Below are 54997 nucleotides of genomic sequence, written 5' to 3'. Positions count from 1 at the left end.
GGCGCCCTCTCGGGCGAACCGGGCGAAGGCCTTCAGGTCGGGCAGCGGGGCGGTGAGCCGGTCGTGGAAGGTGCGCGGCCACACCCGCCGCTCCCCCAGCCGCCGAGGTTCGGCCAGCGGCGGGAACGGGGCGGGCGGGGAGGTCAGGAGGGACGGGACCGCGGGATCGTCGGTCTCCTGGGTGGTGGTGCTCGTGGACGTGGTCGACTCGGACTGCTGCGTCATCGAGGAGGCTCCCATCGCTGAGCGTCGTCGCGGAGATCGTCGAGTACCGACCTCAAGGAGAGCAATGCGCGTTGCACGTGTGGCAGTTCCAACGGCTCGGGGGACAGGAGGCATTCCGCGCGTTCCTCGTCGGTGCGGCCGAGGAGTTCCGCGGTGGACAGCCGCACGCGCAGCGCGCCGAGGTCGTCGCCGAAGCGGTGGCCGCCGTGCACGGGCAGTTCCAGGCGGGTGGTGAGGAAGTCCTCCAACTCCTGTGCGTCGCCGACCGCGTGGGCGTCCAGCGCGGAGCGCAGCGGGCCGAGGTCGGCGTACAGGTGGCGGCCGGCCTGCGGCGGCCGGACGAGCGCGCCCGCGGCGACCACGGCCGCGTGGACGGCCCGCGCCAGGCGCGCGTGCAGGCGTACCGAGGCCGCCAGGCGCGCGGTGACCGGCCCGGGTTCGCCGAGGACGTGGGCGGCCGCGGCGGCGACCGGTTCGGCGACGCGGGCGTCCAGTGCGGTGAGGACGTCGAGCACGCGCGCGTGCAGGGCCTCGCCGGGGGCGCCTGCGGGGAAGCGGGCGATCGCGGCGGGCCAGCCGGCGGGCAGGAAGGCGCCGGCGAGGTCGGTGACGACGGTGACCCGGTCGGGCAGCATCTCGGCCGGGCTGAGCAGCACCGTCTCGTGCGGCGCGTGCACGGTGTCGCGCCAGGTCTCGTCGCTGACCAGGTGGAGTCCCTCGGCCGTGGCGGCCTCGACGGTCTCGTGCAGCACCTCCGGCGGTGCCACGGTGGCGGTGGGGTCGTCGGCGACGGACAGCACGAGCAGCCGGGGGTCGCCGCCCTCGGCGCGGACTCTGCGGACGGTCTCCAGGAGGGCGTACGGGTCGGGGACGCCCCCGCACTCGGCCGGCGTCGCCACGGGGAAGGCGGGGGTGCCCAGCAGGCGCGCGTACGGCGCCCACCAGGCCGCGCAGGGCCGGGGCACCAGGACGTCGCCGCCGAGCGTGGCGGTCAGCGCGAGCAGCAGGGCGGGCGCGCCGGGTGCGGCCGCCACCCGGCCGGGCCGGGTGGGCAGCCCGCGTCGCAGCCAGTACCCGCAGGCGGCGTCCAGCAGTTCGGTGCCGCCGCCGATCGGTCCGCGCCGGGTCCGGTTCGCGGCCCCGGCGAGCGCGGCGGACACCTCCGGCAGCACCGGGAGTCCGTCGTCGGGGAGGGCCGACGGACCGTAGCGGACGGGGCCGTGGCCTTCCGGGTCCGTCCGCCGCATGGGTACCTCCGCGAAGTCCCTGATGCCGTGTGGCGCCGCCGAGTCGTGCCGTCGCCGGTCCGTCCCGGCCGCGGGCGCCCGGCCCGGCCGCCCGGTGTCCGGGGGCGGGTCCGTCCGCACGGCGCCGGCCGTGCCTTCGGGGCTCCGTGTACCCAGGGCGGCGCCCTCCCAAGGCCACCCGGCCGGGTCGGGCAGGTCACGCGGGCCCGCGTCCCCTCAGGGCGTCCGGCTGCACGGTCAGCCGTCGGCCCGCGAACGCCGCCACACCCGGTGGACCGCCCCGCCGAGCGCCGCCGCGATCAGCGCGCCGCCGCCGATCAGGGCCGGCAGGGAGGCGGTGAACGAGCCACCCGCACCGGCCTGCACACCGTGCTGCGCCGCCTCGCGGGAGGGGTCGCGGCCCGCGACCGGGCCGCGGCCCGGGCCGGTGCCGGACTGACCGCGGGAGGCGTCCCACGAACCTTCGCCCCGGGACGGGCCGCTGGAGTCCGGACCTCGGGACGGGGCGTGGGACGGGTCCCGGGCGGGGTCCCGGGAGCCCTGCGGGCGGGAAGGGGCGTAGGAGGTGTTGGGGCCCGGCATGACCTGGAGTCCGGACGAGTCCTGCGGGCGGGAGGGATCGTAGGAGGCGTTGGGACCCGGCATGACCTGGAGTCCGGACGAGTCCTGCGACCGGGAAGGATCGAAGGAACCGTTGGGACCCGGCATGACCTGGAGTCCGGACGAGTCCTGCGACCGGGAAGGATCGAAGGAACCGTCGAGGTCCGGCCGGACCTGGAGTCCGAACGAGTCCTGCGACCGGGAAGGATCGAAGGAACCGTCGAGGTCCGGCGCGACCTGGGTGCGGGAAGGGTCGTAGGTGGGTACGTCGCGGAACGTCCCGCGGGCCGGACTGCCCGAAACCTGGCCGGAAGCCGGGTCGCGGGGCGGGGTCTGCGCGGACTGACCCGAGGCCGGGTCACCGGGCGCGGACCCCCTGAACCGACCCGAACCCGGGTCACCAGGCCCGGACCCCCCGAACCGACCCGAACCCGGGTCACCAGGCCCGGACTCCCCGAACCGACCCGAACCCGGGTCACCAGGCCCGGACTCCCCGGACCCGGGGCGGAACGGGTCGTTGGCCGGCGTGTCCTGGAGGACCGGGTCCCGCGACGCGTCCGCCGGGGCCCGGGCCGGCGCCGCGGCCTCCGTGTCGCCGACGGCGCCCCCGGACGGCCTGGCGCGGGCAGTGTCCGTCGGGACCGCGTTCCCGGACGGTCCGGCCCGGTCCGTACCGGACGCGACCACGGACGGCCCGCCGCGCCTGCCCGCGCCGGATCCGGATGCCGGCGCGCAGGCCTCGGCCTCGGCGCGCGAGGCGTCACCGCCGTCCGGGCCGCACACGACGGTGACCGCGGCGCCCTCGCCGGCCCGCGGGACGTGGGCGGTGCGCGCCGCCTGCCGCAGGGCGGGGGGACGGGCGTGCGAGCCGGCGGCCGGGCTCGCGAGGGCGGCCGACGCGGCGCCGCCCGCCATGACTCCGGCCAGGACGGCGACGGGCAGGGCGCGGGGGACGGTACGGCGCATGAGCGGGACTCCTTGGAACCGACGACGTCTGACGGCACGGGTTCGTGCCCTTCGCTGCCATCACAGCCGCTGGTACCGCGGGTCGCGCGCGGCCGAGCCTCATTGGCGGGACACCAACGACCTATCGGGTGACGCCGGCGGCCCGCCCCTGAGGAGCTCCCCGGAAGCGGGCCGCCCCTACACGCCCTCCCGCATCACCTGCTCCCGCAGCCGGTCGCAGCACCGGCTGATCAGCCGGGACACGTGCATCTGCGAGATGCCCAACTGCTCGGCGATCCGGCTCTGCGTCATGTCGCCGAAGAACCGCATGTACAGGATGGCCCGCTCCCGTTCGGACAGCGCCGCCAGCCGCGGCCTGACCGACTCGCGGTCCACCACGGTGTCCAGGGCCGGGTCGGGCGAGCCCAGGCTGTCGCCCAGGGAGTAGCCGTCCTCGCTGCCGGACAGTTCCGCGTCGAGCGAGAGGGCGGTGAAGCTCTCCAGCGCCTCCTGTCCGATCCGCACCTCCTCCTCGCTGAGGTGGGCGTGCTCGGCGACCTCAGCGACGGTGGGGCCGCGGCCGGAGATCGTCCGGGCGAGGTCCTGGGAGGCGAAGCGGACCCGGTTGCGCAGTTCCTGCACCCGGCGCGGGACGTGCACCGTCCACATGTGGTCGCGGAAGTGCCGCTTGATCTCACCGGTGATGGTGGGCACGGCGTAGCTCTCGAAGGCGTTGCCCCGCTCGGGGTCGTAGCGGTCGACCGCCTTGATCAGGCCGAGCGCGGCGACCTGGCGCAGGTCCTCGGAACTCTCGCCGCGGCTGCGGAACCGGCCGGCGAGCCGTTCGGCCATCGGCAGCCAGGCCTGAACGATCTCGTCGCGGACCTCGTTCCGCCGTCGCCCCGGGGGGAGTGCGGCGAGCCGGCGGAAGGCTTCCGCGGTGTCGGGGGCGTCGTCGTGGGGGTGGTGCCTGGCGCTCGCTCGCGTTGGCATGGTGCGTCGCAGCTCCCTCGGGGTCCTCTCGGGCGGACGGTCACCGTGGGAGCGCGGGCGCGTGAACCGGACGGCCGCACGTGGCGGCGTGTCGCGCCGCTTCCACGGGCGTGCCTCCGGTCCGAAGCACTGGCTCCGCGCCTGCCCCCGGTCCCGGGCGCCCAAACACGCCGCCGCGGCGGGGCGGGATTCCGGCCGCCCCTCGGGTGTCATCCCGTCCCGGAAAACCGGTGTCGGCTTCCCCCGCACGGGTACGCGGTGGCCACCCCCGACGATCTGGAGGGAGACATGCAGCGAGGCAGTGACCGGCTGAGTGTCCACCGTGACGACGAGATGAAGCACGAGTTGCAGGGACTGCTCAGGTCCGGCCATCCCACGCGGAGCGAGGAGTGGCACGACCCGGAGCCGACCGCCGAGGACGATCCGGAGGTGTGGGGCGGACCGGTGGCGCCGGGCGGCTCCCGGGCGTCCCTGGAGAGCGTCCGCCTGGAGCTGGCCAGGATTCTGGGCCGCAGTGCCTTTCCCGCGGGTCCGGGCGAGCTGACCCGCCTGCTCCGGCGCAAGAACGCGCCCGACACGCTGATCGAGGCGCTCCAGCGACTGCCGCACAAGGCGCGCTACGCCAATGTGCAGGAGCTGGCCCGGGAACTGACGCACACCGAGACGCCCGCGCGGGAGGAGCGCGCGTAGGCCCGTGCCCGGGGGCGCCGCGGCCGGCGCCGGGAGAAAAGCGCCCCGGGGACGGCAGGGCCCGTCCCCGGGGCGCCGAAAGGACGTTGAGGCATCATGCGCATCGCATTTCTGACCGCGCCCGAGGGCGTGGAACAGGTCGAACTCACCGAACCGTGGAAGGCGGCGAAGGACGCCGGTCACGAGACCGTGCTCGTGTCGACCGAGTCCGGGGAGATCCAGGCCTTCGACCACCTGGACAAGGCGGACAGGTTCCCCGTGGACGCGGTCGTCGGCGAGGCCTCCCCTGACTCCTTCGACGCGCTGGTCCTGCCGGGCGGCGTCGCCAACCCGGACTTCCTGCGGACGGACGAGAAGGCGGTGGCGTTCGTGGGGGCGTTCTTCGCGCAGGGCCGTCCGGTGGCCGCGATCTGCCACGCGCCGTGGACGCTGGTCGAGGCGGATGTCGTACGGGGCCGGGTGCTGACCTCGTGGCCGAGTCTGCGGACGGACATCCGCAACGCGGGCGGCATCTGGGTCGACGAGCAGGTGAAGATCTGCGACCACGGCCCGAACAAGCTGATCACCAGCCGCAAGCCGGACGATCTGAAGGCGTTCTGCGAGGCCTTCCTCGACGTCCTCGCCGAGAAGGCCGGCTGACCCCCCGGCGCCGGGACGTCCTTCAGACGCGGGGAGTCGCCGACTCCCCGCATCCGCGTTCCCGGGCCCCCTCGCGGGTGCGGCCGGCGGCGACCGGGCGGCGCGGGTTGCGGCGCAGGTACTCGCCCTCGAGCTGCGCCATGCGTTCGTTGTGGGCGCGCAGCGCGTCGTTCGAGCCGTACAGCAGCGTGTCGTGGCGCGTGCGGTGGATCGTCTCCAGCTCCTTCATCAGCTGCTGGTCGTCCAGCCGTCCCGGGTCGACTCCGGTCATGGTGGTGCCCCGTTCGTCGTGTTCGTACCTGCGGTCCGGGTACCCGCCCGGCGTGCGGCGCCACCGAACGGTCTCCGGGAGGGAGCCATGGATCTCGCCTTTCTGCATCCACTGTACGAACACCCGGGCCCCTGGGCCTCCGTGTACGTCGACACCTCGCGGCACACGGAGGACACGGCCCACCAGCTGGAGCTGACGGCCCGGGCCATGGGGCGCGAGCTGGCGCGGCAAGGCGCGGACGAGGCCACCTGCCGAGCGGTGGAGGCGGCCGTACGGGAGCTTCGCCATGTCCCCGATCCGCAGGGGCGGGTGCTGTTCGCGCGGGACGGCGCGGTCGTGCTCGACCCGCTGCTGGCCCGTCCGCCGCGGGGCGGCAGCCGGGCGGAGTGGGCGGCGCTGCCGCGCGTGGCGCCGCTGCTGGAGCTGGCGGGTGAGGATCCGGTCGCGATCGTCGCGTACGTCGACCGCAGGGGCGCGGACTTCGAGCTGCGCAGCTCGCTGGGCCCGGAGGACGCCGGGACGGTGGTGGCGCTGGAGTGGCCCATCCACCGGACGGCGAGCGCGGACTGGTCGGAACGGCACTTCCAGCTGAAGGTGGAGAACACCTGGGAGCACAACGCGGCGGAGATCGCGGACGCGCTCAGCGTCTGCCAGGAGGAGACGGACGCCGACCTGCTGATCCTGGTCGGCGACGACCGGGAGCGGCGCGAGGTGCGCGGGCGGCTGCCGAAACGGCTGCACGACCGCGTGGCGGAGGCCGCCGACGGCACCGGCAGCCGGCTGCTGGACGAGGACGTGGAGCGGATCCGCGCCGCGCACGTGCACCAGCGTGTCGAGTCCGAGCTGGACCGGTTCCGGGCGGCCCGGACACCGGACGACGAGGGACGCTCGGGGGCCGCCGAGGGGGTGTCGGCGCTGGTCGAGGCGGCCCGCGAGCACCGTCTTGAGGAACTGCTGATCAGCCCGGACGGCGCCGACGCCCACCGCGAGGTGTGGATCGGCGAGGACGCCGACCAGCTGGCCGTGCGCCGTACGGAGCTGGAGGCCCTCGGCGAGCGGCACTCCTGGCCGGCCCGGGCCGACGACGCCCTGCTCCGCTCGGCGGTCTGCCAGGACGCCACGGCCCTGTCGCTGGACCCGGCCGCCGCCGGCGAGGACGTGCCGGCGGGCGGGCTGGGCGCCGTCCTGCGCCGGCGGTGAGCGGCCCGGCGGCGGCAGACGTGCGTTACCGCGCCCGCTGTACCCGCCGTTCGTCCCACACCGGCTCCGGGGTCTCGCGGACCCGGCCGTCGCTGCCGAAGACCAGGAACCGGTCGAAGGAGCGGGCGAACCAGCGGTCGTGGGTGACCGCGAGGACCGTGCCCTCGAAGGCCTCCAGGCCTTCCTGGAGGGCCTCGGCGGAATCCAGGTCGAGGTTGTCGGTCGGCTCGTCCAGGAGCAGCGCGGTGGCGCCCGCCAGCTCCAGCAGCAGGATCTGGAACCGGGCCTGCTGACCGCCGGAGAGCCGGTCGAAGGTCTGTTCGGCCTGGCCGGTCAGTTCGTAGCGGCGCAGCCGGGACATCGCGGCGCCGCGGTCCTGGGAGTGCTCCTTCCACAGGATGTCCAGCAGGGTGCGGCCCACCAGCTCGGGGTGTGCGTGGGTCTGGGCGAAGTGCCCGGGGACCACCCGCGCGCCGAGCTTCCACGCGCCGGTGTGCGCCACGTCCTCGCCGGCCAGCAACCGCAGGAAGTGCGACTTGCCGGAGCCGTTGGAGCCGAGCACCGCGACGCGTTCGCCGTAGAAGACCTCCAGGTCGCAGGGCTGCATCAGGCCGGTCAGCTCCAGGCCCTGGCAGGTGACGGCCCGGACGCCGGTGCGACCGCCCTTCAGGCGCATCCGGATGTCCTGCTCACGCGGCGGCTCCGGCGGCGGACCGGCCTCCTCGAACTTGCGCAGCCGGGTCTGGGCGGCCTGGTAGCGGGAGGCCAGTTCATGGCTGACGGTGGCGGCCTGCCGCAGGTTCAGCACCAGCTTCTTCAGCTGCGCGTGCTTCTCGTCCCAGCGCCTGCGCAACTCCTCGAAGCGGGCGAAGCGCTGGCGCCGGGCCTCGTGGTAGGTGGCGAAACCGCCGCCGTGCACCCAGGCGTCGGCGCCGGCCGGGCCGGGTTCGAGGGAGACGATCCGGTCGGCCGCGCGGGCGAGGAGTTCACGGTCGTGGGAGACGAAGAGCACCGTCTTGCGGGTCTCCTTCAGACGCTCCTCCAGCCAGCGCTTGCCGGGCACGTCGAGGTAGTTGTCCGGCTCGTCGAGCAGCAGCACCTCGTCCGTGCCGCGCAGCAGCGCCTCCAGCACCAGCCGCTTCTGCTCGCCGCCGGACAGCGTGCGCACCTCCCGCCACTGCGCCTTGTCGTAGGGCATGCCGAGAGCGGCCGTGGTGCACATGTCCCACAGCGTCTCGGCCTCGTAGCCGCGTGCCTCCGCCCAGTCGGCCAGCGCCTGCGCGTACTGGAGCTGGGCGGCCTCGTCGTCGACGGTCATGATGGCGTGCTCGGCCGTGTCGACGGCCCGCGCGGCCTCCCTCACCCGCGGCGGCGCGACCGACACGAGCAGGTCGCGCACGGTCGTCTCGTCCCGCACCGACCCCACGAACTGCCGCATCACGCCGAGACCGCCGCCGACGGTCACGGTGCCGCCGTGCGGCTTCAGCTCGCCGGAGACCATGCGGAGCAGGGTGGTCTTGCCGGCGCCGTTCGGTCCGACGAGGGCCACGGCGGCCCCCTCTCCCACCCGGAAGGACACATCGCCGAGCAGCGTCCTCCCGTCGGGGAGGTTGTACTCCAGGTGCGCGGCTTCCAGATGTCCCATGGTCAGGCATTCTGGTCGCGGCCGTACGGGACGGGCAAACGCTTATCCGAAGTCCACGGGCCGTCCGGTCGGGCCGCTCTCCCGCGCCGGGGTGACGACCGCGTCCGCCCACGTCAAGGCCGTCCATCCGGCGTCGGCCGAGCCCTGGAGGACCACCACGCCGGTGTTCTCCAGGGGGTGGGTGGCGGCGAACTCCGCGTCGAGGTTGCGGGCGCGGACCGCGGTCCACAGGCGGATGGCCGCGCCGTGACTGACCATGGCGACGGTTCCGGCACCGTCCGCGGTGGCCTCGGCGACGACCGCGTCGTAGCGGGCCAGCACCTCGGTGCCGCTCTCGCCGCCGGGCATGCGCGTCCGGGTGTCACCGGCGGCCCAGCCCAGCAGCGTGCGCATGTAGACCTGTCCGCGCTCGGAGTCGCCCGGCTCCGTCTCCAGGTCGCCCGCCGACACCTCGCGGATGCCGTCGCGGACGATCACGTCGAGTCCGCGGACGGCGGCCAGGGGCCCGGCGGTGAGCTGGGTGCGGATCAGCGTGGAGGCGTAGAGCGCTTCGATGTCCTCGCCGGCGAGTGCCCGCGGCAGCGCGGCCGCCTGCCGTTCGCCGAGCCCGGTCAGGCCCGGCCCGGGGATCCGCGTGTCCAGCAGGTGGCCCACGTTGGAGGGGGTCTGGGCATGGCGGATGAGGAGCAGACGCATGCAAGGGTCCCTGAAGACGGCCGGTGCCGCCCCTCACACACAAGAAACGGCGACTTCAGGGTAACGGTCCCCGTATGAGCCCAGACGTCGACCTCACCGTCCCGAAGACCGGCGCCCGCGCCGTCCTGAAGCGCCTGACGGCCCTGGACGGCCGGCTGTTCGAGTTCGCGGCCGAGCGCCGCTGGCCCGGTGCCGGACCCGTGCTGCCGAGGCTGAGCCGGGCCGCGAACCACGGCGTGCTGTGGTGCGCGGCGGCGGCCGCCATCAGCGCGAGCCGTACCCCGAGGGCCCGCCGGGCCGCCGTCCGCGGCCTGGCCTCCCTGAGCCTGGCGTCCCTGACCGTCAACACCCTGGGCAAACGCTCGGTGCGCCGCGACCGGCCGGTCCTGGACCCCGTCCCGATCATGCGGCGGCTCAAGCGGCAGCCGTTCACCACGTCCTTCCCGTCCGGGCACGCGGCGTCCGCGGCCGCCTTCGCGACCGGCGTCGCCCTGGAGTCCCCGGCCTGGGGCGCGGCGGTGGCCCCGGTCGCCGCGTCGGTGGCGCTCTCGCGCGTCTACACCGGCGTCCACTTCCCGAGCGACGTGCTGGCGGGTGCCGCACTGGGCGCGGGCGTCGCGTTCGCGGTACGCGCCCTGGTGCCCACCCGCGCCCAGACCGGCCCGGCGCCCCACCCCCGCGCCGACCTGCCGGCGCTGCCCGGCGGCGCGGGCCTGGTACTGGTGGCCAACCGGGCCTCCGGCACCGCGGACCGCGCCGGCGCGCTGCGGGACGTACTGCCGGAGGCGGACGTCGTCGAGTGCGAGCCGGAAGAGGTCCAGGCGGAGCTGGAGAAGGCGGCGGACCGCGCCCGGGTGCTCGGGGTGTGCGGCGGCGACGGCACCGTGAACGCGGCCGCCGAGATCGCCCTGCGCCGCGGCCTGCCGCTCGCGGTGCTGCCCGGCGGCACGCTCAACCACTTCGCCTACGACCTCGGCGTGGAGGACGCCCGGGCCCTCGGCCGGGCTCTGGAGCACGGTCACGGCGTGCGCGTGGACGTGGGCCGCTTCCGCTCCGGGAGCAAGCGGGGCGTCTTCCTCAACACCTTCAGCCTCGGCCTGTACCCGGAGCTGGTGCGCGAGCGCGAGCGCTGGTCCGGCCGGATCGGCAGCTGGCCGGCCGGGGTGCTGGCGACGCTGAAGGTGCTGCGCGCCGACCGCCATCCGCTGCGGGCGGTGGTGCGGGGCCGCTCCCACCCGCTGTGGCTGCTGTTCGCCGGAAACGGCACGTACCACCGCATGGGGCTCGCGCCGGGCCGCCGACTCGACCTGACGGACGGGAAGCTCGACGTCCGGGTGGTGCACGGGGGCCGCAGGCCGGCGCTGCGCCTGCTGTCCGCGGCCCTGGCCGGCCCGCTGACGCGGTCCCCCGCCCACGCCGCGGTCCAGGTGGCCCGGCTGCGCCTGACCGGTGTCGCGCCCGGCACGCTGCTCGCCCACGACGGCGAGGTGATGGAGGCGGAGGACGAGCTGTGGCTGGAGAAGCTGCCCGAGGCGCTGGCGGTGTACCGACCGCTGCCAGGAGACTGACCACCCACCCGCCTTCTGTCCGGATGCTGAAATCGGGGTCTCACCATCCGGCACGGAGGCGTACCGTGATCCGTACCGCCCGGGGCCGCGGGCCCACGGGGTCAGGGGACGAGAAGGGGTACAGCCATGCCGAAGCGGGAGACGGCCGTCTACACGCACGGGCACCACGAGTCCGTGCTGCGTTCGCACACCTGGCGCACCGCCGCCAACTCCGCGGCCTACCTGCTCGGCTCGCTCCGGCCGCACATGAAGATCCTCGACATCGGCTGCGGTCCCGGCACCATCACCGCCGACCTGGCGGCCCTCGTCCCCCAAGGGCACGTCACGGGTGTCGACCGGGCGCCCGGCGTCCTGGAGCAGGCGCGCGCCACGGCCGCCGGGCGGGGCCTGGCCAACGTCGACTTCGCGGTGGCCGACGTCCACGCCCTCGACCATCCCGACGACACGTTCTGCGTCGTCCACGCCCACCAGGTGCTCCAGCACGTGGGCGACCCCGTGCAGGCGCTGCGCGAGATGCGGCGGGTGACGAAGCCGGGCGGGTACGTCGCCGTCCGCGACGCGGACTACGCGGCGATGACCTGGCACCCGCGGGTGCCGGGGCTGGACGACTGGCTGGACCTGTACCGGCGGGTCGCCCGCGCCAACGGAGGCGAGCCGGACGCCGGACGCCGGCTGCGGTCCTGGGCGCTGGCGGCCGGCTTCACCGACGTCACGGCCACCTCCAGCACCTGGACCTACGCCACCGAGGACGAGCGCGCCTGGTGGAGCGGGCTCTGGGCCGACCGCACCGTGGCGTCGGCGTACGCCGAGCGCGCCGTCGCGGGCGGACACGCGACCGAGGAGCGGTTGCGGGCCGTGTCGGCGGCGTGGCGGGAGTGGGGTGAGCGGCACGACGGCTGGTTCGCGGTCCTGCACGGGGAGATCCTGTGCCGCAAGGAAGGCTGATTCCGCAGCTCTCCCCGGGACCTCTCCCCCGTTCCCTGCCGTTCGTGAAGCGTCACTCCCGGGGAAGCAGGGGTCCCAGCGGTCCGAGGTCCAGATTCAGGTCCTCGGGCCGCAGCCCGTAGCGGTCGCGCAGTTCGGCCATGCGGTCCTCCAGGAGCATGAGCGTGAGACCGATCCGCTCCTCCTGGTCCTCGCTCAGGTCCCCCTCGTCGAAGCGGCGCAGCGCCTGCCGCTCCATGAGCTGGCGCAGCAGTTCCACAACGGTGAGCACGAGTTTCACCAGGTCCCGCTCGACCGTGTCGGGCTCCAGATCCAGTCGCTTGCGCGGGGGCACGGCTACTCCTCGAAGGGCGACGGCACTTGGACGTTCACCGAGCTGATCAGCGCGTTCAGGTCGATGCGGACGAGGTCCACGTCGGCGATGCGCAGGGTGATGTCCCCGGTGATGACGACACCGCCGGCCAGCAGCCGGTCGAGCAGGTCGACCAGGGCGATCTCACGGCGTTCGACGACCGTCATGCCTCCTCCCCCGCGAAGGAGTACGCCGCCCAGGGCCCGGTGAGCTCCACGCGCAGCCCCGGCACGTCGTCCTTCGTGCGGTCCACGAGTTCCACGAACTCCTCGGAGTCGCCGCGCGGCACCAGGTAGGCGGCGTTGAGCACGTTCCGACCCGCCGTGCCGCCGGAGAGAGCGGGGTGCTGCGGGGCGTGCAGCCGGGACTCCTCGGCGAAGGCGGAGAGCTGCTCGTGCAGCCGGGTCGCGAAGGTCTCCGCCTTCTGCCACAGGTCCTCGCCCGCCCGGGTCTGCTGCCGCCGCTGCCGCAGGTAGTCCCGGCCCGAGGCGGCCTTGGGCACGGGCTGCGCGGCCTGCTGGGGCTGCTCGGTCTCGGCGTAGATCTTCACGCCCCACTCCACACGCCCCTCCAGCCGGTCCAGGGTGTGGCGGATGTGGTCCTCGCGGGCCTCGATCATCGTGCGCACGGCGCTGTCGTCCCGGAAGACGGTGGCGAGCCTGAGCGGCAGCGGTGTGGTGACGACGGTCAGCGCGTCGATGACGCCCTGGTGTGCGCGGGCGGTGGCGGCGAGCCAGTCGAGGTCCTCCAGATGGGAGCGCAACGGCTCCTCGGCGAAGTCCCGCTCGGGCACCTCGCTGACGACGGCGACCAGGCCGTGGTGGTTGAGCTGCTTGGCCGGAGCGCCCGCCACCCCGGTCAGCTCCGCCTGGAGGGGCGCGCCGAGGGGCCGGCAGACGGCGTAGACGTACCGCAGTCCGGTCATGGTGCCTCCTTGCGGGCACGGTCCTGGTCCACGCGGCCCCGCTCCAGGCGGTCCGGCTCCGGTCGGCCGCGGTCCAGCTCCAGTTCCTCCAGCCGCGCCAGCCGCTCGCGCAGCTCCGCGTTCTCCCGGGCGAGTTCGTCGCGGCGGGCGCGGGACGAGAGCGCCGGGTCGGTCTCCCACCAGTCGATACCCATCTCCTTGGCCTTGTCGACCGAGGCGACGACGAGCCGGAGCTTGACGGTGAGCAGTTCGATGTCGAGCAGGTTGATGCGGATGTCGCCCGCGATGACGATGCCCTTGTCGAGCACGCGCTCAAGAATGTCGGCGAGGTTGGCCCCGCTGCTCGGGCCGTACGGTTCGGGCAGTCGGCTGGGCGTCGTCATCGGCGGCCCCCGCCCTCGGCGTACTCGTACTCGGGCTCCTCTTCTTCCTCGTCCTCGTAGTACTCGGGCTCTTCACCGTCCCCGGGCTCGTACTCCTCGTCTTCCTCCGCCTCGGGCTCCTCCTCGTTCTCCTCCTCTTCGTACTCGCCGTTCCCCTCCTCGGCGTACGGGCCCTCCTCCTCGTTCTCCTCGTACGGCTGCTCCTCTTCCTGGTTCTCGTCCTCGTAGCCGTTCTCCTCCTCGGCCTCCTGCTCCTCCTCGGAGACCGCGTCCTCGTGGCTGCGCACGACCTCGCCGTCGCGGATCTCGCCGCGCCAGCCCTCGTCGGCCTCTCCCTTGAGGGTGATGAAGCGGACGTAGTTCTTCAGGTCCAGCCGGGCGCGGCGGCCCTGGGCCCGCCAGATGTTCCCGGTCTTCTCGAACAATCCGCTCGGGTAGTACTCCATGACCAGCAGGACCCGGGTGAGGTTCTCTTCGAGACGGTGGAAGGAGACGACGCCCTTCGTGGTGCCCTTCGCGCCCTCCGACGTCCACTGGATGCGCTGGTCGGCCACCTGCTCGGTGGTGTGGGCCTTCCAGCTTCGGCTGGACCAGAACACCTTCAACTGCCAGTCGGAGGAGGTGTCGTCGGCGCGGCTCGCGCTCTTGACGCCCTTGGCGAAGGTGCTGAAGTCCTGGAACTGGGTCCACTGGTCGTAGGCGGTGCGCAGCGGCACGCCGACATCGACGGACTCGATGATGACGGTGGGCTTGTTGCCCCCGCCGCGCTTGCGCTTGCCCCCGCCGCCACCGAGGTTCCTCAGCACGCCCATGACGCTGTCCTTGGCGCGGGAGGCGCCCAGCTCCAGGACCGAGCGCACCGGGCCCTTGCCCTCGGCGGCCTTGCGTCCGGCGTCGAGGGCGAGCTTGACGAAGCCCGGGCTGTTGCCCTCGGCGATGTCGTTGAGCATGCCGGTGGTCTCGCCGAGCTTACGGCCGAAACCGACCAGGAGCCGCTGGGCCTGGGCGCCGAGGTAGTCCTGCACCTCGGCCTTGAGCCGGTCGGCGGCCTCGCTGTGGGCGAGGCCGCTCAGCGGACTTTCCTTCGCCGCGCCGCGCGCCGCGCCGCCGGCTGCGGAGGTCGCGGATCCGAGGGCCTCGGTCATCGGTCACCACCACCCTTCGGCCGCCGGGAGCGGGCGGCGCCGGTCGCGCCGCCGGCCGTGGCCGTCCTCTTCGCGGCCGTCCTTCCGGTCGCGGTCTGCTTCGCCGCCGTCTTCCTTGCGGGAGCCTTCTTCGCGGCGGCCCTCTTCGCGGGGGCCTTCTTGGCAGGAGCCTTCTTCGCCGCTTCCTTCCGGGCCGGTGCACCCGCCGGCGCCTTCCTGGCGGCCTTCTTCGGGGGCGCCTTCTTCACCGGCCCCTTCTTCGCGGGGGCCTTCCCGGCGGCTTCCTCGCGGGCCGGTCCGCCGCGGTCCTCGTCCTCGCCCCGGGGCTCCCCCTCGGCCTCGCGGCCCTCCCCCCGGTCCTCGTACTCGTCCTCGTACTCGTCGTACTCGTCCGTGTACGTGTCCTCCCCCTCGGGCTCCTCGTCTCCGCCGGGCTGCGGTGCGACGCCGGCGAGCTCGTCGCGGATCTGGGCGGTCCGCCCGTGCAGCCGGTCGGCGAGCGCGGTCATCTGTCGTTCGGCCATGGCCCCCGAAGCCGCCTTGCCCACCCCCTTCAGGTCCTCGCGCAGCTGGTCGCCGATCTCCTTGAGCTGCGGGTTGTTCATCAGCTGCTGGTTGACCAGCTGCGCGATCCCGCTCGGACCGAGGTTCAGCTTCTTGCCGGCCACCAGGCTGCCCAGCGTGAGGGCGAGTTTCGCCTTCTTCGTCCGTCCCAGGAGGTAGCCGGCCCCTATCGCGAGGCCGAGTCCCACTTTGTTCATCGTGCCGTCCCCTCGCCTGTTCCCTCACCTGTCCCCGTGCCTGAGCGCAGGCCGGTCTCCAGCCGGTCGAGAAGCTCGTCCTCCCTGCGGTCGAACTCCTCGGCGCTGATCTCGCCGGCCTCCAACTGCTCTTCCAGTCGGGCGAGTTCGGCCTGCACCGTGGCCGGGTCGTAGTAGATCCGCTCGGCCTCGCGCAGTACCTGCCGGATCGCCCAGGCGCTTCCGCGCGCCGGCGCGAACGGCAGCAGCAGCACTTCGGAGATGAGTCCCATGACGTCACTCCGCTCCTGTGTCGGCTCCGGCCGTGGTGCTGGCGGGTTCGGCGGGGCCGGGTTCGACGAAGCTGTACGGCGGCAGGGGGCCGTTGACCCGCAGTTCGAGGTGGGGCAGGTCCGTGCGGGCCTGTTCGACGGCGGTCACGAACTCCTCGGCCGCTTCCCGGTCGACCAGGAACGAGGCGTTGACCAGCCAGCCGGTGGAGGGCGGGCCGTCGCTGACCGCGGCGGCGTACGGCTCCAGCGCGTGCACGATCTCGCGGGCGTCGTCGGCCTCACGGGCCTGCACGGCGGCCGCGACCAGCTCACCGAGCCGGAGCTTGTCCTGGTAACCCCCGCCGCCGGAGCGCCGGTTGGCCTCCGCCAGGGAGCGGATCTCGGGGTTCTCGGCCATCACGCGGTGCAGCACGGCTTCCTCGTCGTGGCTGGCCTTGACGTTGTACTCGACCCTGCCCGCCAGGGCGCGCAGCCGCTCGCGGTAGTGCTCGGCGCGCTCGGTGAGGACACCGGTGACGGTGTCGTCGTCGGGGGCGACGCTGCCGAACCGCATCGGCAGCACACAGCCGGCCTCGCCGGCCTCGCTGAGCACGGCCTGGTGGGCGAGCAGATCCCTGCGTTTGGGGCGCAGTCCCTCGGGTGCGTCGCTGACGACCGCGGCGAGCCCGCCCGCCGTCAGCACGCGCACCGGGCGGGCCGGCTCGCCCACACCGCCCATGCCCCGCGGCAGGCCGGGGTGGGAGGCGGTGGTGATCGCGTAGACGTACGTGCTCACTCCTGCTCCTCCTTCCGGCGGGCCGGCGCGGCCTTACGTGCCCGCGGCCGCTGCCCGCTCTCGTCCGAGTGCTCCTGGCGGCCCTGCTGGAAGGCGTCGGAGACGGTCTGGGCGGCGCCGGACAGCGCCCCCTTGGCCTTGCCGCGCGCGCCGGACTCGGTGACCTCGCCGACCAGGTCGGGCAGGCCGGGGGTCCGGTGCGGGCCGGCTTCCAGGTCGAGCCGGTTGCAGGCCTCGGCGAAGCGCAGGTAGGTGTCGACGCTGGCGACGACGACCCGTACGTCGATCTTCAGGATCTCGATGCCGACCAGGGAGACCCGCACGAACGCGTCGATCACCAGCCCCCGGTCGAGGACGAGTTCCAGTACGTCGTACAGGCCGCTGCTGCCGCCTCCGCCACCGGACGTCTGTGCCGGGACAACGGTCATGCCAACCGCGCCTCCTTGTCTGTATCTGCTGCGTACTTGTCTGTGTCCGCTGCGTGGTCTGCCGCGTGCGTATACGGTCCTCGGGCGTGAGCCGCCCGGGGCCGGCCTAGCCGCCGCCGGAGCGGCGGGCGTCGGCGCGCCCGCGTTCGTATCGGCGCAGCCGCCGGTAGCCGGTCAGCTGCCCCCGCGGGTCGAGTTCCACCTGATAGCTCGCCATCAGGCTCATGGTGTCGGGCACCCGGGCCAGTTCCAGGACCTCGACCTCCAGCGACCAGCCGTCCTCCGACTGCTCGAAGGTCGTCACGGACTCCGCGGTCAGACCCGTCAGCTCGGCGAACTGGGCACGCGCCTCACGCAGCACCTCCACCGGCCTCGGCCGGGACGCCGACTCTCCTGAACCCTGCGACTCCGCGGTGTTTTCTCTCTTCACCATGGCCACCTCTTCTCCTCCGGGTGGCCGAAGGTTCCATGGCCAAACCTGCGCGGGTGCGGGTGTCCCTCACACACGGGGTCGAACCGCCGCAGGACCGCCGGTGCGCACCGTGCGCGCCTCGTCACTCACCGCACGACCGCTTCCTCCACCAGCAGCCGCGCGGCGGTCGCGATCGACTCGGCGTCGATGCCCGCGGCGTGCAGCTGCTCGGCGGGCGAGGCCGAGCCCGGCATCTCCCGGACGGCGAGCCGCACCAGGCGCGGCACCGGGCGTCCGTCGGTGAAGGCGTCGAGCACGGCGTCGCCGATGCCGCCCTCGGCGTGGTGGTCCTCCACGGTGAGCAGGCAGCCCGTGTCCTCGGCGGCCTCCCGGAGCGTGTCCCGGTCGACCGGCTTGACCGAGTACAGGTCGAGCACCCGGACCGCGATGCCGTCCCGGCCGAGGGCATCGGCGGCGGCGAGCGCCTCGTGCAGGGTGACGCCCGCGGCGACGACGGTCAGCCGGTCCCGTGCGGAGGAGCGCAGCACCTTGCTGCCGCCGACGGGGAACTCCTCCTCGGGCCCGTAGAGCACCGGGCTGGCCCCGCGCGAGGTCCGCAGATAGCGGACGCCGTCCAGGTCGGCCATCCGTGCGACGAGCTCGGCGGCCTGGTTGGCGTCGCACGGGTAGAGCACGGTCGAGCCGTGGACGGCGCGCATCATCGCCAGGTCCTCCAGGCCCATCTGGCTGGGCCCGTCCTGTCCGATCGCCGTGCCCGCGTGGGAGCCGTTGAGGTTGATGCCGGAGCCGCTGACGGAGGCCATCCGTACGAAGTCGTGCGCGCGGGTCAGGAAGGCCGCGAACGTCGAGGCGTACGGCACCCAGCCGCGCCGGGCCATCCCGACGGCGGCGGCGACCATCTGCTGTTCGGCGATGTAGCACTCGAAGTAGCGCTCGGGGTGTTCCTTGGCGAAGAACTCCGAGCGGGTGGAGTCGCCGACCTCGCCGTCGAGGGCCACGACGTCGCCGCGCGCGGTGCCGAGCGCGGCGAGCGCCTGGCCGTAGGCGTCGCGGGTGGCGACCTTTTCGCCCTTGTCCCAGCGGGGCAGTTCGAGGTTGCCGTCGCCCACGGCGTGCAGCGAACGGGCCGAGCGCGGCTCGTGCACGCGGACGCGGATGTCGCGGACGCCGCCCAGCTCCTCGACCGCCTCGTCGGGGTCCTTCAGCGGCTTGCCGTGCAGGCCCTCACGGTCCTCGGCGTCCTTGACGCCCCTGCCCTTGAAGGTGCGGGCGATGATCGCGGTGGGCCGGCCCCGCATGGAGACCGCCTCGCCGAAGGCGCGGTCGACGGCGTCCACGTCGTGACCCTCGATCTCGATCGTGTGCCAGTCGAAGGCGCGGAAGCGGCGGGCGTAGGCGTCCAGGTCGTGGCCGTGCCGGGTGGGGCCGCGCTGGCCGAGCCGGTTGACGTCGACGATCACGGTCAGGTTGTCCAGGTGCTCGTACCCGGCGTGCTCGGCGGCCTCCCAGATCGAGCCCTCGGCCATCTCGCTGTCCCCGCACAGCACCCACACGCGGTAGTCGGCGTGGTCCAGCCGTTTGCCGGTGAGCGCGATCCCGACGCCGATGGGCAGGCCCTGTCCGAGGGATCCGGTGGCGGTCTCCACCCACGGCAGCCGTTGCGGGGTGGGGTGCCCTTCCAGGCGGCTGCCCAGCTTGCGGAAGGTGAGCAGTTCCGCGTCGTCGATGGCGCCCGCCGCCTTGTAGGCGGAGTACAGCAGCGGGGAGGCGTGTCCCTTGGACAGGACGAGGCGGTCGTTGCCGGGGTGCTCGGGCCGGTCGAAGTCGTAGCGGAGATGGTTCGCCAGCAGGACCGCCATGATGTCGGCGGCGGACATGGAGGACGTGGGGTGCCCGGAGCCCGCCGCGGCGGCGGCGCGCACGCTGTCGACGCGCAGCTGCTGGCCGAGTTCGACGAGTTCGTCGGTGTTCATGAGTCTCCTTCCGCGGGTATGTCGTCTCGCTTGACCGGGCCCGGGGCGGGGTGGGCTCCGCCGTGCGCGGCGTCGGCCGGCTCTCCCGGGCCGGAGCCGGCCGTCGTCCTCGCCTGCCGCTCGGGCCCGCCCGGTACCCGGGCCAGCTCCGGGGAGGCCGTGTCCAGGGGCACGGACCAGGACCGTACGAGGCCCAACTGGACGGACTGGCGCGGCAGTACGGCGTCCAGCAGCCAGTCCGCGGCCACCCGGACGCGATTGCCGGGCATCGCCGCGAGGTGGTAGGCGCGGGTGACCGCTCCGGCCACCGGCCCGGACAGCGGGATGCCGAGCGGGTCGGCGGCGGCCTGCGCACCGCCCAGGTCCACGACGAAGCCGAGGTCGCGGTGGCGGTAGGGGCGGGCCTCGCCGACGCCGAGCGAGGCGGCGACGTTGACCGCGGCGGTCCTGCCCTGCCGCCAGGCGTGCTGGGCGGTCATCGGGGTGTAGCGGCCGGGGCGGTCCAGGTCGGGTACGGCGGCCGCGTCCCCGCACGCGAACACCTCCGGCCGCCCCGGCACCTGGAGGAAGGGGTCGACGACGAGCCGTCCCCGCTCCAGCGGGTGCCCGGTGCTCTCCACGAGCGGGTCGGGCCGTACGCCGACGCACCACACGAGCGTGCGGCTGCGGACGAACTCGCCGTCCGTCAGCAGCACCCCCTCGTGCGTGGCCTCCTTCACGGAGGTGCCCATGCGCACCTCGACGCCCCGCCTCCGCAACACGCGGTCGGCGGTGGCCGAGAGCCGTTCGTCCAGCTCGGGCAGCACGCGGGACGCGATGTCCAGCAGCAGCCAGCGGGGCCGGATGCCCTGCCGGAGCGGGTGCCCGCGCACCAGCGAGTCGGTGAACATCTTCCCGTGCGCGGCGACCTCGGTCCCGGTGTAGCCGGCGCCCACGACGACGAAGGTGCAGCGGGCCGAGCACGTCTCGGGGTCGTCCTCGCTGCTCGCCAGTTCGATCTGGCGGGTCACGTGGTCCCGCAGGTACAGGGCCTCCGGCAGGCCGCGGAAACCGTGCGCGTGCTCGGCGACGCCGGGGATCGGCAGCAGCTTGTTGACGCTGCCGACGGCGAGCACCAGCCGGTCGTAGGCCAGCGTGCCCTCGCCGCCCTCGGGGTCGGTGTAGCGCACGGTGCGCGCGTCCATGTCGATGCCGTGGGCCTCGCCGAGGACCAGCCGTACGTGGCGCAGCGTGCCAGTGAGGGAGACGGCGGTCCGGCGCGGCTCCAGGAGGCCCACGGCGACCTGGGGCAGCAGGGGCAGGTACAGGAAGTAGTCGGTCGGGTTCAGCAGGGTGATGTCGGCCTTGCCCCGGGACATCCTGGACAGCGTCCGGGCCGTGCGGTAGCCGGCGAAGCCGGAACCGACGATCACAATGCGGGGTCGACTCACGGTTCGCCTCCGGCGCGGTCGCGTACCTGGGTGCGGAACTCTCCGCGTCCCCCTGGCCGGGGCACCCAAACTTCTCCCGGCACCGGCCCGGCCGCCCGCGGCCGCCTCGGTGGGGACACGGACGGGCGCCCGCAGGCCGGAGGGCGAGCGGGCGCCCGGTGCATGTCACGCTCCAACAGGTTCGGACGCGGGTCCGAACGCAGGTGGGAACGCAGGTGGGAACGCGGGTTGGAGCGCGGGTCGGAACAGGACGGGAAACCCGGCGGGGAACCCGACGGGGTGTCAGGCCCGGTGGTCCGTTCCCGGGTCGGTCTCGCCGGGGCGTTCCGGCCGGATCGCTCCGGACGGAGGCGCGGGTGGCACCGGCGGCACGGGCGGGTGCGCCGCACCCGCCGCCCTGCCGGCCGTGCCCGCCGCGCCACCGGCCGTGTCCGCCCCGCCACCGGTGCCGCCCGCGGGCGGAGCGCCCAAGTCGTGTCCGGCCGTGAGGTCCGCGGCGCGATCCGGGGTGCGATCCGCGGCGGGCCACGCCGCCGACGGCCGGGCGGCCTCGCGCAGCGCGTAGGCCGCCGCGCCCAGGATCGCCGCGGTGATCAGTGCGGCGGCCCAGCCGGGCAGCCCGATCGCGAGGGCCAGCCCCACGGCGAGCGCGAGAGCCGCGCCCGCGTACAGGGCGACGGCGCCGGACGCGGCGTACAGCGTGGCGGTGCGACGCCGCCTGCGGGTCTGCTCGCGCAGTTCGTCGCGCACCGTCTCACGCGCCACCTGCGCCAGTTCGTCGACCAGTTGCTTGTCCAAGTGCTCCAGGTGATCCAAGCCCTTCATGGACCGCGAGTACCCGCACAGGGGTACGTATAACGCCGTCCGGGGATGTGGCGGAGGGGGCGGGCGTTCCGGGCGATCCGGTGAAACGATCACCTCCCCGGCCACCCCCAACTACGCTCGTGCGCATGGAGATTCTGGGAACCAGCCTGCGCGTCTGCGTCAACGATCTGGACACCGCCGTCCCGTTCTACGAGGGTCTCGCGGGCGCCAGAGCTCTCCGCTTCGAACAGGGCGGCGTCCAGGTGGCCGCGGTCGGCTGCTTCCTGCTGATGAGCGGACCCGAGTCGCAGCTGGAGGTGCTGCGCAAGGTGACGGCGACGATAGCCGTGGAGGACGTCGACGAGGCCCACCGGGTGCTGACCGGGCTCGGCGCGCACATCGTGGCCGGGCCGGTCCCGACACCGGTGGGGCGCAACCTGATCGCCCTGCACCCGGACGGGTCGGTGTACGAGTACATGGACCGCCGGGGCTGAGCGGACGCGGGGATATTCCGTGGTCGGCGCGTCGCGGGCGCCGTAGAGTCGGCCGGTCGACCCTCATGGCCCATGGCCGGGCGTGGAGAAGTACGGAGATCCGATGAGCGAGCAGCACACCTACCGGGTGATCGTCCGGGGCACCTGGGACGCACTGACCGACGAGGCCCGGGAACGGCTGCGCGCGGAGGCGGACGAGCACGGCATGCTCAGCATGCGGTTCACCGAGGAGGGCTCGCTGTCGTACGAGCCGTCCCCGCTGAAGCACTTCTCGATGCGCTACGTCGTGGTGTGCGACGCGGAGGACGGCGAGGAGATGGCGGCCGCCATCGCGGAGGACCGCGCGGAGACCGCCCTGCGCGGCCTCGGATACGGCTTTCGTGACCTGCGGTCGACCGTCACGGACCTGGACACCATGAAGGTCAACTTCAAGCGCGCATCTCGGCGGTGAGCGCCCACCGCTCGTGATCGCGCCAGGCCCCGTCGATGAAGAGCATGTCCGGCGAGAAGCCCTCCAGGCGGAAGCCGCAGGCGCGGGCCAGCGCGATCGAGGCGGTGTTGAGCGGCTGCACGTTGATCTCCAGCCGGTGCAGCCGCATCGGGCCGAAGGCGTACCCGATGACGAGGTCGAGGCCCTCGCGCATCAGGCCCCGCCCGGCGGCGTGCGCGAAGGCGCCGTAGCCGAGCGCTCCGGACCGGAAGGCGCCGTGCACGATGTTGTTGATGTTGACGAAACCGGCGAGGGCGCCCGCGTCCTTCTCGCAGACCAGGAAGCCGGCCCTCGCCGGATCCTCGATCAGCCGCCGGGCGTAGGCGGCGTACGCCTCGGCGGTGGCCGGCGGGAAGAGCCACGGGCGGTGCAGGTCCTCGCTCTCCCGGACCCGGGCGGTGAACTCGGCGCCGTCCTCCTGGGTGAAGGGACGGATGCCCACGTGGGGCCCCTCGGCGAGGAAGCGGGCTGCGGTGTGTGGCATGCCGTCACCCTACGCGCGGCACGCGCCCGGCCGCGGCGCGGTCAGCGCAGGGCGGGCGCGTCGAGCGTCAACGTGCCCTCGTCGGCGTCGAGTTCGGCCGCGACACCGAAGGGAACCGTCAACGCGCCCTCGCAGTGCCCGAAGCCGAACTCCTCGGCGACGGGCACCCCGAGTCCGCCGAGCCGGTCGGCGAGCAGGGCCCGCACCCGGTCCGGGGTCTCGCAGTCCTTCCAGGAGCCGAGCAGCACCCCGCGCACCCCGTCGAGCCAGCCGGCCCGCAGCAGCTGGGTGAGGTAGCGGTCCAGGCGGTAGGCCTCCTCGCCCACGTCCTCCAGGCACAGCAGGCCGCCGGCCGCGCCGGGCCGCGCGTGCGGTGTGCCGAGGTCGGCGGCGAGCAGGGCCAGACAGCCGCCGAGGGTGACGCCCCGGGCCCGCCCGGGAACCAGGGCTGGTCCGCCGGAGGCGATCGTGCGGACCGTCTCGGGCGCGAACAGGGTCGCTCGCAGATGCCGCTGCGCCCGGTCGTTCTTGACGAAGTCGACACCGGCGGCCATCGGCCCGTGCAGCGTGACCAGGCCCAGGCGGGTGGCGAACGCCTCGTGCAGCGCGGTGATGTCGCTGAAGCCGACGAACACCTTCGGGCCGGCCGCCCGCATGGCCTCCCAGTCGAGCAGGTCCACCATGCGCTGCACGCCGTAGCCGCCGCGGGCGCACAGCACCGCGTCCACGGACGGATCGCACCAGGCGCCCTGGAGGTCGGCGGCGCGGTCGCGGTCCGTACCCGCCAGGTAGTCGAACGTGCCGTGCCGGGCCGTCACGTGCGGCGCCACCACCGGATCCAGGTCCCAGCCGCGCAGCACGTCCAGGCCCGCCTGCAACCGCTCCTCGGGCACGGGCCCGCTGGGCGCGACGACGGCCACGCGGGCGCCGGGGGCGAGCCGGGTGGGGCGGACGAGTTCCTTCACGTGCCGAGCTCCAGGGTGGGGATGCCGGCCGGGTCCAGGCCGAAGACCTGAGCGTACAGCGACAGCTCCGCCTCCAGTGCCCGCACCAGGGTGTCGGCCCGGCGGAAGCCGTGCCCCTCGCCCTCGAACGCCAGGTACGCGTGCGGCACCCGCCCGCCGGCCAGCCGGGCGAGGAACCGCTCGCACTGGGTCGGCGGGCAGATCACGTCGTCCAGGCCCTGGAGCAGCAGGAAGGGCGCCGTGATCCGGTGGGCGTGCTCGGCGGGCGAGCGCTCGGTGTACCGGCCGGGCACCTCGGCGAGCGGCCCGACCAGGGACTCCAGGTACTGCGACTCGAAGTCGTGGGTCTCCCCTGTGCCCCAGCCGGTCAGGTCGAGGATCGGGTAGCTGATCGTGCCGCAGGCGTACACGTCGGTCGTGGTCAGGGAGGCCGCCGTGGTCCAGCCGCCCGCACTGCCGCCCCGGATCGCCAGCCGGGCGCGGTCGGCGGTGCCCTCGTCGGCGAGGGCGAGCGCGACGGCCGCGCAGTCCTCGACGTCGACGACGCCCCACTGCCCGCGCAGCCGGTTGCGGTACTCGCGGCCGTGCCCGGTGGATCCGCCGTAGTTGACCTCGGCGACCCCGATGCCGCGCGAGGTGAAGTAGGCGATCTCCAGGTCGAGCACGAGAGGCGCTCGGCTGGTGGGTCCGCCGTGCGCCCACACGACGTACGGGGGCAGCTCACCGGCGGGCGCCACGCACTCGGGGTGGTGCGGCGGATAGATGTGGGCGTGGACCTCCCGGCCGTCCGGCCCGGTGAAGGTGCGGATCCGCGGCTCGGGGTAGTAGGCGGGGTCGACCGGGTCGTCGTGGGCGGCGCCGATCACCCGCGCCCGGCCCGTGCGGGTGTCCAGCTCGACGACCTCGTACGCGCTGCGGGGGCCGGCGGCGACCGCGACGACCCGGTCGCCGTGGACCACCGGCGCCGCGTCGAACTCCGTCCAGGGGCCCGCCGTGTCGACGACCTCGCCCGTCTCCGGGTCGAGCACGCCGAGGGCGGTGGCGCCGCGACCGTGCACGACCGCGATCAGACCGCACTCCAGCGGCGCGAACCAGCGCTGGCCCAGCTTCCACAGCGGGCCGCCGAACTCCTCCTCGCGGACGCACAGGGGCTCACCGTCGCGGTAGAGGTTCCACCAGCCGCTGCGGTCGCTCGCGTACAGCAGTGAGCCGTCGGCGGCCCAGTCCGCCTGGGCGATGGACTCCTCAGGGCCGCCCGCCACCGTGCGGGGCGCGCCGAACGAGCCGTCGGCGCGCACCTGAGCCACCAGCAGCTCCGTGCCGTCCCACGGCATCCGCGGGTGGTCCCAGGCCAGCCAGGCCGCCCGCCGCCCGTCGGGCGAGAGCCGGGGGCCGGTCACGAACCGGTGCCGGCCGTCGGAGAGTTCACGCACCGCGGCCCGGTCCCCGGCCGCCGAGCCGTCCAGCGGTACGGCGGCCAGGACGCGCCGTACGTCGCTCGGCGCCTCCCCGGTGAACTCCTCCAGCACGCACCACACCTCGCCGTGTTCCAGGCGCAGTTGGGGTTCGGCCCAGCGCAGTCCGCCGCCCACCGCCGAGAGCGGGGTGAGCGGGCGCGGCTCGCCGCCGGGCTCGTACCGGTACAGCCGCTGGTCGGCGAAGTTCACGAACACCAGCAGCGGCACACCGTCCACGACGGCTCCCGCCCAGGGCCGGCCGCCGTACTCGATGACGCGGCTGCGCACGTTCCACGGCTCGGGCAGCACCGTGGACTGCGAGCCGTCGGCGTGCCGCCGCACCAGCGCCCGGCGTCCGCCCTCGGCGGGCCGCGGCTCTGTCCACCACACCTCGTCGCCGACGAATCCCGGGAACTCCGGCCTGCCGTCGTGCGCGGCGGCGAGGGCCGCGTCGACGGGCGAGGGCCAGGAACCGCAGGGCAGGGTGCGCATGTTTTCCCCCATGGGCTCAGGCGGTCCGCAGGAAGCGGTCCAGGACGCGGACGCCGAAGTGCAGCGCCTCGACGGGGACGCGCTCGTCGACTCCGTGGAACAGGGCGTTGTAGTCGAATCCCTCGGGCAGCTTCAGCGGCGAGAACCCGTACCCGGTGATGCCCAGCCGGGAGAACTGCTTGGCGTCGGTGCCGCCGGGCATGCAGAACGGCACGACATGGCCCTCGGGCGCGAACTCCTCGACGGCGGCCCGCATCGCCGCGAAGGCCGGCGAGCCGACCGGCGACTGGAGCGCCACCTCGCGGTGCAGGAACTCCCAGTCCACGTCCGGGCCGGTCAGTTCGTCGAGGGTGGCACGGAACTCCTCCTCGCCGCCGGGCAGATACCGCCCGTCGACGTGGGCGACGGCCTCCCCCGGGATCACGTTGACCTTGTAACCCGCTTCGAACATGGTGGGGTTGGCGCTGTTGCGCAGCGTCGCCTCGACCAGCCGGGCGGCCGGGCCCAGCTTGTCCACCAGCGCGTCCACGTCCCGCAGGTCCGCCTCGATGCCGTACAGGGCGGCGAGTTCGGTGAGGGCCGCGCGCACGGTCGGGGTGAGCCGCACGGGCCACTTGTGGGCACCGATCCGGGCGATCGCCGCGGCGAGCCGGGTCACCGCGTTCTCCCCGTTGACCCGGGAGCCGTGGCCCGCCCGTCCGCGTGCGGAGAGCCGCAGCCAGGCGGTGCCGCGCTCACCGGCGGCGATCGGGTAGATCTGCCGTCCGGTGCCGTCGTGGAAGGTGTACGCCCCCGACTCGCTGACGCCCTCGGTGCAGCCCTCGAACAGCTCCGCGTGCCGGTCGGCGAGGAACCCGGCGCCGTCCTCGGCGCTCGCCTCCTCGTCGGCGGTGAAGGCGATCACCACGTCCCGTCGCGGCCGCAGCCCCTGCCGGGCCCAGGCGCGGACCACGGCGAGGATCATCGCGTCCATGTTCTTCATGTCGATCGCGCCCCGGCCCCACACGACCCCGTCGCGGACCTCGCCGGAGAACGGGTGCACGCTCCAGTCCTCGGCGCGGGCCGGGACCACGTCCAGGTGACCGTGCACGAGCAGCGCGTCCGCCGACGGGTCGGTGCCCTCGATCCGGGCCACGACGTTGGTCCGGCCCGGGGTGCGCTCCAGGAGCACCGGTTCCAGGCCCGCCCCGGCGAGCCGCTCGGCGGCATACTCGGCCGCCGGGCGCTCCCGGCAGTCGCCGCCGCCCCGGTTGGTGGTGTCGATGCGGATCAGGTCGGACGTGAAACCGACGACCTCGTCCAGCGCCTGCGCGTCAGCCATACTGCTCCTCGATCGCGGACGAGGCGATCGTGGTGACCGCCTTGAAGGTGCGGATTGCCTCGTGCATGGTGGCGCTGGTGTAGGCCACCTTGCGCTCCCCGATCCGGCTCACTCCCGGCACGACGGTGCAGGCCATGGCGAGATGCTCGGCATCGAACTCGACCGCGACGGTGAACGGGCCTCCCTCGACCGGTTCGTGACGGACCGCCAGCCCGGCCGCCTGCTGGGCCGCCGCGCGGATGTCGGCGGCAGTGCGGGCCGGCGTGCGGCACACGGCCGCGTACCGCGACACATGGTCCTTCACCGCGACCTTGAGCGCCTCGGGCGCATACCCGAGGGCGTCCTCGCAGGCCACGTCGTCCCCGGTGACCAGCACCACCGGCACCCCGTACTCGGCGACCACATGGGCGTTGAGCAGCCCCTCGCTGGCCCGTACGTCGTTCAGCCACACCCCCGTGATGGAGTTGGCGAGATAGGTGTGGGCGAGGACGCCCTCCATGCCGGCGCCCGCGTGATAGCCGACGAAGGCGATGCCGTCCACGTCACCGTGCTGCACGCCCTCCACCATGGACAGCGACTTGTGCCGTCCGGTGAGCATCTGCGCCCGCTCGTCCAGCCGCTCGAGGAGCAGGTTGCGCATGGTCCAGTGCGCCTCGTTCACGAGGACCTCGTCGGCGCCCCCGTCGAAGAAGCCGCGTACGGCGGCGTCGACGTCCGAGGTGAACATCGCCCGGCACCGCTCCCACTGCGGCGTTCCCGGCAGCACGTCGGCAGGCCAGGTGACCCCGGTGGCGCCCTCCATGTCGGCGCTGATGAGGATCTTCATGGAGCGTCACGTTACGCGCCGATCAGCGAACCGGCTACGGAGAGACGGTGAAAGTCGGCGGGTGGGCGAACGGCGGGACACACCCCTCTCGCCTCCGGCGCCCCGGGCAGCGGGGGATGCCGGCGGCGGGCGTGACCGGCGGTGCGGTCCTCAGCGTTCCAGGAAGTCGAAGAGGTCTTCCCAGCTCTGGGTGATGACGTCCGGGTCGAACCGGTGGGCGCTGCGCAGGGCCTCGTCGCCCATCGTGTCGCGCAGCCGCTCGTCGGCCATCAGGCGCACAAGGTGACGGGCGAGTTCGGAGGTGTTGCCGGGGCGGGCGAGCAGGCCGTTCTCCTCGTGGGCGACGATCTCGCGGACGCCGGGCGCACAGTCGAACGCCACGCACGGCACGCCGGTCGCCATGGCCTCCAGCAGGACCAGCGGGAAGCCCTCGCCGCGGGAGGCCTGGACGAAGACGGAGGAGGCGCGCAGCGCGCCGGGGACGTCGTCGGTCTGCCCGGCGAAGTCGACGGAGTCCTCCAGGCCGAGTTCCGCGCACTGCCGCTTGAGCTCCGCCTCGGCCTCTCCGCTGCCGTAGACGCGCAGGGTCCAGCCGGGCTGCTTCGGCACGGCCTCGGCCCAGGCGTCCAGGAGCATGTCCACGCCTTTCTCGTGGGAGAGCCGGCCCACGTTCACGACGACCTTCCCGGTGCGTGGCGAGGGGGCGTCGGGCACGATGGACAGCGGGTTGGGCATGAAGCCGACGTTGTTCATGCCCTCGACCCCCCAGCGGTCGGCGTCCTCCCGGGTGAGTGCCAGCAGCCGGTCGACGTCCTTGAAGTACTTCTTCACGCGCGCGAATCGGGACGACTTGCGGGACGTCTCGTAGGACTCGTGGGTCATGCCGATGACGCGGTGCCCCGCGGTGTCCGCGAGGGCCACCCACTCCATCGCCCACACCTGGGGGACGATGATCATCGCGCCGGGCCGGGCGTCCTGGAACAGCGACGAGAGCCGGCTCGCGGCGGTCCGCATGTGGGTCTCGTGACGGCGCAGCGCCGGGTCGAAGCGGCCGAGCAGGCGGCGTGGCCTGGGCCGGCCCGGCGGACGCCGGGCGTACAGCGTCACGGTCCGGAACGGCGGCTGGTCGCCGAGGGCCATCGGATGGTTGGGCGGGGCGACGCCGACGACGGTGACCCGGTGTCCGCGCTCGGCCAGCAGTCCGGCCATCTGGATCTGCCAACGGCACACACCGCCGAGTTCGTTGACCTCGTTGGCCACGAAGAAGATGTCGCGCTGGGTCATCGGGTCTCTCCTGCGGGGCCGAAGAACCGGTCCACGATCTGCGCCGCGGCGTCCCCGCGGTCGTACTCGCCGTACTTGTCGACGAACTCCTTCAGCCGTGCCTCGTACTTCGACTGCACGGTGCTCAGGTCGCCGATCACCGCGAACAGTTCGTCGTCGGTGCGCGGGACGGGGCCCGGTGCCTCGGCGAGCAGGTCGAAGTAGGTGCCGCGGGTGTCCTGGGCGTACTCCTCCCAGTCGTGGGCGTGGAACACGATGGGGCGCCGGAGCAGCGCGTAGTCGAACATCACCGACGAATAGTCGGTGATCAGGCAGTCGGCGAGCAGCAGCAGCGGGGTGATGTCCGGTTCGGCGCTGACGTTGATCACGCGTCCGGCGACCGACGGCGGCAGGGTGAGCCGGTTCAGGTAGTGCGCGCGGACGAGGAGGGTGTGGTCGTCGCCGAAGCGGGCGGCGAATTCCTCGATGTCGAAGGGGAACTCGAAGTCCCTTACGCGGCCGTCGGGATGAGTGCGGAACGTCGGCGCGTACAGCAGCACCCGCCGGTCCGGGGCGAGACCCAGCCGCTCGGCCAGCCGCTGTGCGTCGGCGGGCAGCGGTGCCCCCTCGCGGACCCGCACCAGGGCGTCGTTGCGCGGGTAGCCGGTGCGCAGCAGCTTCTCCTCGGGGATGCGGTAGGCGCGGGCGAGGGTGCGCACGTCGTGCTCGCCGCGGACCACGAAGTGGTCGAAGCGGTCCAGCGCCTGCTGGTAGGAGCGCTGCTCCGGCTCGGACAGCATCCGGTAGGTGGGCTCGTCGAAACCCATCCGCTTCAGCGCCGAGCCGTGCCAGGTCTGGATGTACGTGGTCTCCGGGCGTTTGGCGAGCCGCAGCGGGTAGCCCTGGTTGTCGATCCAGAACTCCGCCTGGGCGATCGCCTTGAGGTAGCGCCAGGACCAGCGGCGCACCAGCTCCACGTCCTGCGGGAAGCCCGTGGGGCGCTCGCCGGCGTACGACCAGATCGGGGTGATCGGCGTCTTGCGGCGGCGCAGTTCCTCGAAGATGGCGCGCGGGCTGTCGCTGTACTGCTTGCCGAGGTGGCTCTCGAAGACGACCGTGCCCTTGCGGACGGGCAGCCTGCGCAGCATGCGGTCGTAGACCTGGAGCTTGCGGTTGCCGGAGTTCAGGTCGCGGCGCACGGCCCGCAGCGTGCGGTAGGCGCGCTTGGCGGCCCGCGCGGGGCGCCCGTGCAGATTGCGCTCCACGGCGGCGCGGCCGGTGCGGGCGAGCCGGCCCTGCTGGGTGAGCCGGAAGGCCAGGTGGCCCTTGGCGGACACCTGCGCCTCGAGCCGGTCGGCCATGAGCCGGGTCAGGCGGGGCCGGACGGGCAGGGACCCGGCGTTCTCCAGGTCGACGGCGCCGACGGTGAGCCGGCTGGTGGTGCGCTTGCCGCCGGCGGTCAGGTGCAGCCGGACGTCCCACACGTCGTCGATGACGCCGAGTGGTCTGAGCCGCCGGGCCAGCGGCACCTGGGCCCGCCAGGCGATCACGTCGCCCTCGTGGCGCGGGGCGGGCACCGGGAAGCGGAAGGTCTGGAGGCTGCGGCGGCGGGCCCGGAACTCCAACTCGGCGCCGAGCTCGGCGCCGGGGTCGATGGTGTGCAGCGGGTTGACGATCTCGCCGGCGAGCACCACGTCGCCGCCGTGGACCGCGTACTCGGTGAGCCGGTTGCGCAGGGCCATCCGGTTCAGCGGCTTGGCGTGGTAGCCGAGGGTCGTGACGTCCAGGACGGCGCGCATGTCGGGGTCGTCGAAATAGCGGTCGGTCCAGTAGACACGGCCGCCCCGCTCGGCCAGCGGTGCGGAGATCTTGTGCCGGTTGATGAGGGTGTCGATGGCCGGCATCAGGTCGGTCCAGTCCTCGCGCAGCAGCAGCTGGGCGCAGATGGCGTGGACGCGGTCGAGCTCGGCGTAGGCGGCCTCGGGGAAGTCCTGGACGTAGCCGCGGGCCAGTTCGGCGAAGCGGTGGCGGTAGTCGTCGTCGAGGAAGGGCAGATCCCGCAGGTACAGCACCAGGTCGTGCTTGAGGAACTTGATGTCCTTGCGCAGCTTCAGCTCGTCCTGGCCCTGGCGGTCCAGGATGGCGTCGATACGGCGGTGGATCTCGACCCGGTCGGCGAAGTTGCTGATCTCGCCGCGCCGGTTGCTGATCGACTTGACGGCGGTCTTCTGGACGACGTTCCAGTGGTAGACCGTGTTGGGGATGAGGGTGATCCGCTGCGCGGCCAGATAGGCCTGCGCGGAGAAGAGCAGGTCCTCGTAGTGGATGCCCCGGGGGAAGGCGAGCTCGTTGTCGATCAGGAACAGGCGCCGGTAGCACTTGTTGGTCGACAGGGTGTCGAAGACGAACAGGTCCGGCAGCTCGGCGACGGAGTCGAGCGTGCGGGTGCTCTGGTACAGCCAGGGGTACCAGAGCACGCGCTTGTCGTGCCGGCTGTCGGTGTGAACCCGGACACACAGGCCGGAGACGAGGTCGGCGCCGGTGCGGTCGGCGGCCTCGATCATGTTGCGGCAGGCGTTCCGCTCCAGGGTGTCGTCGCTGTCCAGGAACATCACGTACCGGCCGCGGGCCACCTTGACACCCTGGTTGCGGGGCTCTCCGCAGCCGCCGCTGTTCTCCGGGAGCCGGATCGCCCGCACCCGGTCGGGGTGGGCCGCGGCGAGCGCCTGCGCCACCTCGTGGGAGCCGTCCGTCGAGCAGTCGTCGGCGATGATCACCTCGACATTGCGAAGTGTTTGCTCGAGGACGGAACCCACGGCTGTCGGAAGTCGCTCTTCGTCGTTGTAGACGATGACGACGACACTGACGTCCGGCTCCGGCGCGACGATCGACACGGCCACCTCTCGTCTTTGTTCCGTTCGGTCTGCGGGGGGTAGGCATAACCCTACAGCGTGTAGGGACAACTTCGGCTCCCACCCCCTTCAAACTACGCCAATGCGACAATACGCCGTCCCACTGACACGCAGAGCACGACCGCCGAGCCGGTCAGTGGGCGCGGCCCGCCACGAACCACCTCGACGGCAGCTCGATACGGGTCCCGTCGGAGGTGAACTCGGTGGTGACCAGGGGCATTTCGCCGCGCGCCAGGACGGTGAGGCCGGCCGAGCGGAGGTACTCCGGCACGGCGGCGTCGGCGACTTCGCCGGGCGCGATGCCGTGCCGCAGGACCGGGGCGAGCTTGGGCGGCGGACCCGCGGGGTCCCGAGCGAGGCCGCCCAGGACCAGGCGGGCGGACTCGGACGGTTCGACGAGGAAGACCCGGCCGCGCGTGCCGAGGAGGGCGGCGATGCCGTCGGCGAGTGCCTGCCGGTCGTCCGGATCACACTGGTGCAGCACGCCCCGCACATACACGTTCACATCACCCAGCTCGGCGTGCAGCGTCTCCGCCTCGCTCTTGTCGGTGGCGTCCAGCACCCGGTACACGGCCCGGCCCGTGCGGTCGCCGCGCCGGGCGCGCTCGACGGCCGCCGCGGCGATGTCGACGCCGACGACGTGCCCGAAGCGCTCGGCGAGGAAACGGGTCTGCGTGCCGTTGCCGCACCCCAGGTCGACCAGGGACAGCGCCGGTTCGGCCAAGTGCGGTCGGAGCAGCGGCAGATGGAGACCGGCGGTCACCTCGGGCCCGGCGTCCCAGAACACCGACCCCGGCTCCTCGGACGCCTCGCTCCAGAACCCCTCCCAGGCCTGCCGGTACCGGCTCGTCGCACTCATGCCCAACTCCCTTGCGAGACAGCCTTGTTCCGCCGCAATCGACGGGTTCCTCCGGTCTACCGGCCAACGCCCGGCCCCCACAACCACCGGGTGCGGGGGCGGGACCGGCGGTACGGGACCCTCGGACGGTGGCGTGCCGGGGGCGGGTCAGCGGCGGGGCAGGGCGAGTTCGCACCAGACCGTCTTGCCGGTGTTCGTACGGCTCGTGCCCCACTCCCGGGCGAGGGTGCTGACCACCCGCAGGCCCCGGCCGGACGCGTCGGCCGGCCCGGCGCTCAGCAGGGTGGGCAGGTCGTGGTCGTCGTCCTCCACCTCGCACAGCAGGGTGTCGCCACGGACGAGGCGCAGTTCGACGGGCCGGCCGCGGGAGTGCCGTACGGCGTTGGTGACCAGCTCGCTGACCATCAGCTCGGTGGGGTCGGTGAGCCGGACCAGGCCCCACTCGCGCAGCTGCTCACGGACCACGGCGCGGGCCCGGCCCACCTCGGCGGGATCGCGGGCCAGACGCCACTCGGCGACGTCGTCCGGCTCGATGCCGTTCAGGCGGGCCATCAGCAGCGCCACGTCGTCCTTGCGGCCCCCGCGCGTGTTCAGGGCGCGGATGATCGTGTCGCAGGCGTCGTCCATGGACGCGGCCGGGTGGGCGGCGGACTCGCACAGTGTGGCGAGACCCACACCGATGTCCTCGCCGCGCACCTCGACCAGCCCGTCGGTGCACATCACGAGCCGGTCGCCGGGCCGCACGGGGACGCGTACCGCCTCGAAGGGCACCCCGCCGACGCCGATGGGCGCCCCCGTGGGCAGATCCAGCAGCTCGCTGCGGCCGTCGCCCGCGCGCACCAGGACGGGCGGGATGTGGCCGGCGTTGGCGAGGTGCACCTCGCCCGCGATCGGGTCGTACACGGCGTACAGGCACGTCGCCAGGTAGGTGTCGCCGAGCCGCTGCGCGAGGTCGTCCAGGTTGCGCAGCAGTTGGGCGGGCGGCAGGTCGAGCGCGGCCATGGTCTGCACGGCCGTACGCAACTGCCCCATCATCGCGGCCGAGTTCAGTCCGTGCCCCATGACGTCGCCGACGACCAGGGCGGTGCGGGCCCCGGGCAGCTTGACCGAGTCGAACCAGTCGCCGCCGACCCGGCCGAGCAGCGTGCCGGGCAGATAGCGGGTGGCGATGTCGCAGCCCGCCATCCGCGCCGGGATGCTCGGCAGCATGCTGTCCTGGAGGGTCTCGGCGACGCTCTCCTGGTACGTGTACATGCGCGCGTTGTCGAGCACGAGGCCGGCGCGGGCGGCGAGTTCGGCGCCGGTGACCCGGTCCATGTCGTTGAACTCGGCGCGCTCCGGGTGACGCAGCAGGATCATGAAGCCGAGGACGACGTCGCGCGCCTTCAGCGGTACGACGAGCATCGAGCGGTGGGTGATCAGCGGCCGGATGTCGCGCTTCTCGAACTGCGAGGCGATGGCATGGCCCGTCTCCTCGCTGATGCGCGGCACGAGCACGGGCTCGCCGGAGGTCATGCACTGGAAGAACGGCGTGTGCGCCGGGAACGGCATGGCCTCGCCGACCGGCACGACGTCGTCCCAGCGGCCCGGTTCGTCGTTGTGCTCGACGGCCACCCGGTGCCACATGGTCCTGGTGTCCGGCACGCCCTCCGGGAACCCCTCCCCGGCGACGACCTGTTCGCGCAGATAGGTACCGGCGACGTCGGTGAAGCGCGGGACGACGGCCCGGCTGACCTCGACGATGGTCCGCGCGAGGTCGAGCGAGGTGCCGATCCTGCCGCTGACCTCGTTGAGGAACTCCAGGCGCTCGCGCACGGCGGCGTACTCGAGGTCCTCGCCCTCGTCGTCGGACGCTTCCTCCGGTAAGAGCGGTCCCCGGGCCGCCGCCCGCGCTGCCCGCTCGCGGCGCGCCCTGCGCTCGACCCGCCGCGGCACACCCCAGTCGGGGGTGACGGGCACCCGGTCGTTCTGGCTGAACTCCAGTACGGGATATCCCAGTTCGAGCACCTGTGCGACGATGCGGGCGCTCTCGCCGACGCTCATGCTGGGCAGGATCTCGGGCAGCCGGCGCGCGAGTTCGTCGGCGCCGGGGAAGTCGGTGTGCAGGGCGAAGGCCGGCGCGACGCGCTCGAACGCGCCCGCCTCCCCGGCAGCCCGGTCCGCGTGCCCGTGCCCGTCGCCGTGGCGCAGCCCGTCCGCGTCGGTGGCGAGGACGAGGAGCCGCTCCCGCCCCGGGCCGACCAGCGGGTACGCCCACCACAGGACGTCCACCCGGCCCCTTTCCGGCCCGGCGAGCCGGGCCCGGCCTGCGGCCGGGTAGGACAGCCGCCCGTCCAGTGAGGACTCCAGACCGGGCCCGAGCCCGTCATAGCCGCCGTGGGACCGGTAGGGAGCGTCGTCGGGCAGGGCGCCGGAGACGGGCAGCAGGTCGGACGCCGGCCTGCCGATCACCTCTTCCCTGGCTCTGCCGAGCAGCCGCCCCGCGCCCCTGCTCCAGTGCGACACCAGGCCGTCGTGGTCGACCACGACCACGGCCAGTGGGACCCGTCCGGCCGGGATGTCCGCCACCACCGCGCGGCTCCCGGTTCCGCGGCCCGGAGATACGTCCTTTTCGGTGCCACGGTCCATGACCCCAGGCCCCTCTCCCCACGGCTCCCCAAGATCTGTTCCCCCGGGGACCACGGTACGGGGACGGCCCGTCACGATGTGCGGCAACAAGCGAATTGGCGTCAGGGGGAGCGCACCGGTGCGCGGTGCGCTCCCCCTGACGAGTTGCTCAGTCCTCGTGCCCGAGCTGGAGATCCCGTTCCGTGCGTCCTCCGCCCGCCACCTGGAGCACCGTGGCGACGGGCGGGTAGCCGGCCGCGATCACGGTGTACTCGCCGGAGGACAGATCGACGAACCGGAACGTCCCGTCGGGTCCGGTGGTGAGCGTGTCGACGACGTTGCCCGCGGCGTCGAGGAGGGTGACGCGCGCGTCCTCGACGGGCCGCCCGCCACTGGCCCGGACGGTGCCGCGCAGCACGGCCCCGCCCGCGAGCTCGACGTCCTGGCGGGTCTCCCGCGCGGCCTGCACGCTGACCGGCAGCGCGGCCGGCCGGAATGCGGGGGCGCTGGCGGCGAGGGTGTACTCCCCGGCGACGAGTTCGGTGATGGCGTAGCCGCCCTCGCGCCCGCTGCGGGTGCTGGCAACGACCTCGCCGTGCACATTGGTCAGGGTGACGGTGGCGTCGCGCACGGGGCTGCCGTCGGCGGTGCGCACGGTGCCGGTGAGGCGTCCCGCGCCGCCGAGGACGACGTCGAGTTCGACGGGCCGCTCGCCGACGGTCACGGAGACGGCCTGAGGCTGGTGCCCGCCGGCCGCGGCGATCAGGACGTACGAGCCGGTGCCCGGCGTGGACAGCGCGTACCGCCCGTCGTCGCCGCTCGCGCCCCGGCCGATCTGCTGTCCCGCGACGTCGATCAGGGTGAGCGCCGCGCGGGGCACGACCGTGCCGTCCGGATGCTGCACGGTGCCGCAGACGGGCACTCCGGCGGCGAAGGGTGAACGGGCCTGCGGCACGGTGGGGTTCGGCGGCGGGGGCTCCGGGGCGGTCACATGGGCGTTGTGGGACACCAGTGGTCTCTCCTTGAGGAAGAAGGCGATGAGCAGGCCGAGGACGAGCACCGGCACCAGGTAGAGGAAGATCCGCGGCATGGCGTCCGCGTACGCCCCCACGTAGGCGTCGCGCAGGGCCGGCGGCAGTGTCCGCACGGCCTGCGGGGTGATCGACTCGGGGTCGGGGAGGGCGGCACCCGCGCGCGTGGGGACGCGGTCGCGCAGGGCGTCGGTGAGCCGGCCGGCGAACAGGGTGCCGAAGACGGCCGCGCCCACGCTGCCGCCGATCTGCCGGAAGTAGTTGTTGGCGCTGGTCGCCGTGCCGAGGTCGGCGGGGCGCACCGAGTTCTGCACGGCGAGCACCAGCACCGGCATCACCAGGCCGATCCCGGCGCCGAGTACGGCCATCCAGACGCTGTACTGGAGCCGCGACGTGTCGACTTCGAGCCGGGACAGCAGCCACATGCCGAGGGCGGACAGGGCGCTGCCGAGGATGGGGTAGATCCGGTAGCGGCCGGTGTGGCTGATGAGCTGCCCGGAGACGATGGACGCCCCCACGATGCCGCCCATCATGGGCAGCATCAGCAGTCCGGACTCGGTGGCCGAGGCGCCGTCGACCATCTGGAGGAAGGTGGGCAGGTAGCTGGCCGCCCCGAACAGCGCGACGCCGACGACGAGTCCGACCAGGCCGCTGACGTTGAAGACGGAGTCGCGGAACAGCCTGAGCGGGATGAGGGGTTCGGCGGCGAAGCGCTCGGCGACGAGGAAGAGCGCGGTGGCGGCGACGGCGCCCGCGCCCAGCCCCAGGATGACCCGTGAGCCCCAGGCGTACTCGGTGCCGCCCCAGCTGGTCAGCAGCACCAGGCAGGTGGAGGCGGCGGCCAGCAGCAGCGCGCCCGGCACGTCGAAGCGGGCCTTGACCCGTGGCCTGGGCAGCTTCAGCACCACGGTGATCACGGCCAGGGTGACCAGGCCGAACGGCACGTTGATGTAGAAGCACCACCGCCAGGACAGGTGGTCGGTGAAGTAGCCGCCGAGCAGCGGCCCGGCGACGGAGGCGAGGCCGAAGGCCGCGCCGATCAGTCCCATGAACCGGCCGCGCTGCCGGGGCGGCACGATGTCCGCGATGATGGCCTGCACACCGATCATCAGTCCGCCCGCGCCGATGCCCTGCACGGCGCGGAAGGCGATGAGCTGGTCCATGGTCTGCGCCCGTCCGGCGAGCGCGGAGCCGGCGACGAAGACGGCGATCGCGAACTGGAAGACGCCCTTGCGGCCGATCAGGTCGCCGAGCTTGCCGTAGACGGGCAGGCCAACGGTGGCGGTGAGCAGGTAGGCGGTGATCGCCCAGGACATCCGGTCCAGGCCGTGCAGCTCGCCGACGATCTTCGGCAGCGCGGTGGCGACGATCATCTGGTCGAGCGCGGCCAGCAGCAGCGCGAGCATCAGCCCGACGAAGACCAGCCGCACCCGGCGGGGGGCGAGCCGCGGGGCGGGGGCCGGCGGCGGGGCGGGGATTCTGGGGGGCGCCGCGACCGGCTCGTCCTGCACCAGAGTGATCCCGCCCACGTACCGCTCCCTCGTCGCACCTGCCGCACGATTGCCGCGCAATGCGACAACTGCGGACAAGGCGACGAGTTACGGCGGGCCTCCGGTCCGAGGGGAGATCCACTCGAACCGGTGAGGAGCCAACGGGGCCCGTTGGCAGAGGAGTTGCCCCGGAAGGGCTACTTCTCGACCTCGGTGGCGAGCTTGGCGAGCATCGCGTCGTAGATCCGGGCGAGGCCCTTGGGGGCGAACGTCCTCTCGAAGAAGCCGCCGATGCCCCCGGCGCCCTTCCAGGTGGTGGTGACCACGACGCGGGACTTGCCCTCGCCGGCCGGGGTGACGCGCCAGACGGTGACCATGGTGGAGTTGCGGTCCTTCTCGACCAGCTCGCCGTCGGTGGGCTCGGACACCTCCATCAGGCAGTCGCGGACCCGCTTGCTCGTGGCCTGGAGCTTCCAGTGGACGAGGGTGCCCTCGCCGTCACCGCCCTCGCGCACCTCGTACTCGCTGAAGTGCTCGGGCAGCACCTTCGGGCGGGTGCCGCTGTAGTCGGCGATCGCGTCGAACACCGTCTCCGCGTCGGCGGCGACGACCCGCTCCGTAGTGGCCTCGACCTGCGCCATGGCTTCCTCCAGGACATCCGTTCTCAGGCTTGGGCCAAGCCAATCACCCCGCCGCCCGGGGCCCCAAATCGGGGCCCGGCAAATGATCGAACACGGCACAGGGAGTGATCGGGAACGGCGTCCGTACGGTCACCCGCACGATCAAGGGAACATGTGTTCTATTCTGTGGTGAGCACTACCGAGGAGGCGCCATGCGCTGGGACAACCTCACCGCGGCCCCGGGGAACCCCGGGGACTCCGGTCACAGCCGGGCCGACGCCGCGCTCTTCGGGGCGGACGCGGTCACCACACGTACCTTCGACACTCCCGAGTTCCGCGGGATCACCTTCCACGAGATCCGGGCCCGCTCGATCATCAACCGGGTGCCGGGCGCCTCGCGCATGCCCTTCGAGTGGACGGTCAACCCGTACCGCGGCTGTACGCACGCGTGCGTGTACTGCTTCGCGCGCAAGACGCACAGCTATCTGGACCTCGACACGGGCATCGGCTTCGACACGCAGATCGTGGTCAAGGTGAACGCCCCGGAACTGCTGCGCCGCCAGCTGGCCTCGCGCCGCTGGCACGGCGAGCACATCGCCATGGGCACGAACGTGGACTGCTACCAGCGGGCCGAGGGCCGCTACCGGCTGATGCCGGGCATCCTGAGCGCGCTGCGCGACCACGCGAACCCCTTCTCGATCCTGACCAAGGGCACGCTGATCCTGCGCGACCTGGACCTGCTCACCCAGGCGGCCGAGGTCACCGACGTGGGCGTCTGCGTCTCGGTGGGCTTCACCGACACCGAGCTGTGGCGCACCGTCGAGCCGGGCACCCCCGCGCCCGAACGGCGCCTGGACGTCGTACGCACCCTCGGGGAGCACGGCATCGGCTGCGGAGTGCTGATGGCGCCGGTGATCCCGTTCCTGAGCGACGGGCCGGCCCAACTGCGGGACACCGTAAGGGAGATCGCGGCAGCCGGGGCCACCTCCGTCACCCCGCTGGTGCTGCATCTGCGGCCCGGCGCCCGCGAGTGGTTCATGGCCTGGCTCGAACAGCACCACCCGCACCTCGTGCGCCACTACGAGCAGCTGTACGCCGAGGGCGCCTACGCCCCCAAGTGGTACCAGCGCCGGATCACCCGTCAGGTGCACGAGCTGGCACGGGAGTACGGGATCGGGCCGGCGCGCGCGGGAGCGGCCCGCCACATCCAGCCGGCCGAGCCGACGCCACGCCCGATGCCCGAACCGACTCAACTCACGCTCATTTGAGATCGTTCGAGCGCATCACCCGGCCCAATTGGGTCAAGAATTGTCAGAACGCGTTCTTCCGCTAGTTCTTTCCGGGACGATGCGGCGAGCACCGCGAGACCGCGGTGCGCAGCCTCTCCGTCCTGGGAGGACTTATGAGAAGAAGCGCCGCCGTGCTGTGCGGTGCCGCCGTCGTCATGGCCGGATCCCTCACGGCCGTCCCCGCCGACGCGAGCACGCCGCATCCCGCCGCCGCATCCGCCGCATCCGCCGCCAAGGTCACCTGGAAGAAGTGCGGCACCGCCAGTTATCCGACCCTCCAGTGCGGGTCCTTGAAGGTGCCGCTCGACTACAGACATCCGTCCGGGAAGAAGATCACGCTGGCGCTGTCCCGCGTCCCCCACACCGCCAAGACCTACCAGGGCCCCCTGCTGGTCAACCCCGGCGGTCCCGGCGGCAGCGGCCTCTCGCTCGCCGGTTTCGTCGCCTCCTCCCTGCCCAAGGAGGTCGCGGCCCAGTACGACGTCATCGGCTTCGACCCGCGCGGCGTGGGCAGGAGTTCCCCGGCGCTCGACTGCAAGCCGGGTTCCTTCAACCCCGTGCGCCCGGACTCGGTGCCGAACACGCCCAAGATCGAGAACGCCAACCTCGCGCGCGCGAAGTCCTTCGCCGCCGCCTGCGGCAAGAAGTACGCGAGCGTGCTGCCGCACATCAACACGGTCAACGCGGCGACCGACATGGACTCGATCCGCCGGGCCCTCGGCGCGAAGAAGATCAATTACTTCGGTTACTCCTACGGCACCTATCTCGGCGCGGTGTACGCCAAGCTCTTCCCCGAGCGGGTACGCCGGCTGGTCCTCGACTCGATCGTGGACCCGACGGGCGTCTGGTACGAGGACAACATCCAGCAGGACTACGCCTTCGAGGGCCGTCAGCAGGCCTTCATGGCGTGGATCGCGAAGCATGACTCGACCTACAGGCTGGGCACGGACCCGGCGAAGATCGAGGCCAAGTGGTACGCGATGCGGGCGGCGCTCGCCAAGAAGCCCGCGGGCGGCAAGGTCGGCGCCTCCGAACTGGAGGACACCTTCATCCCGGGCGGCTACTACAACGGCTACTGGCCCTACCTCGCCCAGGCGTTCGCGGCGTACGCGAACGACAAGAAGACCGCGCCGCTGGTCGAGGCGTACGAGAACTTCGCCACCGTGGACGCCTCCGGCGACAACGGCTACAGCGTCTACACCTCCGTGCAGTGCCGTGACACCTCGTGGCCACGAGACTGGCGGCAGTGGCGCAAGGACAACTGGGCCGTGTACGCCAAGGCGCCGTTCATGACCTGGAACAACGCCTGGTACAACGCGCCCTGCGCCTTCTGGCCGGTCTCCTCCAAGCGCCCGGCGAACGTCGCCAACAGCAAGCTGCCGCCGGTGCTGCTGTTCCAGGCGACCGACGACGCGGCCACCCCGTACGAGGGCGGTGTCACGGTGCACCGGCTGCTGCGGAACTCCAGCCTGGTGGTGGAGCAGGGCGGCGGCAACCACGGCATCACGCTGAGCGGGAACGCCTGCCTGGACAAGTACCTGGCGACGTACCTGACCAAGGGCAAGGTGCCGCGCGGGCACGGTGTCGCGGACGCGGTGTGCCGGCGGCTGCCCGACCCGAAGCCGCTGAGCGCGGCGGCGTCCGCCGCGACCGCCTCCCCGTCCGGTGCCTCGCGCGGGGCGGCGCTGCACGACCTCGTCCGCTTCCGCGGCTGAGCGGCCGAACCGGCTACGCCGGGCCGCCGCAAGCGGTCTGACGGTCCGTCGGGGGCGGTGACCGGTTCGTGGTTGCCGGACGCATGGTCCACCATGGACGCATGAGCGAGCCAACCAGGATTCCCGCCCCCGACGGGGTCGCCCCCGCCGCGCACTACTCCCATGTCGTCATGGGCACCGGCCGTTTCGTCGCGATCTCCGGCCAGGTCGCCCTGGACGAGAACGGCGAGCTCGTGGGCGAGGGCGACCCGGACGCGCAGGCCCGGCAGATCTTCGAGAACCTCCGCCGCTGCCTGGCCGCCGCCGGCGCGACCTTCGACAACGTCGTCAAGTTCACCTACTTCCTCACGGACACGGCCCACCTCCCGGCGATCCGCGCCGCCCGCACGGCCCACCTGGCCGACGACCGCCTGCCCGCCTCCTCGGCCGTCCAGGTCGCGGCCCTGGTCCGCCCCGAGTTCCTGATGGAGGTCGAGGCGTTCGCCGTACTGCCCGAGTGAGGTGTTCGCGTCGCCTTTCCGGCTGAGGTGTTCCCGTCGCACCGCCCGAGTGACCCGGGTGAGGTGTCAACGCGCGGGCGGGCCCGGCCGTCGGGGCCCACGTGCGGCCGCCGGAGCCGTCCGCGTGCTCCCGCGGGTCCCGGCCGCTCACCCGGACTTCGGGATGCGGGCCAGGGCGTCGGCCGCCGCCTGTGCCAGGGCCGGATGAGCGAGGGCCTCGGTGAGGACGGGGCGGGCCCGGGCGTCGCCCAGCGTGCCCAGGCCCTCCACACAGGCCAGTGCCACCCGGCGGTAGGGGTCGTCGGGGCGGAGCCGGCGTTCCAGTGTGGTGATCAGGGCGGGCACGGACTCGGGGGCCCGCAGCTCCACCAGCAGCCGTACCGGATGCAGCGCGTAGGCGACCCGCAGCTCGTTGGTGGCCAGGGCCGCCGCGGCGCGGGCGGTACGGGGATCGCCGAGCCGGGCCAGCGCGTACGCGGCACCGACGCAGCGCGGCGGGTCGCGGTGGTTCAGCAGCAGCACCAGGGACTCGAAGGCCCGCCGGTCCCCCGCGAGGCCGAGGCGGAACGCGGCCAGCTCCCGGGCCCACAGGGGCTGCCCGGGCGCCGTGAGCACCTCGGCCAGCTCGCCCGGGTCCCGGGTGGCCACCAGATGCTCGTACGCCGCCGATCCGCCCGTCTCCTGCCGTATGCGCTCCGTGAGCGATCGCAACTCTTCGTCCACGAAGGCCAGCCTAGGATCGTGGCCCGCCACGCGGGACGTACATCACAAACTCGAGGAGACTCAGGGGGGTGGCGCGCTCGTTACCCACCGGTTAAGCTCATACGAGCGAGACACCCTCTCGCACCCTCTCGCAGTGGCCTGGTGACGCAGCCACCGCGAGTGTTGTCGGTTCGGTACCCCGAGTACCGCAGTACGACCCGGCTTCGGGACAGAGCCGGTCGGCTCCGCCGGCTGCCGGGCGCACAGGCGCCCGCGGCGAATGGCACCGGGCGTGTGCGCATTCGGCCCGGCAGCACCCGCAACCCCTTCCTTCCGCACCCGCTGCGCCCGTCGGCGCATCCGGGGCGCGTTCCCAGTCGTCACTCTCATTCCTGGAGTCCCGCGATGGCCACTCCCCTCTCCGACATCTCCCTGTCCCCGCTGAAGACGATCGCCGTCGTCGGCCTCGGCACCATGGGCACCGGCATCACCGAGGTCCTGGCCCGCGCCGGCCGCGAGATCGTCGGCATCGACATCAGCGAGGCGGCGGCCGCCAGGTGCGTCGCCGCCCTGGAGAACTCCACCGCCCGCGCCGTCGAACGCGGGCGCCTGACCGACCGGGAGCGCACGGACGCGCTCGCCCGCGTGCGCACCTCCACCGACCTGGCCGCGGCGGCCGACGCCGACCTGGTCATCGAGGTGGCGCCGGAGTCGTACGAGACCAAGCAGCAGATCCTCCGGGAACTGGACGGCATCGTGCGGCCGGGGGCGATCCTGGCCACCGGCACCAACGCCCTGTCGGTGACCCGCCTGGCCGCCGACTCGGCCCACCCGGAGCGGGTGCTCGGCCTGCACTTCTTCAACCCCGCGCAGGCCATGAGGCTGGTCGAGATCGTCTCCTCGGTGCTGACCGCCCCGCAGGCCGTCGAGGCGGTCACCGACCTCGCCCTGGAACTGGGCAAGGAGCCCGTCGCGGTCGGCGACCGGCCCGGATTCGTCGCCGACGGGCTGCTGTTCGGCTACCTCAACCAGGCCGCGGCGATGTACGAGGGGAGGTACGCCACCCGCGAGGACATCGACGCCGCGATGCGGCTCGGCTGCGGACTGCCGATGGGCCCGCTGGCGCTGCTCGACCTGATCGGCGTCGACACCGCGCGCACGGTCCTGGAGGCCATGTACGCCGAGTCGCGCGACCGGCTGCACGCCCCGGCGCCGATCCTGAAGCAGCTCAGCGAGGCCGGTCTGACAGGCCGCAAGGCGGGCCGCGGCTTCTACACCTACGAGGCCCCGGGCAGCGGCACCGTCGTGCGGGACGCGCTGACCCCGCCGGCCGGTGACGTCCTCGCCCCCGGCCGCCCCGTGCGCTCCGTCGGCGTCGCCGGCTCGGGCACCATGGCCTCCGGCATCGCCGAGGTGTTCGCGAAGGCCGGGTACGAGGTCGTGCTGGCCGCCCGCAGCGCGGAGAAGGCGCAGGCCGCCAAGGCCCGTATCGGCAAGTCGCTTTCACGCTCTGTCGACAAGGGCCGGCTGACCGCCGAGGCCGCCGCCCAGACCCTGGACCGGATCACGGCGACCGGCACCCTCGACGGCTTCGCGGAGGTGGACCTCGCCGTCGAGGCCGTCGCCGAGGACCTGCCGGTCAAGCAGCAGCTGTTCGCGGCGCTGGACAAGGTCTGCAAGCCGGGCGCGATCCTGGCCACCACCACCTCCTCGCTTCCCGTGGTCGCCTGCGCCCGCGCCACCTCGCGCCCGCACGAGGTGATCGGCATGCACTTCTTCAACCCGGCGCCCGCGATGAAGCTGGTCGAGGTCGTCCGCACGGTGCTGACGGAGGACGACGTCCACGCGACGGTCCGCGAGGTCTGCGTCAGGATCAAGAAGCACGCCGTCGACTGCGGGGACCGCGCGGGCTTCATCGTCAACGCCCTGCTGTTCCCGTACCTCAACAACGCGGTCAAGATGGTGCAGGAGCACTACGCGTCCCTGGACGACATCGACGCGGCGATGAAGCTCGGCGGTGGCTACCCCATGGGCCCGTTCGAACTGCTCGACGTCGTCGGCCTGGACGTCTCGCTGGCCATCGAGAAGGTCCTGCACCGCGAGTTCCGCGACCCGGGCCTGGCCCCGGCACCGCTCCTGGAGCATCTGGTGGCCGCGGGCTGCCTCGGCCGCAAGACCGGCCGCGGCTTCCGCGAACATGCCCGGCGCTGACCGGCCCGTCGACCGGTTCGCGGACGGGCGGGAGTGGGGCGGCCTGCTGGAACCGGCGGCCGCTCCCCCGCCCACCGAGGACGGAGGAACCCGGGGACGTGCGCGCCGGGCTGCGCGGATGCAGTACGTTCGGGTCATGCCCCAGCCCGCCAAGTCCACACGTACACCCGCCACGCCCGACGCGCCGGAGAGCGCCGCCGGCTCCCGCGCGGCCGCCCAACGGCTCAAGATGCGCCGGGAGCTGGCGGCCGCCGCGATGGAGCTGTTCGCGACCAAGGGGTACGAGGCGACCACGGTCGACGAGATCGCCGCGGCGGCCGGGGTCGCCCGCCGCACCTTCTTCCGGCACTTCCGTTCCAAGGAAGAGGCCATCTTCCCCGACCACGACGACACCCTGATCCGCGCCGAGGCGGTCCTCAACGCGGCCCCCGCGCACGAGCACCCGCTCGACACGGTGTGCCGGGGCATCAAGGAAGTCATGAAGATGTACGCGGCGCAGCCGGAGATCTCGGTCGCCCGCTACAGGCTGACCCGCGAGGTGCCCACGCTGCGCGAGGCGGAGATCGCCTCGGTGGCCCGCTACGAGCGCCTGTTCACGCGTTATCTGCTGGGCCACTTCGACGAGCGCGTGCACGCCGACGACGCCAACGACGACCCGCTGCTCGCGGAGGTCGCCGCCTCGGCCGTGGTCACCGCGCACAACCACGTGCTGCGGCGCTGGCTGCGGGCCGACGGCCAGGGAGACGTGGAGGCGCAGCTCGACCACGCCTTCGCGATCGTGCGCAAGACGTTCGGCACCGGGATCGGGGCCGGCCGCGCCGCGGCGCCCGCGTCCGGCGCCGCGCCCTCGGCGACGGCGTCCCAGCAGGGCGAGGTGCTGGTGGCGGTCGCCCGCACCGACGCCCCGCTGGAAGAGGTCATGCGCACCATCGAGGAGGCGCTGAAAGAGCGCTGAAGAGCCTCGCGGCCACGAGAGAGCCGCGTACCGCCTCACGACCGCGAGAGCCGCGTACCGCCTCGCGGCCACGAGTGCCACGTCACCGACGGCCACCCCACGGGGTGGCCGTTTTTGCATGTCGGAGCCCCTTTTCACCCGTCTCGGCGCCGCCATTCGATCGATCATCGCTCATTTGTTGCGTAAAGTTTTCGTCTGAGCGAGAATTCTGGCACTCAGTGCCTTGCACGGTGACACGCGGTGTCATACGTTGAAGGTGTCCGGGCGGCCGGCGCGCGGAGAACCGCACGCACGCCGGCTGTCCCAGCAAGCCGATGGCGGCTCGCACGCCCGGACGCCTGCGTCACAGGCAACCTCCCGCGCCACAAAGCGCTGCCGAAGCCCCACCCGCCGAACCGACGGCACCCGGCCGGACCGACGGCCCCCCTCACCGCCCCTCAGCAGCACCGACGTAACCCTCAGCGCCCCTCCCTCAGGGCGCTCGACGCCGGAGGCAACACCGTGACCGTGAAGGACATCCTGGACGCGATCCAGTCGCCGGACTCCACGCCCGCCGACTTCGCCGCCATGCCACTGCCCGAGTCGTACCGCGCGATCACCGTGCACAAGGACGAGACGGAGATGTTCGACGGGCTCTCCACCCGCGACAAGGACCCGCGCAAGTCCCTGCACCTGGACGAGGTGCCGCTGCCCGAGCTCGGCCCGGGCGAGGCCCTGGTGGCTGTCATGGCCTCCTCGGTCAACTACAACTCGGTGTGGACCTCGATCTTCGAGCCGCTGTCGACGTTCGGCTTCCTGGAGCGATACGGCCGCACCAACGAGCTGGCCAAGCGGCACGACCTGCCGTACCACATCATCGGCTCCGACCTGGCCGGCGTCGTCCTGCGCACCGGCCCCGGCGTCAACGCCTGGCAGCCCGGTGACGAGGTCGTCGCGCACTGCCTGTCCGTCGAACTGGAGTCGAGCGACGGCCACAACGACACGATGCTCGACCCGGAGCAGCGCATCTGGGGCTTCGAGACCAACTTCGGCGGCCTCGCCGAGATCGCGCTCGTCAAGTCCAACCAGCTGATGCCCAAGCCCGGCCATCTGAGCTGGGAGGAGGCCGCCGCCCCCGGCCTGGTCAACTCCACCGCCTACCGCCAGCTGGTCTCCCGCAACGGCGCCGGCATGAAGCAGGGCGACAACGTGCTCATCTGGGGCGCGAGCGGCGGACTCGGCAGCTACGCCACGCAGTTCGCCCTCGCCGGCGGCGCGACCCCCGTCTGCGTCGTCTCCAGCGACCAGAAGGCGGACATCTGCCGCGCCATGGGCGCCGAGGCGATCATCGACCGCACCGCCGAGAACTACAGGTTCTGGAAGGACGAGCACACCCAGGACCCCAAGGAGTGGAAGCGCTTCGGCAAGCGCATCCGCGAACTCACTGGCGGCGAGGACGTCGACATCGTCTTCGAGCACCCCGGCCGCGAGACCTTCGGCGCGAGCGTGTACGTCACCCGCAAGGGCGGGACCATCGTCACCTGCGCCTCCACCTCGGGCTACACCCACGAGTACGACAACCGCTACCTGTGGATGTCCCTGAAGCGCATCATCGGCTCCCACTTCGCCAACTACCGCGAGGCCTGGGAGGCCAACCGCCTGATCGCCAAGGGCAAGATCCACCCGACGCTGTCCCGGGTCTACTCCCTGGAGGACACCGGGCAGGCGGCGTACGACGTGCACCGCAACCTGCACCAGGGCAAGGTCGGCGTGCTGTGCCTGGCGCCCGAGGAGGGCCTGGGCGTGCGCGACGAGGAGATGCGCGCCCGGCACATCGACGCCATCAACCGCTTCCGGAACATCTGAGAGGCGCACATGAGTGAGCGTCAGACACCGCGGGCGCACGCGGACAGAGACCGGCCGTGGCTCATGCGCACCTACGCCGGCCACTCCACGGCCGAGGCCTCCAACGAGCTGTACCGGCGCAACCTCGCCAAGGGCCAGACCGGTCTGTCGGTGGCGTTCGACCTGCCGACGCAGACCGGCTACGACGCCGACCACGTCCTCGCCCGCGGCGAGGTCGGCCGGGTCGGCGTGCCGGTCGCGCACCTCGGCGACATGCGCCGGCTGTTCCAGGACATCCCCCTGGAGCAGACGAACACCTCGATGACGATCAACGCCACGGCCATGTGGCTGCTGGCGCTCTACCAGGTCGTCGCGGAGGAGCAGGGCGCGGACATCACCAAGCTCCAGGGCACGACCCAGAACGACATCGTCAAGGAGTACCTGTCCCGCGGCACCCATGTCTTCCCGCCGGGCCCGAGCCTCCGGCTCACCACGGACATGATCGCGTACACGGTCTCCCACATGCCCAAGTGGAACCCGATCAACATCTGCAGCTACCACCTCCAGGAAGCCGGCGCCACGCCGGTGCAGGAGATCGCGTACGCGATGTCCACCGCGATCGCCGTCCTGGACGCGGTGCGCGACAGCGGCCAGGTGCCGCGGGAGCGCATGGGCGATGTCGTCGGCCGCATCTCCTTCTTCGTGAACGCGGGCGTCCGCTTCGTCGAGGAGATGTGCAAAATGCGGGCGTTCGGCCGCGTCTGGGACCGGATCACCCGCGAGCGGTACGGCATCGAGGACCCCAGGCACCGCCGCTTCCGCTACGGCGTCCAGGTCAACTCCCTCGGCCTGACCGAGGCGCAGCCGGAGAACAACGTCCAGCGGATCGTCCTGGAGATGCTGGCCGTCACCCTCTCCAAGGACGCACGCGCGCGTGCCGTGCAGCTGCCGGCCTGGAACGAGGCCCTCGGCCTGCCCCGGCCCTGGGACCAGCAGTGGTCACTGCGCATCCAGCAGGTGCTGGCGTACGAGTCCGACCTGCTGGAGTACGAGGACATCTTCGAGGGCTCGAAGGTGATCGAGGCGAAGGTGGCGGAGCTGGTCGAGACGGTCCTCGCCGAGATCGAGCACATCCAGGAGCTGGGCGGCGCGATGGCCGCCGTGGAGTCCGGTTACCTGAAGTCGCAGCTGGTCGCCTCGCACGCCGAGCGCCGGGCCCGGATCGAGTCGGGCCGGGAGAAGATCGTCGGCGTCAACATATTCGAGGGCACCGAGCCGAACCCGCTCACCGCCGATCTGGACACCGCGATCCAGACGGTCGACCCGGCGGTCGAGGCCCGCGTGACCGACTCGCTCCGGCACTGGCGCGACACCCGCTACCAGCCGCCGTTCAACCACCCGCGCCCCTGCAAGGCGCTGGAGCGGCTGAAGGAGGCGGCCAAGGGCGCCGGCAACCTCATGGAGGCCACGCTGGAGTGCGCCCGCTCGGGTGTCACGACCGGCGAGTGGGCCGGGGCCCTGCGCGAGGTGTTCGGCGAGTTCCGGGCGCCGACCGGGGTGTCCTCCGCTCCGGTGGCCGTGACCGCCGAGGAGGGCTCGGCCCTGTCGGAGGTGCGGCGCAAGGTGGACGCCACCGCCCGAGACCTCGGCGTCGGCAAGCTGCGCTTCCTGGTCGGCAAGCCGGGCCTGGACGGACACTCCAACGGCGCCGAGCAGATCGCCGTACGGGCCCGCGACGCCGGGTTCGAGGTGGTCTACCAGGGCATCCGGCTCACCCCCGAGCAGATCGTGGACGCGGCCCTCGCCGAGGACGTGCACGCGGTCGGCCTGTCCATCCTGTCCGGCTCGCACGCCCAGCTGGTGCCGGACGTGCTGGAGCGGCTGCGCGAGGCCGGCGCGGCCGACATCCCGGTGATCGCCGGCGGGATCATTCCGAACGGTGACGCCGAGCAGCTCAGGGCCGCGGGAGTGGCCGCGGTCTTCACCCCGAAGGACTTCGACATCACCGGGATCATCGGCCGTATCGTCGACGAGATCAGGAAAGCCAACAAGCTCGACCCCTTGGAGGTCCCCGCATGACCAGCCCCGCTCCCCAGGTCGACCGCCTGCGTCCGCGGCGCTCCTGCCTGGCCGTACCGGGCTCCAACCCCCGTTTCCTGGAGAAGGCGCAGGGCCTGCCCGCCGACCAGGTGTTCCTGGACCTGGAGGACGCGTGCGCGCCGCTGGCCAAGCCGGAGGCGCGGCACACCATCGTCAAGTTCCTCAACGAGGGCGACTGGACGGGCAAGACCAGGGTGGTCCGGGTCAACGACTGGACGACCGAGTGGACGTACCGGGACGTCGTGACGGTGGTCGAGGGCGCGGGCCAGAACCTGGACTGCATCATGCTGCCGAAGGTGCAGGACGCCCAGCAGGTCGTGGCGCTCGACCTGCTGCTGACGCAGATCGAGAAGACCATGGGCTTCGAGGTGGGCCGCATCGGCATCGAGGCGCAGATCGAGAACGCGCGGGGCCTGAACAACGTCAACGAGATCGCGCAGGCCTCCGAGCGCGTCGAGACGATCGTCTTCGGCCCCGCCGACTTCATGGCGTCGATCAACATGAAGTCGCTCGTCGTGGGCGAGCAGCCGCCCGGCTACCCGGCGGACGCCTACCACTACATCCTGATGAAGATCCTGATGGCCGCGCGCGCCAACGACCTCCAGGCGATCGACGGCCCCTACCTTCAGATCCGCAACGTCGACGGCTTCCGGGAGGTGGCGGGGCGGGCCGCCGCCCTCGGCTTCGACGGCAAGTGGGTGCTGCACCCCGGCCAGGTGGAGGCCGCGAACGAGGTCTTCTCGCCGTCCCAGGAGGACTACGACCACGCGGAGCTGATCCTGGACGCGTACGAGTACTGCACGTCCGAGGCGGGCGGCAAGAAGGGCTCGGCGATGCTCGGCGACGAGATGATCGACGAGGCCAGCCGCAAGATGGCGCTGGTCGTCGCGGGCAAGGGCCGCGCGGCGGGCATGCGGCGCACCAGCACGTTCGAGATCCCGGAGGGCTGAGCGGCATGCAGTTCGGACGAACTTTCGAGGAGTTCGAGGTCGGGGCGGTCTACAAGCACTGGCCGGGCAAGACGGTCACGGAGTACGACGACCACCTGTTCTGCCTCCTGACCATGAATCACCACCCGCTCCACATGGACGCCAACTACGCCGAGACGACGACCGACTTCGGCAAGAACGTCGTCGTGGGCAACTACATCTACTCCCTCCTGCTCGGCATGTCCGTCCCGGACGTCTCCGGCAAGGCGATCGCCAACCTGGAGATCGAGTCGCTCAGGCACGTGGCGCCGACCTTCCACGGCGACACGATCTACGGCGAGACGACCGTGCTCGACAAGCGGCCGTCGGCGTCGAAGAGCGACCGCGGCATCGTCCACGTCGAGACCAGGGGCTACAAGCAGGACGGCACGCTGGTGTGCACCTTCCGGCGCAAGGTGATGGTGCCGACCGAGACGTACACCAAGGAGCGCGGCGGCGAACAGCCGGGCCGCCCGGAGCCGAACGTCCCTTCGGAAAAGACGGAGAAGTAGGCCATGGCCCGACTCGCCCAGACCGCCGGTCTGACGGACGTGCAGCAGGAGATCGTCTCCACCGTCCGTGACTTTGTCGACAAGGAGATCATCCCGGTCGCGACCGAGCTGGAGCACCGCGACGAGTACCCGCAAGCGATCGTGGACGGCCTCAGGGAACTGGGCCTGTTCGGCCTGATGATCCCCGAGGAGTACGGAGGCCTGGGCGAGTCGCTGCTGACGTACGCGCTGTGCGTGGAGGAGATCGCCCGCGGCTGGATGTCGGTGTCCGGCATCATCAACACGCACTTCATCGTCGCGTACATGCTCAAGCAGCACGGCACGCGGGAGCAGAAGGACCACTTCCTGCCCCGAATGGCGGCCGGCGACATCCGCGGCGCCTTCTCGATGTCGGAGCCGGGCCTGGGCTCCGACGTGTCGGCGATCACGTCGAAGGCGGTGAAGGACGGCGACGAGTACGTCCTGACCGGCCAGAAGATGTGGCTGACGAACGGCGGTACGTCGTCACTCGTGGCGGTCCTGGTCAGAAGTGACGAGGGCCACCCCGAGGGCACCGCGCCCCACAAGTCCATGACGACCTTCCTGGTGGAGAAGGAGCCCGGCTTCGGCGAGGTCCGCCCCGGACTGACCATCCCCGGCAAGATCGACAAGATGGGCTACAAGGGCGTCGACACCACCGAGCTGATCATGGACGGGCTGCGCGTCCCGGCCGACCGGGTGCTCGGCGGCGTCACCGGCCGCGGCTTCTACCAGATGATGGACGGCGTCGAGGTCGGCCGCGTGAACGTGGCGGCCCGGGGCTGCGGCGTCGCCCAGCGCGCCTTCGAGCTCGGCGTGGCCTACGCCCAGCAGCGCCACACCTTCGGCAAACCGATCGCCCAGCACCAGGCCATCCAGTTCAAGCTGGCGGAGATGGCCACCAAGGTCGAGGCCGCCCATGCCATGATGGTGAACGCGGCCCGCAAGAAGGACTCGGGCGAGCGCAATGACCTCGAGGCCGGCATGGCGAAGTACCTGGCCTCCGAGTACTGCAAGGAGGTCGTGGAGGACGCCTTCCGCATCCACGGCGGCTACGGCTTCTCCAAGGAGTACGAGATCGAGCGCCTGTACCGTGAGGCACCCATGCTGCTCATCGGTGAAGGCACCGCCGAGATCCAGAAAATGATCATCGGCCGCAGGCTGCTCGAAGAGTATCGGTTCCAGGGCTGAATGTCCGGCTACGGGGTGTTTTCTTCGAGAAGAAGATCACACCCCGTCAGCGGTGTTCGGCTGCCGACTCGGCAGCTCGACTTACCCAGTTGTGGCCCTTAACCGCTACGATCGCGGAAAGCCGCCGTCCCCCGTCGAAAGCGCGGCATCATCCGCTACGAAGGTCATCCATGCCCCACAGCCAAACCTCTGCACATCGTGACAGCCTGGCCGGCGTACGCCTTGCGCGCGGAGCATCGCCGTGGCTTCTTCCGACCGTCGCCACCGCAGCCGTCAGCCTTCTCCGCGCCCGCCGCTCGGGTGCAGCCAAGGCCGTAGCCGTTCCCGCCACCGCGCTGGCGGCGGGGATGCTGTGGTTCTTCCGCGACCCCGAGCGCGAGATCGCCCAGGGCCGGGTCATCTCGCCCGCCGACGGTGTGGTGCAGAGCATCATGCCGTGGAAGGACGGCCGCACCCGCGTCGCGATCTTCATGAGCCCGCTGAACGTCCATGTCAACCGCGCCCCGCTCTCCGGCACGGTCACCTCGGTCGAGCACGTCCCCGGCGGGTTCGTTCCGGCTTTCAACAAGGAGAGCGAGAACAACGAGCGGGTCGTCTGGCACTTCGACACCGAGCTCGGCGACATCGAGATGGTCCAGATCGCCGGCGCGGTGGCCCGCCGCATCGTCCCCTACATCCCGTCCGGCACCAAGGTCGAGCAGGGCGAGCGGATCGGTCTGATCCGTTTCGGTTCGCGCGTCGACCTGTACCTGCCCGAGGGTGTGGACGTCGCGGTCGAGGTCGGCCAGAAGACCGTGGCTGGGGTGACTCGCATTGACCGTGATTGATCCCGAGACCCAGGCCGGCTGGGTGCCGGAGGCGGACGAGGTGGACGAAGAGGAGGAGATGCCCCTCTCGTTGCGCCTGTCGATAGCGGACACCCTCACCCTGGGCAACGCGACCTGCGGCTTCATGGCGGTGTACTTCACCACCACCGGCATCCTGATCCCGCACCTGACCGGCAACGACGAGTCGGCGGGCATGGCCCGGCACAGCGCCGCCACGGCGGTCATCCTGATGCTGTGCGCGGCGGTCTTCGACCTGTTCGACGGCCTGGTCGCGAGGAAGCTGCGCTCCTCCCCCATGGGCGCGGAGCTGGACAACCTCTCCGACCTGATCAGCTTCGGCCTGGCCCCGGCGTACTTCGTCCTCGTCTACGGCATGGTCGCGGACGACGCCCACCAGAGGGTGGCGGCCCTCGGCGCGATCGTGGTGCTGCTGGCGGTGGTCCTCCGGCTCGCGAGATTCTCCTGCGTGACGCTGAAGGACGGCATGTTCCAGGGCATGCCCTCCCCCTTCGGCGCGTTGACGGTGGTCTCGATCGTCCTCCTCGAGCTGCCCTTCGTGGCCACGCTGCTGGCCATCCTCGGCACCGCGTGGCTGATGGTGAGCCGCGTGGAGTACCCGAAGCCGAGGGGCCGCCTGGCGGTGGCCATGCTGTCCTGGATCGTCCTGTCCATGGGCCTCCTGGCAGCCTGGGCCTTCGACGCCCCGAGCGGCCAGCTCCTCCTCCAGACCGGTTGCGCCCTGCAACTGGTCATGGGCGCGGTGATTCCCCTGTTCGCCACGGCCCGCCGAGTGAACAACTTCCGCGACAACCGCCGCGAGGCACGGGCGGCCCAGCCGTAGCGCTCCGCTGCGGCCGCCGCATGGGAAGGGCCCCGAACCGTGAGGTTCGGGGCCCTTCCCATGTTCTTGTTACGGGTGTTCTTGTTACGGGACACGGCCGGGCATCCGGGGGGCGGGACCGTGGGGCGGAGGGGGGCACGAGGGCGGGGGGAGGTGTCGAGTAGCCCGGTGGGGGTGTGGGTGCAGGGGCAGGGGGCGCATCCCAGCCGGGGCCGCTGGACGGCTGGGCCACTGGACGGCTGGACGGCTGGGCCGCTGGGCCGCTGGGCCGCTGGGCCGCTGGGCCGCTGGGGAACGTCTCAGCCGGGGCCGCAGGGCGGCCGCCTGGGTGGGGCGGGACGCTGGGGCGAAAGGGGAGGAGCCCCGGCGGGGTGCAGGGGCAGAGCCCCGCTGGGGTGCAGGGGCGGAGCCCCGCCGGGGACTGGGGCGAAGCCCCAGGGAACGGACACCTGAGCCCCACCGAGCCGGGCAGGCGGGCAGACAAAGCACCCGGGGCGGAGCCCCGCCGGGGCGCAGGGGCAGAGCCCCGCCAGGGTCTGGGGCGAAGCCCCAGGGGACGGACACCTGAGCCCCACCGAGCCGGGCGGGCGAGCAAAGCACCCGGGGCGGAGCCCCGCCGGGGCGCAGGGGCAGAGCCCCGCCAGGGTCTGGGGCGAAGCCCCAGGGGACGGACACCTGAGCCCCACCG

At 72.6% G+C, this 54997-nt stretch carries 51 protein-coding genes (1 of these 51 cut by a window edge); 19 read left to right on the top strand and 32 right to left on the bottom strand.

Features of this window, described 5'->3' with window-relative positions; translation table 11 throughout:
* The 4 genes from ACIQMV_RS11045 to ACIQMV_RS11030 form a co-directional block, all read right to left on the bottom strand.
* Positions 1-225 carry the 5' portion of an MBL fold metallo-hydrolase gene (locus ACIQMV_RS11045; protein ID WP_402592400.1) on the bottom strand. 846 nt of this gene lie to the left of the window's left edge, so the window shows 225 of its 1071 coding nt (coding positions 1-225); its start codon is at positions 223-225; its stop codon lies beyond the left edge, outside the window.
* Positions 222-1472 (bottom strand): aminotransferase class I/II-fold pyridoxal phosphate-dependent enzyme, encoded by a 1251-nt coding sequence (locus ACIQMV_RS11040; RefSeq protein WP_402592399.1) that lies wholly within the window; start codon positions 1470-1472, stop codon positions 222-224. The genes ACIQMV_RS11045 and ACIQMV_RS11040 overlap by 4 nt, the downstream gene beginning before the upstream one ends.
* Before the next feature lie 237 nt (positions 1473-1709).
* On the bottom strand, positions 1710-3038 hold the full coding sequence (locus tag ACIQMV_RS11035) for a hypothetical protein (RefSeq protein ID WP_402592398.1): 1329 nt from the start codon (positions 3036-3038) through the stop codon (positions 1710-1712).
* Positions 3039-3215: 177 nt separating this feature from the next.
* The gene (locus ACIQMV_RS11030) at positions 3216-4010 is read right to left on the bottom strand and encodes an RNA polymerase sigma factor SigF (protein ID WP_402592397.1); all 795 of its coding nucleotides are present in this window, start codon (positions 4008-4010) and stop codon (positions 3216-3218) included.
* Positions 4011-4298: 288 nt separating this feature from the next.
* Between ACIQMV_RS11030 and ACIQMV_RS11025 the strand changes: the two genes are divergently transcribed.
* Positions 4299-4700 carry a DUF2795 domain-containing protein gene (locus ACIQMV_RS11025; protein WP_141356722.1) on the top strand — a complete coding sequence of 134 codons (402 nt, stop codon included), beginning with the start codon at positions 4299-4301 and terminating at the stop codon, positions 4698-4700.
* Positions 4701-4796: 96 nt separating this feature from the next.
* Positions 4797-5339, top strand: a complete 543-nt coding sequence (locus ACIQMV_RS11020) for a type 1 glutamine amidotransferase domain-containing protein (RefSeq protein ID WP_402592396.1) — start codon at positions 4797-4799, stop codon at positions 5337-5339.
* A gap of 22 nt (positions 5340-5361) precedes the next feature.
* On the opposite strand, the gene ACIQMV_RS11015 is transcribed toward ACIQMV_RS11020, so the two are convergent.
* Complete coding sequence (locus ACIQMV_RS11015; protein WP_141356726.1) at positions 5362-5610, bottom strand: DUF6158 family protein; 249 nt, start codon at positions 5608-5610, stop codon at positions 5362-5364.
* An 87-nt stretch (positions 5611-5697) separates the two neighbouring features.
* Between ACIQMV_RS11015 and ACIQMV_RS11010 the strand changes: the two genes are divergently transcribed.
* Positions 5698-6810, top strand: a complete 1113-nt coding sequence (locus ACIQMV_RS11010) for a Vms1/Ankzf1 family peptidyl-tRNA hydrolase (protein WP_402592395.1) — start codon at positions 5698-5700, stop codon at positions 6808-6810.
* Between the two features lie 25 nt (positions 6811-6835).
* Here the strand turns inward: ACIQMV_RS11010 and ACIQMV_RS11005 are convergent, their stop codons facing one another.
* Positions 6836-8455, bottom strand: a complete 1620-nt coding sequence (locus tag ACIQMV_RS11005) for an ATP-binding cassette domain-containing protein (RefSeq protein ID WP_402592394.1) — start codon at positions 8453-8455, stop codon at positions 6836-6838.
* Between the two features lie 42 nt (positions 8456-8497).
* The gene (locus tag ACIQMV_RS11000) at positions 8498-9151 is read right to left on the bottom strand and encodes a histidine phosphatase family protein (RefSeq protein ID WP_402592393.1); all 654 of its coding nucleotides are present in this window, start codon (positions 9149-9151) and stop codon (positions 8498-8500) included.
* A 74-nt stretch (positions 9152-9225) separates the two neighbouring features.
* On the opposite strand from ACIQMV_RS11000, the gene ACIQMV_RS10995 reads away from it, so the two are divergent.
* Together ACIQMV_RS10995 and ACIQMV_RS10990 are read left to right on the top strand one after the other, a co-directional pair.
* On the top strand, positions 9226-10719 hold the full coding sequence (locus ACIQMV_RS10995; protein ID WP_402592392.1) for a bifunctional phosphatase PAP2/diacylglycerol kinase family protein: 1494 nt from the start codon (positions 9226-9228) through the stop codon (positions 10717-10719).
* Positions 10720-10845: 126 nt separating this feature from the next.
* The gene (locus tag ACIQMV_RS10990; RefSeq protein ID WP_388476207.1) at positions 10846-11664 is read left to right on the top strand and encodes a class I SAM-dependent methyltransferase; all 819 of its coding nucleotides are present in this window, start codon (positions 10846-10848) and stop codon (positions 11662-11664) included.
* Positions 11665-11716: 52 nt separating this feature from the next.
* Here the strand turns inward: ACIQMV_RS10990 and ACIQMV_RS10985 are convergent, their stop codons facing one another.
* The 13 genes from ACIQMV_RS10985 to ACIQMV_RS10925 all read right to left on the bottom strand — a co-directional run bounded on the left by ACIQMV_RS10985 (position 11717) and on the right by ACIQMV_RS10925 (position 21366).
* Positions 11717-11998, bottom strand: a complete 282-nt coding sequence (locus ACIQMV_RS10985) for a gas vesicle protein K (RefSeq protein ID WP_141356738.1) — start codon at positions 11996-11998, stop codon at positions 11717-11719.
* Positions 11999-12000: 2 nt separating this feature from the next.
* Positions 12001-12183, bottom strand: coding sequence for a gas vesicle protein (locus ACIQMV_RS10980; RefSeq protein WP_402592391.1), 183 nt, complete (start codon positions 12181-12183; stop codon positions 12001-12003).
* Positions 12180-12941, bottom strand: coding sequence for a GvpL/GvpF family gas vesicle protein (locus ACIQMV_RS10975; RefSeq protein WP_402592390.1), 762 nt, complete (start codon positions 12939-12941; stop codon positions 12180-12182). The genes ACIQMV_RS10980 and ACIQMV_RS10975 overlap by 4 nt, the downstream gene beginning before the upstream one ends.
* Positions 12938-13324, bottom strand: coding sequence for a gas vesicle protein GvpJ (gene gvpJ / locus ACIQMV_RS10970; protein ID WP_402592389.1), 387 nt, complete (start codon positions 13322-13324; stop codon positions 12938-12940). The genes ACIQMV_RS10975 and gvpJ overlap by 4 nt, the downstream gene beginning before the upstream one ends.
* A complete protein-coding gene (locus ACIQMV_RS10965) occupies positions 13321-14469 on the bottom strand; it encodes an SRPBCC family protein (protein WP_402592388.1) in 1149 nt (382 codons plus the stop codon). Before ACIQMV_RS10965 ends, gvpJ begins: the two co-directional genes overlap by 4 nt.
* Positions 14466-15230, bottom strand: a complete 765-nt coding sequence (locus ACIQMV_RS10960) for a DNA primase (protein WP_402592387.1) — start codon at positions 15228-15230, stop codon at positions 14466-14468. The genes ACIQMV_RS10965 and ACIQMV_RS10960 overlap by 4 nt, the downstream gene beginning before the upstream one ends.
* Positions 15227-15502: a gas vesicle protein GvpG gene (locus ACIQMV_RS10955; protein ID WP_141356750.1), complete on the bottom strand. Its 276-nt coding sequence runs from the start codon at positions 15500-15502 to the stop codon at positions 15227-15229. The genes ACIQMV_RS10960 and ACIQMV_RS10955 overlap by 4 nt, the downstream gene beginning before the upstream one ends.
* 4 nt (positions 15503-15506) lie before the next feature.
* Positions 15507-16277, bottom strand: a complete 771-nt coding sequence (locus ACIQMV_RS10950; RefSeq protein WP_402592386.1) for a GvpL/GvpF family gas vesicle protein — start codon at positions 16275-16277, stop codon at positions 15507-15509.
* On the bottom strand, positions 16274-16705 hold the full coding sequence (locus ACIQMV_RS10945; RefSeq protein ID WP_402592385.1) for a gas vesicle structural protein GvpA: 432 nt from the start codon (positions 16703-16705) through the stop codon (positions 16274-16276). The genes ACIQMV_RS10950 and ACIQMV_RS10945 overlap by 4 nt, the downstream gene beginning before the upstream one ends.
* Positions 16706-16811: 106 nt before the next feature.
* Entirely contained in the window at positions 16812-17138 is a 327-nt protein-coding gene (locus tag ACIQMV_RS10940; protein ID WP_388476185.1) for a gas vesicle protein, read from the bottom strand.
* Positions 17139-17263: 125 nt separating this feature from the next.
* Positions 17264-19111 carry a transketolase gene (locus tag ACIQMV_RS10935; protein WP_402592384.1) on the bottom strand — a complete coding sequence of 616 codons (1848 nt, stop codon included), beginning with the start codon at positions 19109-19111 and terminating at the stop codon, positions 17264-17266.
* A complete protein-coding gene (locus ACIQMV_RS10930) occupies positions 19108-20541 on the bottom strand; it encodes an NAD(P)/FAD-dependent oxidoreductase (protein WP_402592383.1) in 1434 nt (477 codons plus the stop codon). The genes ACIQMV_RS10935 and ACIQMV_RS10930 overlap by 4 nt, the downstream gene beginning before the upstream one ends.
* Before the next feature lie 282 nt (positions 20542-20823).
* Positions 20824-21366, bottom strand: coding sequence for a phage holin family protein (locus tag ACIQMV_RS10925; protein ID WP_402592382.1), 543 nt, complete (start codon positions 21364-21366; stop codon positions 20824-20826).
* Between the two features lie 125 nt (positions 21367-21491).
* Between ACIQMV_RS10925 and ACIQMV_RS10920 the strand changes: the two genes are divergently transcribed.
* Together ACIQMV_RS10920 and ACIQMV_RS10915 are read left to right on the top strand one after the other, a co-directional pair.
* Positions 21492-21839 carry a VOC family protein gene (locus ACIQMV_RS10920; protein ID WP_398227497.1) on the top strand — a complete coding sequence of 116 codons (348 nt, stop codon included), beginning with the start codon at positions 21492-21494 and terminating at the stop codon, positions 21837-21839.
* A 103-nt stretch (positions 21840-21942) separates the two neighbouring features.
* Positions 21943-22290 (top strand): DUF6204 family protein, encoded by a 348-nt coding sequence (locus ACIQMV_RS10915; protein ID WP_141356765.1) that lies wholly within the window; start codon positions 21943-21945, stop codon positions 22288-22290.
* Here the strand turns inward: ACIQMV_RS10915 and ACIQMV_RS10910 are convergent.
* The 11 genes from ACIQMV_RS10910 to ACIQMV_RS10860 form a co-directional block, all read right to left on the bottom strand.
* Positions 22268-22813, bottom strand: a complete 546-nt coding sequence (locus ACIQMV_RS10910) for a GNAT family N-acetyltransferase (protein ID WP_402592381.1) — start codon at positions 22811-22813, stop codon at positions 22268-22270. The genes ACIQMV_RS10915 and ACIQMV_RS10910 overlap by 23 nt on opposite strands.
* A 41-nt stretch (positions 22814-22854) precedes the next feature.
* Positions 22855-23778, bottom strand: a complete 924-nt coding sequence (locus ACIQMV_RS10905; RefSeq protein WP_402592380.1) for an LD-carboxypeptidase — start codon at positions 23776-23778, stop codon at positions 22855-22857.
* Positions 23775-25739 (bottom strand): LpqB family beta-propeller domain-containing protein, encoded by a 1965-nt coding sequence (locus tag ACIQMV_RS10900; RefSeq protein WP_141356771.1) that lies wholly within the window; start codon positions 25737-25739, stop codon positions 23775-23777. The genes ACIQMV_RS10905 and ACIQMV_RS10900 overlap by 4 nt, the downstream gene beginning before the upstream one ends.
* 4 nt (positions 25740-25743) lie before the next feature.
* Positions 25744-27048, bottom strand: coding sequence for a M20/M25/M40 family metallo-hydrolase (locus ACIQMV_RS10895; RefSeq protein WP_402592379.1), 1305 nt, complete (start codon positions 27046-27048; stop codon positions 25744-25746).
* Complete coding sequence (locus ACIQMV_RS10890; protein WP_402592378.1) at positions 27041-27874, bottom strand: M55 family metallopeptidase; 834 nt, start codon at positions 27872-27874, stop codon at positions 27041-27043. The genes ACIQMV_RS10895 and ACIQMV_RS10890 overlap by 8 nt, the downstream gene beginning before the upstream one ends.
* 150 nt (positions 27875-28024) lie before the next feature.
* Positions 28025-29158, bottom strand: coding sequence for a glycosyltransferase (locus tag ACIQMV_RS10885; RefSeq protein ID WP_141356777.1), 1134 nt, complete (start codon positions 29156-29158; stop codon positions 28025-28027).
* Positions 29155-32031, bottom strand: coding sequence for a CDP-glycerol glycerophosphotransferase family protein (locus tag ACIQMV_RS10880; RefSeq protein ID WP_402592377.1), 2877 nt, complete (start codon positions 32029-32031; stop codon positions 29155-29157). Before ACIQMV_RS10880 ends, ACIQMV_RS10885 begins: the two co-directional genes overlap by 4 nt.
* Positions 32032-32182: 151 nt before the next feature.
* A complete protein-coding gene (locus ACIQMV_RS10875) occupies positions 32183-32908 on the bottom strand; it encodes a class I SAM-dependent methyltransferase (protein WP_402592376.1) in 726 nt (241 codons plus the stop codon).
* 147 nt (positions 32909-33055) lie between these two features.
* A complete protein-coding gene (locus tag ACIQMV_RS10870) occupies positions 33056-35536 on the bottom strand; it encodes a SpoIIE family protein phosphatase (protein ID WP_402592375.1) in 2481 nt (826 codons plus the stop codon).
* Between the two features lie 148 nt (positions 35537-35684).
* A complete protein-coding gene (locus tag ACIQMV_RS10865; protein ID WP_402592374.1) occupies positions 35685-38075 on the bottom strand; it encodes an MFS transporter in 2391 nt (796 codons plus the stop codon).
* Positions 38076-38233: 158 nt separating this feature from the next.
* Positions 38234-38677 carry an SRPBCC family protein gene (locus tag ACIQMV_RS10860; protein ID WP_402592373.1) on the bottom strand — a complete coding sequence of 148 codons (444 nt, stop codon included), beginning with the start codon at positions 38675-38677 and terminating at the stop codon, positions 38234-38236.
* 191 nt (positions 38678-38868) lie between these two features.
* Between ACIQMV_RS10860 and ACIQMV_RS10855 the strand changes: the two genes are divergently transcribed.
* The 3 genes from ACIQMV_RS10855 (at position 38869) to ACIQMV_RS10845 (ending at position 42160) form a co-directional block, all read left to right on the top strand.
* Positions 38869-39924, top strand: a complete 1056-nt coding sequence (locus ACIQMV_RS10855) for an Rv2578c family radical SAM protein (RefSeq protein WP_402592372.1) — start codon at positions 38869-38871, stop codon at positions 39922-39924.
* Positions 39925-40058: 134 nt separating this feature from the next.
* A complete protein-coding gene (locus ACIQMV_RS10850) occupies positions 40059-41660 on the top strand; it encodes an alpha/beta hydrolase (RefSeq protein WP_402592371.1) in 1602 nt (533 codons plus the stop codon).
* 101 nt (positions 41661-41761) lie between these two features.
* Positions 41762-42160 (top strand): RidA family protein, encoded by a 399-nt coding sequence (locus ACIQMV_RS10845; protein ID WP_376407351.1) that lies wholly within the window; start codon positions 41762-41764, stop codon positions 42158-42160.
* A 147-nt stretch (positions 42161-42307) separates the two neighbouring features.
* Here ACIQMV_RS10845 and ACIQMV_RS10840 read toward each other — a convergent pair whose 3' ends face one another.
* Positions 42308-42883 carry an adenylosuccinate lyase gene (locus ACIQMV_RS10840; RefSeq protein ID WP_402592370.1) on the bottom strand — a complete coding sequence of 192 codons (576 nt, stop codon included), beginning with the start codon at positions 42881-42883 and terminating at the stop codon, positions 42308-42310.
* 384 nt (positions 42884-43267) lie between these two features.
* Here ACIQMV_RS10840 and ACIQMV_RS10835 point away from each other — a divergent pair, with 384 nt between their 5' ends.
* From ACIQMV_RS10835 to pssA, 9 genes are all read left to right on the top strand, one after another.
* Positions 43268-45073, top strand: coding sequence for a 3-hydroxyacyl-CoA dehydrogenase family protein (locus ACIQMV_RS10835; RefSeq protein ID WP_402592369.1), 1806 nt, complete (start codon positions 43268-43270; stop codon positions 45071-45073).
* 136 nt (positions 45074-45209) lie between these two features.
* Positions 45210-46028, top strand: coding sequence for a TetR family transcriptional regulator (locus ACIQMV_RS10830; RefSeq protein ID WP_402592368.1), 819 nt, complete (start codon positions 45210-45212; stop codon positions 46026-46028).
* Positions 46029-46535: 507 nt separating this feature from the next.
* A complete protein-coding gene (gene ccrA, locus ACIQMV_RS10825) occupies positions 46536-47873 on the top strand; it encodes a crotonyl-CoA carboxylase/reductase (RefSeq protein ID WP_402592468.1) in 1338 nt (445 codons plus the stop codon).
* Positions 47874-47882: 9 nt separating this feature from the next.
* Positions 47883-49931 (top strand): protein meaA, encoded by a 2049-nt coding sequence (locus ACIQMV_RS10820; protein ID WP_402592367.1) that lies wholly within the window; start codon positions 47883-47885, stop codon positions 49929-49931.
* The gene (locus ACIQMV_RS10815) at positions 49928-50902 is read left to right on the top strand and encodes a CoA ester lyase (protein ID WP_141356805.1); all 975 of its coding nucleotides are present in this window, start codon (positions 49928-49930) and stop codon (positions 50900-50902) included. The genes ACIQMV_RS10820 and ACIQMV_RS10815 overlap by 4 nt, the downstream gene beginning before the upstream one ends.
* A gap of 5 nt (positions 50903-50907) precedes the next feature.
* Positions 50908-51432, top strand: coding sequence for a MaoC family dehydratase (locus ACIQMV_RS10810; RefSeq protein WP_402592366.1), 525 nt, complete (start codon positions 50908-50910; stop codon positions 51430-51432).
* Positions 51433-51435: 3 nt separating this feature from the next.
* A complete protein-coding gene (locus ACIQMV_RS10805; protein WP_401770810.1) occupies positions 51436-52641 on the top strand; it encodes an acyl-CoA dehydrogenase family protein in 1206 nt (401 codons plus the stop codon).
* Between the two features lie 170 nt (positions 52642-52811).
* The gene (locus tag ACIQMV_RS10800; protein ID WP_141356812.1) at positions 52812-53468 is read left to right on the top strand and encodes a phosphatidylserine decarboxylase; all 657 of its coding nucleotides are present in this window, start codon (positions 52812-52814) and stop codon (positions 53466-53468) included.
* 22 nt (positions 53469-53490) lie between these two features.
* Positions 53491-54309 (top strand): CDP-diacylglycerol--serine O-phosphatidyltransferase, encoded by an 819-nt coding sequence (gene pssA / locus ACIQMV_RS10795; protein WP_100566767.1) that lies wholly within the window; start codon positions 53491-53493, stop codon positions 54307-54309.
* The last annotated feature ends 688 nt before the right edge of the window (positions 54310-54997 follow it).

Origin of the sequence: Streptomyces sp. NPDC091412 (assembly GCF_044756885.1) — a bacterium.
GTDB lineage: Bacteria > Actinomycetota > Actinomycetes > Streptomycetales > Streptomycetaceae > Streptomyces.
Note: the sequence above shows the minus strand (reverse complement) of the source record. Positions and strands in the feature narration are given on the sequence as shown.

What these genes read in the sequence shown, in the direction of transcription:
- ACIQMV_RS11040 (WP_402592399.1), bottom strand. Translation starts at nt 1,472, where the DNA reads ATGCGGCGGACGGACCCGGAAGGCCACGGCCCCGTCCGCTACGGTCCG.
- ACIQMV_RS11035 (WP_402592398.1), bottom strand. Translation starts at nt 3,038, where the DNA reads ATGCGCCGTACCGTCCCCCGCGCCCTGCCCGTCGCCGTCCTGGCCGGA.
- ACIQMV_RS11030 (WP_402592397.1), bottom strand. Translation starts at nt 4,010, where the DNA reads ATGCCAACGCGAGCGAGCGCCAGGCACCACCCCCACGACGACGCCCCC.
- ACIQMV_RS11025 (WP_141356722.1), top strand. Translation starts at nt 4,299, where the DNA reads ATGCAGCGAGGCAGTGACCGGCTGAGTGTCCACCGTGACGACGAGATG.
- ACIQMV_RS11020 (WP_402592396.1), top strand. Translation starts at nt 4,797, where the DNA reads ATGCGCATCGCATTTCTGACCGCGCCCGAGGGCGTGGAACAGGTCGAA.
- ACIQMV_RS11015 (WP_141356726.1), bottom strand. Translation starts at nt 5,610, where the DNA reads ATGACCGGAGTCGACCCGGGACGGCTGGACGACCAGCAGCTGATGAAG.
- ACIQMV_RS11010 (WP_402592395.1), top strand. Translation starts at nt 5,698, where the DNA reads ATGGATCTCGCCTTTCTGCATCCACTGTACGAACACCCGGGCCCCTGG.
- ACIQMV_RS11005 (WP_402592394.1), bottom strand. Translation starts at nt 8,455, where the DNA reads ATGGGACATCTGGAAGCCGCGCACCTGGAGTACAACCTCCCCGACGGG.
- ACIQMV_RS11000 (WP_402592393.1), bottom strand. Translation starts at nt 9,151, where the DNA reads ATGCGTCTGCTCCTCATCCGCCATGCCCAGACCCCCTCCAACGTGGGC.
- ACIQMV_RS10995 (WP_402592392.1), top strand. Translation starts at nt 9,226, where the DNA reads ATGAGCCCAGACGTCGACCTCACCGTCCCGAAGACCGGCGCCCGCGCC.
- ACIQMV_RS10990 (WP_388476207.1), top strand. Translation starts at nt 10,846, where the DNA reads ATGCCGAAGCGGGAGACGGCCGTCTACACGCACGGGCACCACGAGTCC.
- ACIQMV_RS10980 (WP_402592391.1), bottom strand. Translation starts at nt 12,183, where the DNA reads ATGACGGTCGTCGAACGCCGTGAGATCGCCCTGGTCGACCTGCTCGAC.
- ACIQMV_RS10975 (WP_402592390.1), bottom strand. Translation starts at nt 12,941, where the DNA reads ATGACCGGACTGCGGTACGTCTACGCCGTCTGCCGGCCCCTCGGCGCG.
- gvpJ (WP_402592389.1), bottom strand. Translation starts at nt 13,324, where the DNA reads ATGACGACGCCCAGCCGACTGCCCGAACCGTACGGCCCGAGCAGCGGG.
- ACIQMV_RS10965 (WP_402592388.1), bottom strand. Translation starts at nt 14,469, where the DNA reads ATGACCGAGGCCCTCGGATCCGCGACCTCCGCAGCCGGCGGCGCGGCG.
- ACIQMV_RS10960 (WP_402592387.1), bottom strand. Translation starts at nt 15,230, where the DNA reads ATGAACAAAGTGGGACTCGGCCTCGCGATAGGGGCCGGCTACCTCCTG.
- ACIQMV_RS10955 (WP_141356750.1), bottom strand. Translation starts at nt 15,502, where the DNA reads ATGGGACTCATCTCCGAAGTGCTGCTGCTGCCGTTCGCGCCGGCGCGC.
- ACIQMV_RS10945 (WP_402592385.1), bottom strand. Translation starts at nt 16,705, where the DNA reads ATGACCGTTGTCCCGGCACAGACGTCCGGTGGCGGAGGCGGCAGCAGC.
- ACIQMV_RS10940 (WP_388476185.1), bottom strand. Translation starts at nt 17,138, where the DNA reads ATGGTGAAGAGAGAAAACACCGCGGAGTCGCAGGGTTCAGGAGAGTCG.
- ACIQMV_RS10935 (WP_402592384.1), bottom strand. Translation starts at nt 19,111, where the DNA reads ATGAACACCGACGAACTCGTCGAACTCGGCCAGCAGCTGCGCGTCGAC.
- ACIQMV_RS10925 (WP_402592382.1), bottom strand. Translation starts at nt 21,366, where the DNA reads ATGAAGGGCTTGGATCACCTGGAGCACTTGGACAAGCAACTGGTCGAC.
- ACIQMV_RS10920 (WP_398227497.1), top strand. Translation starts at nt 21,492, where the DNA reads ATGGAGATTCTGGGAACCAGCCTGCGCGTCTGCGTCAACGATCTGGAC.
- ACIQMV_RS10915 (WP_141356765.1), top strand. Translation starts at nt 21,943, where the DNA reads ATGAGCGAGCAGCACACCTACCGGGTGATCGTCCGGGGCACCTGGGAC.
- ACIQMV_RS10910 (WP_402592381.1), bottom strand. Translation starts at nt 22,813, where the DNA reads ATGCCACACACCGCAGCCCGCTTCCTCGCCGAGGGGCCCCACGTGGGC.
- ACIQMV_RS10900 (WP_141356771.1), bottom strand. Translation starts at nt 25,739, where the DNA reads ATGGGGGAAAACATGCGCACCCTGCCCTGCGGTTCCTGGCCCTCGCCC.
- ACIQMV_RS10895 (WP_402592379.1), bottom strand. Translation starts at nt 27,048, where the DNA reads ATGGCTGACGCGCAGGCGCTGGACGAGGTCGTCGGTTTCACGTCCGAC.
- ACIQMV_RS10890 (WP_402592378.1), bottom strand. Translation starts at nt 27,874, where the DNA reads ATGAAGATCCTCATCAGCGCCGACATGGAGGGCGCCACCGGGGTCACC.
- ACIQMV_RS10885 (WP_141356777.1), bottom strand. Translation starts at nt 29,158, where the DNA reads ATGACCCAGCGCGACATCTTCTTCGTGGCCAACGAGGTCAACGAACTC.
- ACIQMV_RS10875 (WP_402592376.1), bottom strand. Translation starts at nt 32,908, where the DNA reads ATGAGTGCGACGAGCCGGTACCGGCAGGCCTGGGAGGGGTTCTGGAGC.
- ACIQMV_RS10870 (WP_402592375.1), bottom strand. Translation starts at nt 35,536, where the DNA reads ATGGACCGTGGCACCGAAAAGGACGTATCTCCGGGCCGCGGAACCGGG.
- ACIQMV_RS10860 (WP_402592373.1), bottom strand. Translation starts at nt 38,677, where the DNA reads ATGGCGCAGGTCGAGGCCACTACGGAGCGGGTCGTCGCCGCCGACGCG.
- ACIQMV_RS10855 (WP_402592372.1), top strand. Translation starts at nt 38,869, where the DNA reads ATGCGCTGGGACAACCTCACCGCGGCCCCGGGGAACCCCGGGGACTCC.
- ACIQMV_RS10850 (WP_402592371.1), top strand. Translation starts at nt 40,059, where the DNA reads ATGAGAAGAAGCGCCGCCGTGCTGTGCGGTGCCGCCGTCGTCATGGCC.
- ACIQMV_RS10845 (WP_376407351.1), top strand. Translation starts at nt 41,762, where the DNA reads ATGAGCGAGCCAACCAGGATTCCCGCCCCCGACGGGGTCGCCCCCGCC.
- ACIQMV_RS10835 (WP_402592369.1), top strand. Translation starts at nt 43,268, where the DNA reads ATGGCCACTCCCCTCTCCGACATCTCCCTGTCCCCGCTGAAGACGATC.
- ACIQMV_RS10830 (WP_402592368.1), top strand. Translation starts at nt 45,210, where the DNA reads ATGCCCCAGCCCGCCAAGTCCACACGTACACCCGCCACGCCCGACGCG.
- ACIQMV_RS10820 (WP_402592367.1), top strand. Translation starts at nt 47,883, where the DNA reads ATGAGTGAGCGTCAGACACCGCGGGCGCACGCGGACAGAGACCGGCCG.
- ACIQMV_RS10815 (WP_141356805.1), top strand. Translation starts at nt 49,928, where the DNA reads ATGACCAGCCCCGCTCCCCAGGTCGACCGCCTGCGTCCGCGGCGCTCC.
- ACIQMV_RS10810 (WP_402592366.1), top strand. Translation starts at nt 50,908, where the DNA reads ATGCAGTTCGGACGAACTTTCGAGGAGTTCGAGGTCGGGGCGGTCTAC.
- ACIQMV_RS10805 (WP_401770810.1), top strand. Translation starts at nt 51,436, where the DNA reads ATGGCCCGACTCGCCCAGACCGCCGGTCTGACGGACGTGCAGCAGGAG.
- ACIQMV_RS10800 (WP_141356812.1), top strand. Translation starts at nt 52,812, where the DNA reads ATGCCCCACAGCCAAACCTCTGCACATCGTGACAGCCTGGCCGGCGTA.